Consider the following 41,247-nt stretch of genomic DNA (forward strand, 5'->3'; position numbering starts at 1 on the left):
GTTCGTGATCGGCAACGACGGCCACGTTTGGTCAAACGCTTGGCCCGATCCCGCCCGTCCGGGTCAATGGCTGCGCGATTGGTTTCCGCTTCCGGGTCCGGCCGTCTTCGACAAGAACACGCAGCACGTCGCGGCGGTTGCTCGTACTGCTACCAACATCGATCTGTTCTTGATCGGCAACGACGGCCATGTTTGGACAAGCGCTTGGCCCGATCCTGCTCGTCCGGGGCAATGGCAATGGTTGCCGGATTGGCAYCCCCTGCCAGGCCAGGCCGTGTTCGACAAGAACACCCAGCGTGTCGCCGCGGTCGCTCGTACTGSCAACAATCTGGATCTGTTCGTGATCGGCAACGACGGCCACGTCTGGTCGAACGCTTGGCCCGATYCCGCCCGTCCGGGTCAATGGCTGCGCGATTGGTTTCCGCTTCCGGGTCCGGCCGTCTTCGACAAGAACACGCAGCACGTCGCGGCGGTTGCTCGTACTGCTACCAATATCGATCTGTTCTTGATCGGGTTCGACAACTATGCTTGGAGCGATTTCTGGAATGGTCGAGTTGGCTGGAACTGAAGAATCCGCGGTCTTTGGCCATTCCGACGAGTACGTCCTGGTCAGGACAGGGTGCATTTCATTCGCAGCCGGAAGTCACACCATCGCCCTGAATGTGTCCTCTTCAATCACGCTGATGCCGAGTTCCCGGGCCTTTGCCATTTGCGAAATTCCGGCCATCGAACCTTCGACCACGTAGTCGACGGTCTTGGTCAGGGTGCTGCGCACTTGCCAGCCGGCCGCGTCCGCCAGCGCTGCCAACTCGTCGCGCCTTTTGCTGCCGAAGCCGGCGAAATAAACTGCGGTTTCCCATGCCTTCGCGTTCTTGCTGCCCGACGGTTTTGCATTCCTGCTCGACGAACTCGTGTCGATCGCCTTTGACTCACCTGCGGCCTTGAACAGTGCATCCGGCGAGATTCGAAATCCGCTCGAAGTTTGGGTCAGCGACCCCATGACTCGATCGAGGCGAAACGTGCGCTCAGCGCTCGCCTGCATGCATAGGCCCACCAGATAACGCCGCCCCCCTGCGTGCCCAGTCGATCGCACCCGAACCTCGCGCGTGGTGATGACACCGTCCGCGTCGCAATAGCCGAAGCGGTAGACATCCGGCAGCGAAACCGTGGCGACGCTCCCCTCGCTCGGTGCGATCAATCTCGACGCACGCTTGTTCGCCGCGTCTCGCATGGGCTTGGTTGTCTCCTTCAGCCCGTTTTTGAGATGCGCGGACGCCTCGCTCTTGTACGTCTGCCACGCCGGTTGCGGCCTGGCGATGGTTGCTTGCCGAGACGCCTCGTCACTGCCCGTCGAGACAGCATGCTCAATCGGCCCAGGCCCCTTCCGCAACGCCGCAGCACGTCGAGGTAGCTGCCAAAAGGCGACGAATACAGCGATGGCAAGAATCACGAACACGACGCTCACCCATGCTGCTTCACCTTCAATGCGAGGCGGCAAGACAAGAGCGGCGGTCCCGGCGAACAGTGCCGCCGGCATCGCACCAAACACCAGCCCCATCGCGTGCCCAAGCCACCGAAGGCCCCACCGTGCTTTGGCGTACCGCGCGACCTGCCTCCAGGACCAGATGTAGGCGCCGAGCACCCCGGCCACAATGCTCAGCGCCACGGCCGGGCCGAGTGTATGTTCTTGCATCGTCCCCCCTGCTTAACTTCTTTTCACCTCAGTCGAGCCAGTTCCCCTCGCTCGCTATCGTCTTGGCGACCTGTAGCAGCCTCCCGTCGGCCAGCGCCGAACTCGTCCACCCGAGCCACGCCCGGAGCCACTCACGCGGCCTTCTGTTTCGCGAGCGAAGAAAGCACCCTCCGTGCGGCGTCTTTCCCTTCCTCGTCGGCGTGCTTGTAGTTGTCGAGCAGCGCCTGCTCTTCGCGGCTCAACTGCGCATCGCCGGCACGCACGCCGGTCAAGAGGTACGTCACATCGACGCCAGCTGCCGCGATGGCGGTCAGGTAGTTGGCGTCGGGACTACGGCTGTCGTTCTCGTAGTTGAGCTGAGATTCTTTGGATACGCCACCGGCAGCGCCCAAAGTCGTCTGGTTCAGACCCAGACGTTTCCGTTCTGCACGTAATCGATTCCCAAAGGTCGACAAGTCGCCACCATAGATATGTAAACAGGACAAATATCGACCAAAATGCCCGTGACCCGTGCAATTGATCGTTTCAAACAAGGATACCGCCGCCCATGGAACCCACCGCGAAACCCACCCGCCGCGCACCCAACGGCGTGGTCACGAAAAAGCCAATTCCGCTGCGGCTTCTTCCCGCCGAGCGGGCCGCGGTCGAAAAGCTTGCCGCGCAGGAACAGCGCTCCCTGGCCTCCGTGTGCCGCCTGGTGCTGCTGCGCGGCTTGGCCGACTGCGAGCGCACCCGCACCCTCCTCGACGCCTGAAATCCCCTGTTCCCTGTCCATCACCTCTCCGACCACCATGACCTATCCCGACCCGAAGCGTGTCCGCGACAACCGGCTCACCCTCCGCCTGGATGACTACGAGCACAAGCTCGTTCAAGCCATGGCCGAGTACCAGGGCGAACAGCTTTCGACGCTGGTGCGCGACATGGCGGTTCGCGAGGCAGAACAGGTGTTGGGGATGGCGCACGAGCGAAGTCTCTGCCTCCGAACGGCGTGAATGAAGCCCGCAAAGAGCTGACAAACGTCTGACGAAAAGCCGCCGCCATGCCCGAGCACACCATCACCCTCACCGACGCCGACCGCACGCTGCTCGAGCGCGTGCAGGCGCAGCGCGGCTTCCCCACGCTGGAGGCCGCGGCAGAGTGGCTGGTGAAGACCCGCCTGCGCCGCGCGGCCCGCGCGGCCGGTGGCCGCCGCCGGGCCCTCTACCTCGTCGCGTGCCAGCCAGGGGGTGCCCAGTGAGACTGCGCTGCCCCCACTGCGAATGGCTCGGCACCATCCGCTCGACCGAGGTCATTTCCGCGACCGTCTCGCGCCACTACGTGATCTGCAACAACCTCGAGTGCGGCCACACCTGGCGCGCTACCACCGAGGCCGACCTGACCATGTCCCCGTCCGCCACGCCGGCCGCCACGGTGATGCTGCCCCTCTCGTCGCACGTGCAGCGCGACGTGGTCGCCGCGCAAATGCGCTCGCCCGCGATCGTCGACTACGAACCGCGGCAAGCGCCACCCCGCACGCGCGATCTGTTCGCGCCTGACGGCCCCTCATAGCGGCCGGCGCGGCCGCGCGCCCCTTCCCTTTCTTCACCCACCCAGCGGTGCCTGTTCGGAGGCACTGCGGGACCAACTCAGCCCGGAGATTCCTGACATGAAGAGAAAGACCGCTCCCCCGCCCGCCACGCTGTACGAGGCCGCCTTGCAGAGGGAGCACGAACGCCACACCAACCGGCTGGCCACGCTCCAGCGGATGAAGGCACGCCTGGCCCTGCTCGACGCGTACATGCCGGCATTGAAGGCCGCGGGCCTGCACCTCTTGATCGACGAGATCACGGACTGGGGCGGAAAGGATCTCTATGTCCGCACGACCTACTTCACCTCGCCGAAGGAGACGCAGCGCCTGCTGGACACGCTGCTGGCCCAGGGCCTGAAGGAAGTCGAGCGCCGCCACCACGGCGCGACGGACACCGTCATCGTCGGCAAGAGTCGCCTGCGCATCGTCGTGAGCGTGGACATGCCGCGAGACACAACTGCAACCGCCGCACCAGTGGCCGAGGCCGCCTGACCGCAATGCAGCCCTTCGGCAACTCCCGCGCCCGCCAGGCCGCCATGCACCAGCTGCGCACCCTGCGCGATGAGTTCGTGGCGATCGCCTCGCGCGGCCGCTTCTCCGACGCCGCGGCGCAAGAGTGGGCGTGCCTGCGCTCGGAGCACCGCATGGCCTTGCTGATGCTGGCCGGCCTGGATGGCGACCTGGGCGAGCTGGCCGTGCGGGCGTGGCTGGAGATCGCCGAGAGCGAGCGCGCAAAGATCCGAGCCGCAGCTCGCAACCTGCAAGACGATGTGCGCCCCTTGGCGGCGCTGGTGGGCCGGTGATGAGGGTCGCCGCACGCCCCGGTGAGATGTTCTGGTCGGTGATCGGGCGCAGGTCCCGGCTGCCCTGGAACACGCTGGAGCGGTATGTGGCCCGTGCCATGGAGAGACGGCTGGTCGAGAGCGTGCCGGCGCAATGGCGGCCGCAGCTGGAGTTGTTGCGGCACGAAGCCGGTGGCCCGGCGGGGTACAGCCGCTATGTGTCGTGGATCGACCGGATGGGCGCTTTCGAGGAGCGCCACGGGAATGTGCTGCAGTGGGCCGTCTCCGACTCCACGGTCTGCACGCGCGCCAGGGCCATTGCCGAAGACGTCAAGGAACTGATGTCGCTGTGGCCGAAGGCGCTGGACACGGCCGAGCGCATGGAGGTGCTGCGCAGCGTGTGCGAGCGGGTGGACGTTGCCCTGCCGTCGGGCAAGACGCCCGCGGGTGTCATCAGCCGGGGCTGCAGCGAGCACTGGTGGCGCGCGGCGCTGCGCAAGAAGGTGGCGCGGGTGGTGGAGCATGCGGCGATCAAGCTGGGCGTGGTGCATCGCAAGAACGGCGGCTACGCGAGCGACGAGGCGTGTTCGCGCCGCAGCCAGCAGCTGCAGCGCAACGAGGCCTTGCTCAAGCGCACGCTGGTGCGCAACGAAGCCGGGCAGGTCTACACGCTCGCCGAACTTGCGGCCGCTTCGGTGTCGAACCGCGACAACCGCCGCGGCGAGCTGATGACGCGCATTCGCGGCTGCGAGGAATACGCAGATGCGCGCGGGCACATCGGCATCTTCCTCACGCTGACCTGCCCGAGCCGCTTCCACGCGGTGCACTCGGGCGGCAAGGGCGCCACGGCCCGACCGCGCGCCAACCCGCGCTACGAAGGCGCCACGCCGCGCGAGGGGCAGGAGTGGCTGTGCGACAAGTGGGCCCGCACGCGCTCGGCGCTGCAGCGGCGCAAGGTGGCGATGTACGGCTTTCGCGTGGCGGAGCCGCACCACGACGGTTGCCCACACTGGCACGTGCTGCTGTGGTGCCACGACGAGGCCGCCGCGCAGCAGGTCGAGGCGACGGTGCGCCGCTACTGGCTGACCGATGCCGGCGACGAGCCCGGCGCGCAGAAGAACCGCTGCGATTTCAAGCGCATGGAAGCCGGTGGTGCCGCGGGCTACGTGGCGAAGTACGTCGCCAAGAACATCGGCGCCGAAGACGGCAGCGATGCCGGCCTGGGCCTGCACCTCGACGGGCTCGAGGTGGATACGCGCGAATACAAGGGCTTCCAGCGCGTGGACGCCTGGGCCAGCACCTGGGGCATCCGCCAGTTCCAGCCCTTCGGGCAGCCACCGGTGGTGGTGTGGCGCGAGATGCGCCGGGTCACCAAGGACCAGATCGACAGCGCTCAGCTGCGGCTGGACTTCGGCGACGTCGCGGCCGTGAAGGCCTGGCATGCCTGCCAGCGCAGCGGCGCGGTGCTGGCCGACTGGAACCGCTATGCGCAGGCCCAGGGCGGCATGTGCCGCAGGCGCGCCGCCTGGGCGCTGCGGCCGGCCGTGCGCGTGGTGCCGGGCGTCAAGAACCTCTACGGCGAGGAGATCGACCGCAAGACCGTGGTGGGCGTGGAGCTGGCCTCGGGCCGCTGGCTTGTGTCGCGCCGGCAGGGCTGGAAGCGCGTGGTCGACGGTGAATCGTGCGTGCAGTCGGCCGAGGAGCGAGCCGCGCTGGCGCGGCCTTGGACTGGTTTCAATAACTGTACGGCGCGCCTGGGCCGCGAGACGCTGCGAACGCTCCTGATGGGCGACGCGCCTTGGGCAAAAGTGCACGACACGACGCTCGACAGCGGCGAACCACCCCCACCACCGCCCCCGAAGCCCGTCCCGAACTTCGAAAAGTACGACGCAGCGATCCGGCACATGCCCCACGGCAGCCAGATCGAGATCACCGCACGCCCGGCGCGCACCGCCGTGACGCCGCAGAGCCTGGCCGCGCGCTTCACGCCCGAGGTGCGGGCCGCCATGCGCGCGGCGCAGCAGGCCGGCGCCCTTCCCTTTTCCCACCACCAGTGAATCCAAGGAGGTCTGACGATGCATGCCCATCACGTGAAGGTCATCGACGCCGAAGGCGTCTTCCATCAGTACACGCAGCTCGCGGCGTCGTGCGCCGCGGCCGAGGGCATGGCCTTCGATCGCTTCGGCGGCGTGCGCGTCATCAGCGTGCGGAGGCGGCCGTGAGCGGCCCGCGCATCACGCGGCCGTCGGTCAGCAGCAGCGATCCGAACTTCCGGTACCGGCGCTCGGAGGCGACGGACATCCGCAAGACCTTCGCGCGCGTGAAGCGCGAGCAGGCCCGCGCCGCGCGCGAGGACGACCAGGGGCAGCAGCGCCTGGATCTCGACCTGGCGCCGGGCGACGGCGCCGCCGATGCGCACACCGCGGCGCTGCGGCTTTTCTCGCGGATACGCGCCACCTCCGGCGAGCGCGCCGACGACTGACTTTTCGACAGGGAGCATAAAAAATGGAAACCATTCAGATGCCGTCGGCGCGCCGCGCCGGCCAGGCCGCCCAGCGCAACCCGCTGATCATCGCCCTCACGGGCTATCCCGATGTGGGCAAGGACACGGTCGCCAGCGTCCTCGCGCCGCGGCACGGCTTCCGTCGCGTGGCGTTCGCCGACGCGCTGCGCGAGGAGATCTGCGAAGCCTGGCGCATCGACGAGCGCATGCTGGTCGACCGGCCGACGAAGGAGCTGCCACTGCCGGCGCTGGCCGCGGGCATGTGCGGCGTACCCGGCTTCCTGCACTGGTGCGTCGACTGCGGCGAGAGCTTGACCGAACCACGCAGCGCGCGCTGGGTCATGCAGACCTGGGCGACCTACCAGCGCCGCTTCCACCCCGACTACTACGCCAGCATCGTCGCGCGCTGGATCAAGCGGCACATCGGCGCGGGCTGGACGCGCATCGTCGTGACCGACCTGCGCGACCCGATCGAGGAGGCTGTGCTGCGCGCCCTGGGCGCGAAGGTGGTCCGCGTCCACCGGCCGGAGGCGCGGCAGCTCGAGGGCGCGACCGCGGCGCACGCCAGCGAGGAGCACCACCGCATCAAGGCCGATGCGGACATCGTGAATGACGGCAGCCTGGCGGTGCTGGCGGAGGCGGCGCTGCTGTGCGTGAGCGGGCTGGAAGGCGGTGCGGCATGACGACGATCGAGATCCGCCACTTTCATGCGTTCGTCGGCCTCGGCGGAGGCGCGCGCGGCTTCAACAAGGCGAACCCGCGCGTCGGCAACATGCAGGCGAAATTCCGCTGCATCGGCGGCATCGACGTCGACGCGGCGGCGATCCGCGATTTCGACCGCCTGGCCGGCGCCAAGGGCACCGTGCTCGATCTCTTCGATCGCAGCCAGTACGAGGCCTTCCACGACCGCAAGCCACCGGCCGGCTGGGTCGAGGCGACGGTGGCCGACGTGCACCGCGCCGCGGGCCACGAGCGGCCGCACATCGTCTTCCTGTCGGCGCCGTGCAAGGGCTTCAGCGGCCTGCTGTCGGAGGGCAAGAGCAAGACCGACAAGTACCAGGCGCTGAACCGGCTCACGCTGCGCGGCGTGTGGCTGATGCTCGAGGCGTGGAAGGACGACCCGGTCGAAATGATCCTGTTCGAGAACGTGCCGCGCATCGCCACGCGCGGCCGGCACCTGCTCGACCAGATCACGAGCCTGCTGCGCAGCTACGGCTACGCGGTGGCCGAGACCACGCACGACTGCGGCGAAATCGGCGGCCTGGCGCAGAGTCGCAAGCGCTTCCTGCTGGTGGCGCGGCACATCGAGAAGGTGCCGCCCTTCCTCTACGAGCCCGAGAAGCGGCCGCTGCGCGCCGTGGGCGACGTGCTGGGCAAGATGCCGATGCCGGGCGACCTGCGCGCCGGGCCGATGCATCGCATCCCGGCGCTGCAGTGGAAGACCTGGGTGCGCCTGGCCTTCGTCGAGGCCGGCAGCGACTGGCGCAGCTTGAATAAGCTGGCCGTCGAGAACGGGCACCTGCGCGACTACCTGATCGTGCCCGCCATGCACAACGGCGCGCTGGGCGTACGCGAGTGGTCGGAGCCTGCCGGCGTGGTGGCGGGCGCGAGCCGGCCTCACAACGGAGCTTTTTCGATTGCGGATCCGCGCTTCAAGCAGTCGACGAAGTGGACCGATGGGCAGGCCTACGGCGTGCGCCGATGGGAAGACACGAGCGGCACCATCGGCGGCCAGCAGAACCCTGGCCAGGGTGCGTACTGCATCGCGGACCCGCGGCATGACGGGCCGCCGAAGCATTCGAACGAATTCAGGATCGTGCCGTGGACGGGCTCGAGCCTGGCAGTCACGAGCGCGCACGGAACTGGCCAGGCCGTCTCGGATCCACGCGCGGGCACTGGGTTCCTGGGCAAGGGGAAGTACCGCATCACGGCCTTCGGCGAATCCGCCGGCACCGTCATCGGCCGGAGCGACACCGGCCAAGGGGCATTCGCGGTGGCAGATCCTCGCAGCGGCATCGTGCGCGGCAAGGGCGACAACTACCTGACGGCCGGCCACTACGGCGTGACGCGATGGAGCCAGCCCTCTGGCGCAGTCAGCGCGGCCGCAGGCCACGACAACGGCCGGTGGAGCGTCGCCGATCCGCGCATGCCAGCACTGGCTGAGAAGGTGGTGTGCCGCATTCGGGCGCTCGACGGCACATGGCACCGCCCGTTCACCACGCTCGAACTGGCGGCTCTGCAGTCGCTATTCGACCCCGAGGAACGCTTCGAACTGGACGGCTTGAGCGATCAGGCTTGGCGCGAGCGCATCGGGAACGCGGTGCCGAGCGACGCGGCATGCGCGATCGCGGGGGTGATGGGAACCACCCTGTTGCTGGCCTGGAGCGGCGAGACCTTCATGCTGTCGTCGCAGCCGATCTGGGTGCGTGATGTGGCGGTTGCGCTGACTGTTGGAGGTGTCCTATGACTCGCAGCTTAAGCACGAACACCGCGATCGGCCGGGCACTCACCGTTTCCGGCATTTTCAATAGACGGCCGAACCGCTGTCCGGCATTCGAGCGCTGGTTTCGGCAGAAGATCCGAATGAAGAGCACTGCTCAGAAGCAAGACCTCTCACCGGGCGATGGGATAGGCGACCTCAGCCTCCGTTGCCAAGCCGGTCATCGGGAAGACCGCGCGCCAGAAGGCAAGCGCAAATCCGATGACGGTATCTATGGGCTGCAGCGAGTTGTGGTCCTCGACCATGAGGTAATACGTGCTTTGCCCGTCGGCCAATGGAAACACCCGTCGATCCGTCGCGATCACATGCGGCCGAGCATCGATCTTGTAGTGCTTCGCGGATACAGCGATCTGCTCGCAAATCGATATGTTCCGATTCTCGAGGACCCACTTCCTAAACACGGCGCGGTTGTCGATGTTGCGGCCTGTCTCTCGCGACAGCTTCGCGTAGTGCGCCGGCTCCAAGCGAGCGCAAAACCAGTCCGTCATGTGCCACGCGGTCATCGCGGCGTTGAGCGCGCAGTACTGTTTTCCCATCGCGTCCTTGGTGATGTCGTATGCGCGCAACTGATCCCACTCCCATTCCAATTTTGCGAACAGGTCTATCGGCTCCACGAGCGCAAATGTTTTGTCTTGCCTCGCCGTCATGAAAACTCCGATTGAAAGCACCAGTATGAAGGAACCCATCCTCTTCACCCCGCCAGTGGCCAGCGTCCTGCTAACCCGCGAGGAAATCGCCGCTCTCACCGGCGCGAAGACGGCGTCAGGGCAACGCCGCTGGCTGGACAAGCGGAACTGGATCCATGAGACCGACGCCAAGGGGCGCCCTCAGATCGCTCGCGCATACTTCGATGCCAAGATGACTGGAGCACCGATTCCCGGCCAGCGCCGCAGCGGCCCGCGCCTGGACTTCATGCTGGGAGCAGCATGATTCGCCGCCGAGACAAGCCAGATGGCCTCCCCTTCCGCGTCTACGAACGCCGGGGCGTGCGCATCTATTCAATCGGCATGAAGTCGGTCTCGGGCGAGTGGGCCTTTCGCTACTCGTGCCCGATCACCGACCGCGCTCAGATCGCCGAACTCCGAAGCAAGGCCATCACGCAGGCCGGGCAGATTGCCCGCGGCAGGCCTAGCGAGGGCACCGTCGAGGCATTGATCGATGCGTGGTTCAAGTGGCAGGAGTCGAAGCAGCTCACCAGCGAGAGCCGCCGCGCGGAATCGACACTGACGGAAAACCGCCGCGAGGCAGCCAAGCTGAAGGAGGCGTTCGGCATCATGCTGGTTGCCGACCTGATCAAGGCCGACGCCTACGCCTACCTCGACGCCGCAGAGCGCGCCATCGATCCGAAGACCAAGGAGCCGCGGCCCCGCCCAGAGAAGGCCAACAAGGAGATCGCGCTCATGCGCACCATCCTCGAGTACGGCATCCGAGTCGGCGTGGTCGATGTGAACCCCTTTGACGGCGTCGAGAAGCTGGCAACCAAGAAGAGCAGCCGCTACGTGACCGACTACGAGATCGACCTGGCCGTGCGGTTGGGTCGAAAGCTCGGCAGCTCGCGGCTCATCGTCGCGCTAGCTCTGAAGACCGCGTACCTTTGCGTGCGCCGATCAGTCGAAGTGCGCGCGCTCACCCGGGACCAGATCAAGGACGAAGGCATCGTCTGGACGGGCGCCAAAAGGCAGAAGGGCCAGGACGAGCAGCACGGCTTGATCGAGTGGAGCCCCGAGCTGCGCACGACGATCGACGACGCTCTGGCCGTGAAGCGCCACAAGCTGGCCGGCGCCTGGTACGTGTTCGGCAACCTCAACGGGCAGAAATACACCAAAGGCGGCTGGAAAGCCACGCTGTCGAAACTGATGGCCGAGTGCGTGAAGCAGGCCGCAGAGGAGAAGGAAGCGTTCCGACCGTTCAGCCTGCAGGACTGCCGACCGAAAGGCGTGAGCGACAAGATGGGTCGCGGCGACAGCGACGTGATGGAGGCGACGATGCACACCTCGGAGCGCATGGTTCGGCAGATCTACGACCGTCGCCGGGTGCGAGTCGCCAAGCCCGCGCGATGAGCCAAATTCCAAAGTTTGGAATCTGACGAGCATGCGTGCTGACTATTTAGGCAGGCCAGAAAGAGGAAACCCCTTGCAAGTCGTTGACTCACAAGGGGTTTTATCTGGCGGAGTGGACGGGACTCGAACCCGCGACCCCCGGCGTGACAGGCCGGTATTCTAACCAACTGAACTACCACTCCTGGTAGACAACGTTCACTCCAAAAGGAGCCAAGTGCTGCGACTTGTGCCGGTTTCACCTTGCAGTGAAACTGGCGACCCTACGGGGATTCGAACCCCGGTAGCCACCGTGAAAGGGTGGTGTCCTAGGCCTCTAGACGATAGGGTCAAAACCTTAGGAACCGCGCTGCGATCAGCGCTTGTTACTTCAAAACCAACTTCAAAAATCTTCTACTCGACACCATGTTGGTGGAGGTAAGCGGGATCGAACCGCTGACCTCTTGCATGCCATGCAAGCGCTCTCCCAGCTGAGCTATACCCCCCTGGGTGTCGAGCCTCAAATTATAGCCTGAAAATCAGGCCTCCTTCAATCTCTTCAAAATAGTTTCGCGAGAAAAAAGCGCGAGGACCGAATCGAGAGAGGGCGTCTGCGGCGTGCCCATCACGAGCACTCGCACCGGCATGGCTAATGCCGGCATCTTGAGACCTTGCGCAACCAGTACTTCCTTGATGGCCGATGCGATTGCTGCCTTGTCCCAGGCGACGGCCGATAGTTTATCCGCAAGTTCGGCGATTGCCGGGCGCACCGCATCAGAAATATGCTGCGCGCGATCGGCATCGCTCGCCTTCACATCGGCATAGAACGCAGCAGCCCATCCCGCCAGCGCGACGGTGGTGTCGCAGCGGTCCTTGAAGAGGCCGCAGATCGCGGGCAAGCGCTCGTCGGCCACGATGCCGCGCGTCTGCAACTGCGCAGCGACCAGCGGCGCCAGCGCATCGTCGGCCATCGCCTTCAGGTGTTGCGCATTGACCCAGCGCAGCTTGGTCTCGTCGAACTGCGCCGCACTGCGGCCCAGGTGGTCGAGGTTGAACCACTCGACGAACTGCGCGCGCGAGAAGATCTCGTCGTCGCCATGGCTCCAGCCCAGCCGTGCGAGGTAGTTCACCATCGCCTCGGGCAGGAAGCCTTCGTCGCGGAACTGCGTCACGGGCTTGGCGCCGTTGCGCTTGCTCATCTTCTCGCCCTGCTCGTTGAGCACGGTGGGCAGGTGCGCATACACCGGCGGCTCCTTGCCGAGGGCGCGGAAGATGTTGATCTGGCGCGGCGTGTTGTTGACGTGGTCGTCGCCACGGATCACGTGCGTGATCGCCATGTCGATGTCGTCGACCACGACGCAGAAGTTGTAGGTCGGCGTGCCGTCGGGCCGCGCGATCACGAGGTCGTCGAGCTCGTCGTTGCCGATCTCGATGCGGCCCTTGACCTTGTCGTCCCATGCGACCACGCCGCCCTGCGGGTTGCGAAAGCGCAGCACCGGCTGCACGCCTTCGGGTACCGGCGGCAGTGTCTTGCCGGGCTCGGGCCGCCAGGTGCCGTCGTAGCGCGGCTTTTCCTTCGCGGCCATCTGCTTCTCGCGCAGCGCGTCGAGCTCGGCCATGCTCATGTAGCACGGGTAGACGAGGTTCGCGGCCTGCATCCCGGCCAGCACCGCCTTGTAGCGGTCCATGCGCTGCATCTGGTAGAACGGGCCCTCGTCATGGTCGAGGCCCAGCCATGCCATGCCTTCGAGGATCACGTCGACGGCGGCCTGGGTCGAGCGCTCGACGTCGGTGTCCTCGATGCGCAGGATGAAGTCGCCGCCCGTGGAGCGTGCGAAGGCCCATGGATAGAGGGCCGAGCGGATGTTGCCGAGGTGGATGAAGCCGGTCGGGGACGGTGCGAATCGGGTGCGGGTCTTCTGTGTCATGCAGGGGTACTCAGGCCACCGAGACCTCGCAGGAGGTCGGCCTTGATGTCGTCGATGTGGTCCAGCCCGACCGCCACGCGGATCAGGCCCTGACCGATGCCGGCCGCCTGCCGCTGCGCTTCGGACAGGCGCCCGTGCGAGGTCGTGGCCGGATGGGTGATGGTGGTCTTGGTGTCGCCGAGGTTGGCCGTGATGCTCAGCACACGGGTGCTGTCGATCACGTGGAAGGCATTGGCGCGCGCGGCCTCGGGGCCGTCGGCCCGGACGTCGAAGGACACCACCGCCCCGCCCTGCCCCGACTGCTGGCGCATGGCCAGTTCATGCTGCGGATGCGAAGCCAGCCCGGGATAGTAGACGCGCGCCACGCCCGGCTGCGCTTCGAGCCATTGCGCCAGCGCCAGCGCGCCGGCGCAGTGCGCCTGCATGCGGATGCCCAGCGTCTCGAGACCCTTGAGCACCACCCAGGCGTTGAAGGGCGACAGCGCCATGCCCGCAGTGCGCACCACCGGGGCGAACACTTCGTTGACCAGCTTGGCCGAGCCGCAGATCGCCCCGGCCAGCACGCGGCCCTGGCCTTCGAGGTACTTGGTGCCCGAATGAATGACCAGGTCGGCGCCGAACTCGACCGGGCGCTGCAGCGCCGGCGAGCAGAAGCAGTTGTCGACCGCCAGCAGCGCCCCCGCGCCGTGCGCGAGATCGGCCAGCGCGCGGATGTCGCAGACATCGGTCAGGGGGTTGGTCGGCGTTTCGGCGAACAGCAGCTTGGTGCTCGGGCGGATCGCGGCCTTCCATTCGGCGACGTCCGTCTGCGAGACGAAGGTGGTCTCGACGCCGAACTTGCCGAACTCGCGGCCGATCAGGTTCAAGGTCGAACCGAACACCGAGCGCGAGCAGACCACGTGGTCGCCTGCCTTGAGCAACCCCATGCACATCATGAGGATCGCGCCCATGCCGCTCGATGCGCCGATCGCGGCTTCGGTGCCTTCGAGCGCAGCCAGGCGGTGCTCGAAGCTGGCCACGGTCGGGTTCGAGGTGCGGGTGTAGGTGAAGCCTTCCTCGGTGCCGGCAAAACGACGCGCCGAAGTCTCGGCATCGGGCTGCACGAAGCTGCTGGTGAGGAACAGCGCCTCGGAGTTCTCGCCGTACTGGCTGCGCTCGAGCGCGGTGCGCACCGCGAGCGTGTCGCGGTGCAGGCCGGGGGGCAGGGATCGGTCGGTCACGGTCGCTTTCAGCTGAGGTTGGGCAGCGCGAGGCGGGAGGAGTCTTCCTCCGTTTCCTCGATGCGCGGACGGCTGCCGTTCATGCGCGTGATGGCCTCGGTGTCGATGTCGCCGGTGACATACACGCCGTCGAAGCACGAGGCGTCGAAGCCGTCGAGCTTGGGGTTCAGCGAGCCGATGGCGCGCTTCATCGCGTCGACGTCCTGGTAGATCAGCGCATCGCAACCGATGACTTCGCGGATCTGCTCGACCGTGCGGTCGTGCGCCACCAGTTCGTCCTTGGTCGGCATGTCGATGCCATAGACGTTCGGGTAGCGCACCGGCGGTGCGGCGCTCGCGAGGTACACCTTGCGGGCGCCGGCGTCGCGCGCCATCTGGACGATCTCGCGGCTGGTGGTGCCGCGCACGATCGAGTCGTCGACCAGGAGCACGTTGCGGCCCTTGAATTCGCTGGCGATCACGTTGAGCTTCTGGCGCACCGACTTCTTGCGCACGCCCTGACCCGGCATGATGAAGGTGCGGCCGACGTAGCGGTTCTTCACGAAGCCTTCGCGGTAGGGGATGCCCAGCAGGTGCGCCAGTTGCGTCGCGCTCGGCCGGCTCGATTCGGGAATCGGAATGATGACGTCGATCTCGTTCGGCGGCACGGTCGAGACCACCCGCTTGGCCAGCGTCTCGCCGAGGTTCAGCCGCGCCTGGTAGACCGAGATGCCGTCGAGCACCGAGTCGGGCCGCGCCAGGTAGACGAACTCGAAGATGCACGGATTGAGCGACGGAGCGTCGGCGCACTGCTCGGCATGCACCTGGCCCTGCAGGTCGATGAAGACCGCCTCGCCGGGCGCGATGTTGCGTTCGAACACATGGCCCGAGCCTTCGAGCGCGACCGATTCGCTGGCCACCATCACGGTACCGTCGGCGTTGCGGCCCATCGCGAGCGGACGGATGCCGTACGGGTCGCGGAAGGCCAGCAAGCCGTGGCCGGCGATCAGCGCCACCACCGCATACGAGCCGCGCAGGCGCCGCTGCATGCTGCGCACCGCCTCGAACACGGTGGCCGAATTGAGCATGCCGCCGCGGGTGGCGCGGTCGAGCTCATGCGCCAGCACGTTGAGCAGCACTTCGGAGTCGCTCTCGGTGTTGGTGTGGCGGTGGTCGGTGGAGAACAGCTCGGCCCTGAGCGCATGCGCGTTCGTGAGGTTGCCGTTGTGCACCAGCACGATGCCGAAGGGCGCGTTGACGTAGAAAGGCTGCGCCTCTTCCTCGCTGTAGGCGTTGCCGGCGGTCGGGTAGCGCACCTGGCCGAGGCCGACGTTGCCGGGCAGGCCGCGCATGTTGCGGGTGCGGAAGACATCGCGCACCATGCCCTTGGCCTTGTGCATGAAGAACTTGCGCTCCAGCAGCGTGACGATGCCGGCGGCATCCTGGCCGCGGTGCTGCAGCAGCAGCAAAGCGTCGTAGAGCAGTTGATTGACGGGAGCGTTACTGACAACGCCGACGATTCCACACATGAAGCGATCCTCTCAGGGCAGGTAGCTTGCCAACTTTTCAGGCAGCGCGGGTTTCAGGCCCTGCAATGCCGCATCGAGAACAATGGCGCTGTGCGATTCGTGCCACCAGGCACTGTCGCTCAACGCCAGCAAATGAACAACCACCGCGACCGCGAGCAGCGCCAGCGCGCCGCGGGCCACGCCGAACATGCCGCCGAGGATCCGGTCCACCGGCCGCAGCCCGATCGCCGCGACCAGCTTGCGCGTGAGCGCCGCCAGCAAGCCGACGCCGAAGGCCACGCCCACGAACACCAGCACGAAACCGGCCGCATAGCGCCAGCTCGCTTCGGGGTCTCCGATGGGCAGCCAGCGGCCGACGTCCTCCGCCAGCCACTGCGCGGCCACGAAGGCCACCACCCAGCCCGCCAGCGAGATCACCTCGAACACCAGTCCGCGCACCAGGCCCAGCAGCATCGACACCACGAGCAGCGCGACGGCAATCCAGTCGAGCGTGGCCACGTCGGTCAGCGAGCCTACAAGCTGAGGACGGCGGCCGACAAAGACAAGCCCTTGACCTTGCCCGCGGCCCGGTCGGCCTCGGCCCGCGAGCCGAAGGGGCCGACACGCACACGCGTGCGCTCGCCATCGGCCGTCTTCGCCACGGAGGTGTAGGTCTTGAGCCCGGCTTTTTCAAGTTTCTGGCGCACTTCCCGGGCCTTGTCCGCGTCCGCGAAGGCACCGACCTGGACCACGAAGCGGCCGTTGTCGTCGTCGGGCTTGGCGGCAGCGGCGGCCACGGCGGTGGGCTTGCCTTCCAGCAGCGCGCGGGCGCGGGCCGCGTCGTCGGCCGACTCCGGCTTCGGCGCGGCGGGCTTGGGTTCGGGCTTGGGTTCGGGCTTGGGCTTGGGCTCGGTCTTGGCTTCGGCCTTCGGCTTGGCTTCGGGCTTGGCTTCGGGCTTGGCGTCGGCCTTGGGCGCCGGCTTGTCGGGCACAGGGTCGGAGCGGGTCTCGGCGACCGGCGCAGCCGATGCCAGCTTGCCCGGCGGGATCTCGGTGCCGTCGGCGGTCTCGGTGATCATGCCGCCGCCCGAAGATGCGGGCGCCGCGGCGACCGGCTTGTCGGTGCTGGCGGCGGCCGGCGCCGGGGGCGTCGGCAGGGCCAGCGGCTTGGCCTTGGTGCGGTCAGGGATCTCGATCGGGATGTCGACCGAGATCGGGCGCGGCTGGGTGTCGAACAGGAGCGGGAATCCGATCACGCCGACCAGCACCAGGACGGCGGCGCCAAGCAGCCGGTGCCGCGCGCGGCGCCGCATCGCTTCGATGCTCTCCGCCGGCGCGGCGGCGACGGCGCTTCGCCCTTCGTTGCCCTGAGGACCGCGTGTGCGGAACTTGAAGAACGCCATGAAATTCGTTTTCCTGATGGGTGCAGCGTGCGGTTGAAACGGGAAGAAGGCGCCGGAAATCAGGCTGTTTCAGGAGCCGGGAGACAGGTGCCTGGCTCCCAGACGGGGTGTTCCGTGCTCGAGCACACCACCCACGGTGAAGAACGATCCGAAGACGACGATTCTATCAGCGGGGTCCGCGCGATCGATGGCCGCCTGGAGCGCCTCCATGGGCGCGCCGTGGACGCTGGCCGAGACGTCGCTGCGCTTGTTCTGCGCCTGCCAGCGCAGGATCAGGTCGTCGGCCCTGGCGGCGCGCGCGGTCGGCAGGTCGGTGAAGTACCAGCGGTCGATCATCGGCCCGATGCGCGCGAACATCGGCCCCACGTCCTTGTCCGCCATCACGCCAAAGACGGCGTGCGTGGTCGGATAGAAGCCCATCGCGTCGAGGTTTTCGGCCAGCGCGGCCACCGCATGCGGGTTGTGAGCGACGTCGAGCACCAGCGCCGGCTCGCCCGGAACGATCTGGAAACGCCCGGGCAGCTCGACCATCGCGAGTCCGTTGCGCACCGCCTGGGCGGTGGTCGGCAGCCGCTGGCGCAGCGATTCGAGCGCCGCCAGCACCCCGGCTGCGTTGACCAGCTGGTTGGCGCCGCGCAGGGCCGGGTAGGCCAGCCCGCTGTAGCGCCGGCCGCGTCCGCTCCAGCCCCATTGCTGCTGATCGCCCATCACGTTGAAGTCGCGGCCGACGCGCCAGAGGTCGGCGCCGATCGCTTCGGCATGGTCGACCACGCTCTGCGGCGGCACCGGGTCGCTGACGATCGCGGGCCGGCCGGCGCGCATCACGCCGGCCTTCTCGAAACCGATGCTCTCGCGGTCGGGCCCGAGGAAGTCCATGTGGTCGAGGTCGATGCTGGTGATGACGGCGCAGTCGGCATCGACGATGTTGACCGCATCCAGCCGCCCGCCCAGGCCGACCTCTAGGATCGCGGCGTCGGGCCTGGCTGCAGCCATGCACAGCAGGATCGCCAGCGTGGTGAATTCGAAGTAGGTCAGCGCGATGTCGCCGCGGCCCTGCTCCACCTGCTCGAAGAACGGCGCCAGCACGGCGCCGTCGACCGCCTCGCCGGACAGCCGCAGCCGCTCTTCGAAGCGCACCAGGTGGGGCGACGTGAACACCGCGGTGCGGTAGCCCGCGTGCGTGAGGATCGACTCGAGCATCGCGCAGGTCGAGCCCTTGCCGTTGGTGCCGGCCACCGTGATGACCGGGCAGTCGAAGGCCAGGCCCAGGCGCACGGCGACCGCGCGGACCCGGTCGAGCCCGAGTTCGATGTTCTTGGGATGCAGGTGCTCGGCGTGTGCCAGCCAGTCTTCTAGGGTTTTCATGGAGCCCGGAATTGTCGCCGACCGGGGCCGCGGGCATCATCGCCGGATGACAACCCTCTACGGCATCCCCAACTGCGACACTGTCAAACGCGCCCGCGCCTGGCTGGCCGACCACAACGTCGCCTACCGCTTCCACGATTTCAAGAAGGACGGCGTGCCCGAGACCGAACTCGACCGCTGGCTCGCCGCACCGGGCTGGGAAGCCCTGGTCAACCGCCGCGGCACCACCTGGCGGCGCCTCGACGACGCCACCCGGGAGTCGGTGGTCGATGCGGCTTCGGCCCGCGCCGTCCTGCTCGCCAACCCGAGCCTGATCAAGCGCCCGGTGGTCAACTGGGGGGCCGGCCGGGACGTTACGACCGGGTTCGACGCCAACGAGTGGAATGGCCACGCTTTGTAAATCATTGAACCCCGGGCGCCGATGGGCCTCCAACGAACTTGCGCGAAGCGCCCCCCGCCCCGGGATTTCAGGAGATTTGACATGACCACAAGAACCATTCGCACCGTATCCGCCCTGACCCTGCTGGCCGCCCTGGCCGGATTCGCCACACTGGCCCAGGCCGAACAGGTGCAGGCGCGGGTGATCTCGACCTCGCCGGTCACCGAATCGAACGGCAGCATCCGCTACAACGTGACCTACGAGTACGCGGGCCGCCAATACAACACGCGCGTCAACACCCCGCCCGGCGCCAGCATCTGGGTCGACGCCGGCGCCTACGGCATCGCGACCCCTTCGCCGGTGGCACCGCAGTCTCAACTGGCGGCGAATCCCGCCTATGCCCCGCAGGAGCAACTGCAGCAGCAGCAGCAGCAGCAGCAGCCGGATTGGAGCAACGTGGTGCCCGAACCGGGCATCGTGGTGTCGGGCCGCGGCGCCCCCCCGCCGACGGTCTACGCCCCGCCGGCGCAGGTCTATGCCCCGGCCCCGGTGTATGTGCAGCCCGCGTACTCGTACTACCCGGCGCCGGCCTACTACCCCGCGCCCGCCTACGCCTACCCGCCGATCGGCATCTCGCTGGGCTTCGGCTATTCGCGCGGCTGGGGCGGCGGCCGCTGGCGCTGATCGCGGTGTCGATCCGGCGGCCGGCCGGCGAGCCTAAAATCACGGGCTTTGCAACTTGAGGCACGGGCGCGCCTGCCAAGGCGCGCCGCAACCTGCCGAGCGCCACCCGCGCCAGCCCCTCCTACCCATGAGCACTACCGAATCCCTCCAGAGCGCCACGGTCTCGACCAAGGCCAATGTGTATTTCGACGGCAAATGCGTGAGCCACAACCTGACGCTGGCCGACGGCAGCAAGAAGTCGGTGGGTGTGATCCTGCCGTCGACCCTGACTTTCAACACCGGCGCGCCGGAGATCATGGAAGGCGCGGGCGGCCGCTGCGAGTACCTGCTCGCGGGCAGCAGCGAATGGGTGGCCTCGGGCGCGGGTGAGAAATTCAGCGTGCCCGGCAACTCCAGCTTCCAGATCCGCGTCAGCGGCGAGCCCTACAGCTACATCTGCCACTTCGGCTGAACCGGAAATCCGAGCATGTCCTCCACCATCCTCCAGAACGTTCCCGCCGGCCAGAAGGTCGGCATCGCCTTCTCGGGCGGCCTCGACACCAGCGCGGCCCTGCACTGGATGCGCAACAAGGGCGCCGTCCCCTATGCCTACACCGCCAACCTGGGCCAGCCCGACGAGCCCGACTACGACGAGATCCCGCGCAAGGCGATGCTCTACGGCGCCGAGAAAGCGCGCCTGATCGACTGCCGCACGCAATTGGCCGCCGAAGGCCTGGCCGCGCTGCAGGCCGGCGCCTTCCACGTGACCACGGCCGGCCTGACCTACTTCAACACCACGCCGCTCGGCCGTGCGGTCACCGGCACCATGCTGGTTTCGGCGATGAAGGAGGACGATGTCCACATCTGGGGCGACGGCAGCACCTACAAGGGCAACGACATCGAGCGCTTCTACCGCTACGGCCTGCTGACCAACCCGGCGCTGAAGATCTACAAGCCCTGGCTGGACCAGACCTTCATCGACGAACTCGGCGGCCGCACCGAGATGTCGGAATTCATGCAGAAGGCCGGCTTCGCCTACAAGATGTCGACCGAGAAGGCCTATTCGACCGACTCGAACATGCTCGGCGCCACGCACGAGGCCAAGGACCTCGAGCACCTGAACAGCGGCATGAAGATCGTGCAGCCGATCATGGGCGTCGCCTTCTGGAAGGACGAAGTCGAAGTCAAGCGGGAAGAAGTCACCGTGCGCTTCGAGGACGGTCGCCCGGTCGCCCTCAACGGCGTCGAGTACCCGAGCCTGGTCGAGCTGCTGCTCGAAGCCAACCGCATCGGCGGCCGCCACGGCCTGGGCATGAGCGACCAGATCGAGAACCGCATCATCGAGGCCAAGAGCCGCGGCATCTACGAGGCGCCCGGCCTGGCGCTGCTGTTCATCGCCTACGAACGCCTGATCACCGGCATCCACAACGAGGACACGATCGAGCAGTACCGCGAAAGCGGCCGCCGCCTGGGCCGCCTGCTCTATCAAGGCCGCTGGTTCGACCCGCAGGCCATCATGCTGCGCGAGACCGCGCAACGCTGGGTGGCGCGCGCGATCACCGGCGAAGTCACGGTCGAGCTGCGCCGCGGCAACGACTACTCGATCCTGAACACCGCCTCGGCCAACCTGACCTACAAGCCCGAGCGGCTGAGCATGGAAAAGGTCGAAGGCGCGTTCACGCCGCTCGACCGCATCGGCCAGCTGACCATGCGCAACCTCGACATCATCGACACGCGCGACAAGCTGGCGATCTACACGCAGACGGGTTTGCTGTCGACCAGCCAGGGCGCGTCGCTGCCCCAACTGAAGAACGACGAGAAGTAGCTCGCCCCCAGGTTGGGCTCACTGCGTGTAGCCCGCCCACCCCCTGCCGGGGGCAACACCAGCGGCCCGGCAAAGCCGGTTCCGCGGTGTTTCGCGAGGGGGCCGGCGCTGCGCGCGGCCGGCGATCAGACCACGACCGGCTCTGGTTCCAGCCGGATCCCGAAGCGCTCGTAGACGCTGGTCTGGATCGCCTTGGCCAGCGTCATCACCTCACCGCCCGTGACCGGGTTGGCCTTGCCGCCCCGGTTCACGAGCACCAGCGCCTGGCGCTCGTAGACGCCGGCGTTGCCCACCGACTTGCCTTTCCAGCCGCAGGCATCGATGAGCCAGCCGGCCGCCAGCTTGATGCTGCCGTCGGCCATCGGGTAGTGAACGATCTTGGGGTCGCGGGCAATGATGTCGGCGCACTGCTCCGGCGTCACGGTCGGGTTCTTGAAGAAGCTGCCGGCGTTGCCCAGCACGCGCCAGTCGGGCAGCTTGGCGCGGCGGATGGCGCAGATCCAGTCGAAGATGTCCATCGCGCTCGGCGTGAAATTGCCGGTTTCGTCCATCTTGCGTTCGAGGTCGAGGTAGCCGAGCACCGGTTTCCACGGCTTGGGCAGCCGAAAGCGCACCCGCGTGATCAACGCCCTGCCCGCGAGCCCGAAATCGTTGTCGCCGCTGGCCACGTGCTTGAACACCGAATCGCGGTAGCCGAAGGCGCACTGGGCGGCATCGAGCGTGAAGGCGCGGCCGGTCTGCAGGTCGATGGCATCGAGCGACTCGAAGCGGTCCTGCAGCTCGACCCCGTAGGCGCCGATGTTCTGCACCGGCGAACCGCCCACGGTGCCGGGGATGAGCGCCAGGTTCTCGAGGCCCGGAAAACCCTGGTCGAGCGTCCAGCGCACGGTGTCGTGCCAGACCTCGCCGGCGCCGGCCTCGACGATCCAGGCCTTGGAGCTTTCCTCGACCAGCCGCAAGCCCTTGATTTCCACCTTGAGCACCAGCGGCTTGACGTCACCGGTCAGCACGATGTTGCTGCCGCCGCCGAGGACGAACTTGGGCGCATCGCGCCATTGCGCGTCGGCCAGCAGCGCCGCGACGTCGGCTTCGCCGGTGATGCGCACCAGGTGCTGGGCGCGCGCGACGATGCCAAAGCTGTTGTGCTGCTGCAGCGGTACGTTGTGCTCCACGATCATGGGAGAATTGTCTCATTCGCACGCCGCGCGACACTGCGCGCGGCGCATTCCTTTTTTTGTTGCTGCCGGAGCCTTCATGCCGTCTTTCGACACCGTTTGTGAACCCAACTTGCCCGAGGTCAAGAATGCGGTCGAGAACACCGCCAAGGAAATCGGCACGCGCTTCGACTTCAAGGGCACCGCCGCCGCGGTCGATCTCAAGGACAAGGAAATCACCATGATCGGCGACGCCGAGTTCCAGCTCGTGCAGGTGGAGGAAATCCTGCGCAGCAAGCTCACCAAGCGCAGCGTCGACGTGCGCTTCCTCGACAAGGGCGACGTCCAGAAGATCGGCGGCGACAAGGTCAAGCAGGTCATCAAGGTCAAGAACGGCATCGAGTCCGAGACCGCGAAGAAGATCCAGCGCCTGATCAAGGACAGCAAGCTCAAGGTGCAGGCCGCGATCCAGGGCGACGCGGTGCGCATCACCGGCGCCAAGCGCGACGACCTGCAGGCGGCCATGGCACTCATCAAGAAGGACGTGCCCGACATGCCGCTCTCCTTCAACAATTTCCGCGACTGATGGCTCGCCCCCAGGTTGGCTCACTTCGTGTAGCCGCCCACCCCCTCGCCGGGGGCGATACCAGCGGCCCGGCAAAGCCGGTTCCGCGGTATCCCTCGCACTGCATCCGCGTCGTGGCGGCCGGTTTGTTTGCGGTAGCCTGCACCTTCGCGCACGCCCAGTCGGTGACGCTGACCGGCACCATCGGCAGCCGCGCGATCCTGATCGTGAACGGCGGGGCGCCCAAGACACTGGCCGTCGGCGAGGCCTTCCAGGGCGTGAAACTGGTGTCGCTGCAGGGCGAACAGGCCACGGTCGAGGCCGGCGGCAAGCGCGTCGCGCTGCGCATGGACACGCCGGTGAGCATCGGCGGCAACGGCGGCTCCGGGGGCGGCGGCACCCGCATCGTGCTGCCGGTGAGCAGCGGCGGACATTTCATGGCGCAGGGCGCGATCAATGGCCGCGCGGTCAGCTTCATGCTCGACACCGGCGCCACCACCGTCGCGATGTCGGCCGCCGACGCGCAGCGCATCGGACTCGATTTCAGCAAGGGCCAGCCGGTGCGCATGAACACCGCCAACGGCATCGCGCCGGGTTATCGCCTGCGGCTCGCCTCGGTGCGGGTCGGCGACGTCGAGGTCTACGACGTGGAGGCCATCGTCTCGGAGCAGCCGATGCCCTACATCCTGCTGGGCAACAGCTTCATCAGCCGCTTCTCGATGCGGCGCGACGCCGACCAGATGGTCCTGGAAAAACGGTTCTAGCTCGCCCCCAGGTTGGGCTCACTTCGTGTAGCCCGCCCACCCCCTACCGGGGGCAACACCAGCGGACCGGCGAAGCCGGTTTCGCGGTGTTTCACCAACGGGCCTGGCTGCGCCGGCCGATAGATGAGAGGCGCCGCGCGCAGCGCCCGCCTGTTCGTGGGCAGTCGCGGAACCGGCTTCGCCGGGCCGCTGACTGCGCCCCCGGCAGGAGGTGGGCGCCCGGACACGAAGTGTCGGGCAACCTGGAGGCGAGCTCAGCCAGCGGCCGTGACTACGATCTCGATCTTGTAGCCCTGCTTGGCCATCGCGGCCTGCACGGTCGCGCGCGGCGGCGTGTTGCCGGCCGGGATCCAGGCGTCCCACACCTCGTTCATCGCGGCGATGTCCGTGATGTCGGAGAGGAAGATCTGCGTCATCAGGATGCGCGACTTGTCGCTGCCGGCCTCGGCCAGCAGACGGTCGACCATCGCCAGCACTTGCGCGGTCTGGCCGCGGATGTCCTGCGACAGGTCGTCGGGCACCTGGCCCGCGAGGTAGATCGTGCCGTTGTGGACCGCGGTCTCGCTGAGGCGGGGACCGACATGAAAGCGCTGGATGGTGGCCATGGGTTGTTTCCTATTTTTTGGATCCGAGCCTGGACTCGGTGCCGGCGGCAAGCCGGCGGATGTTCTCGCGATGACGCCAGACCAGCAACAGGCTGATCGACACCAGCGCCAGCAGCACCACGAGATCGAGTGGCCAGGCGATCTGGCCGCCGATCAGATAGTAGGCCGGCGCGAAGAACGCCGCCACGATGGAGGCCAGCGACGAATAGCGAAAGAAGACCGCGATGATCAGCCAGGTGGCGCCGGTCGCCAGGCCCAGCAGCGGGCTGATGCCGAACAGCGCGCCGGCCGCGGTCGCCACGCCCTTGCCGCCCTGGAAACCGAAGAACACCGGGTAGAGGTGCCCGAGGAAAGCAGCCAGCCCGGCCACCGCCGCGGTGCCGGGGCCCATGTCCCAGGCGGCCCCGAATTGCTGGATCAGGAACACCGGCAGCCAGCCCTTGAGCGCGTCGAGCAGCAGCGTCGTGAGCGCGGCGCCCTTGTTGCCCGAGCGCAGCACGTTGGTGGCGCCCGGGTTCTTGCTGCCGTAGCTGCGCGGGTCGGCCATGCCGAGCGTCTTGCTGACGATCACGGCGAAGGACAGCGATCCCAGCAGGTAGGACAGGACGATCGCGATCAACGAGGGGAAATAGGAACTCACGGTGTCTCCGGACGCCTCCGGTCGAGGCAACCGGCTATTCTGCCAGCGCGCACTGCACCGGCTTGGCGCCGAGCAGGCCGAGGCACACCTGCGGATCGATGCCCACGAGGTAGCCGCGGCGCCCGCCGTTGATCGCGATGCGCGGCAGTTCGAGGATCGTCGACTCGATGTAGACCGGCATCGCGCGCCGCGTGCCGAAGGGCGAAGTGCCCCCGATCAGGTAGCCGCTGTGCCGGTTCGCGACTTCGGGCTTGCAGGGCTCGACCGACTTGGCGCCGATCTGCCGCGCCAGGTTCTTGGTCGACACCGTGCGGTTGCCGTGCATCAGCACGAGCAGCGGCCTGGCGTCCTGGTCCTGCATCACGAGGGTCTTGACCACGGTGAAGGGGTCGAGCCCGAGCACCTCGGCGCTGTGCTGGGCGCCGCCGTGCTCGAGGTACTCGTAGGGATGCTCGGTGAAGGCGATGCCGTTCGCCCGCAGCAGCTGGGTGGCGGGGGTTTCGCTGACGTGGGTCTTTTTGGCCACGGTTTCTAGTCAGTGGTCCACTACCCGAACGCGTGACCCGCGATGCATGAAACCGGCGCAGCCGAATGCCAGGGATACCGCGGAACCGGCTTTGCCGGGCCGCTGGTATCGCCCCCTTGAGGGGGAGGCGCCGCAGGCGCTTCGGGGGTGTTTCATCCTCTGTCCCGCAAGGTCTCAGGCAGCCGGGTCGCGCAATTCCCAGCGGATCTTGTCGATCTCCGCCAGCAGCTCGGGCGACAGCGTGGTGCCCCAGGCGTCGAGATCCTCGTCGAGCTGGGCGACCGAGGTCACGCCGATGATGGTGCTCGCCACCTGCCACTTGGTGTAGCAGAAGGCCAGCGCCAGTTGTGCCGGCGTGAGCCCGTGCTCGCGGGCCAGCGCGTTGTAGCGGCGCGCCGCCTTCAGCGCGTCCGGGCGGCCCCAGCGCTGCTTGCGCACCGACTCGTAGCTCGAGATGCGCGCGCCCTTGGGCGCGTCCGGGCCTTCGGTGCCGCTCTGGTCGTACTTGCCGGTCAGCAGGCCGAAGGCCAGCGGCGAATAGGCCAGCAGCGAGACGCCCAGGCGGTGCATGGTTTCGTCGAGCCCGTTCTCGGCTGCGCGGCTGATCAGGCAGTAGACGTTCTGCACCGTCGCCACGCGCGGCAGGCCATGCTGCTCGGCCAGGCGCACGAATTCGTGCACGCCGTAGGGCGTCTCGTTCGACAACCCGATCGCGCGCACCTTGCCGGCCTTGACCAGCTTGCCCAGCGCTTCGAGCTGGTCGTGGATCGGGGTGGTCGAGCTTTCCCGCTTCGGGTCGTAGTAGATCTGGCCGAAGGCCGGCACGTGGCGCTCCGGCCAGTGGATCTGGTAGAGGTCGATGACGTCGGTCTTGAGCCGCTTCAGGCTGGCCTCGCAGGAGGCGGCGATGTCGGCCGGCGTCATGCCGCTGCCCTCGCGCACCCAGGGCATGCCGCGCGACGGGCCCGCGACCTTGGTCGCCAGCACGATCTTTTGGCGCGCGCCCGGATTCTTGTCGAACCAGTGGCCGATGATGGTTTCGGTGGCGCCGAAGGTTTCCTTGCGCGCCGGCACCGCGTACATCTCGGCGGTGTCGATGAAGTCGACCCCGCGTTCGAGCGAACGGTCGAGGATGGCGTGGGCGGTGGCCTCGTCGACCTGCTCGCCGAAGGTCATGGTGCCGAGGCAGATCGGCGTGACGTGGAGGTCGCTCTGACCAAGCTGGATTTTTTGCATGGGCGAAATGCTACCCGCTGAGGCGAAGGCGTGTCGTGTCGTGTCGTGCAGTCGACTGCACGGCCCGGCCGGGGTCCGTATCATCGGACGCGATGTACCAAGCCCTCCGTGCCTCGCGCAGCGAATTCGTCCCCGTCCGCCACCTCAGCTACCACGTGCGCCTGTGGGGCGAGCCCTCCGCCTCCCGGCCGCCGCTGGTGCTGATGCACGGCTGGATGGACGTCGCGGCCTCCTGGCAGTTCGTGGTCGATGCGATGGCCGAGGAGCGCTTCGTGGTCGCGGCCGACTGGCGCGGCTTCGGCCTCACCGAGGGCGGCCGCGTCGACAACTACTGGATGCCCGACTACCTGGCCGACCTCGACTGGCTGCTGGACCACTACGCCGGCGATGCCCCGGTCGACCTGGTCGGCCACAGCATGGGCGGCAACGTGGTCATGCAGTACGCCGGCGTGCGGCCGCAGCGCGTGCGCCGCCTCGTCAACCTCGAAGGCTTCGGCATGCCCGCGCTGAAGCCCGAGCAGGCGCCGGAACGCTTCGGCAAGTGGATCGACGAGCTCAAGCGCCTGCACCGCGGCGAAATGGCGCTGGCCACCTATTCGGGCGTCGAAGGCGTGGCGCGCCGGCTCATGAAGACCAACCCGCGCCTGACGCCCGACAAGGCCGACTGGCTGGCCGCCCACTGGTCGGCCGTCCGGCCGCACGCCGAGGGCGGCGAACGCTGGGAGATCCTGGGGGATCCGGCCCACAAGATCATCAACGCCAACCTGTTCCGGGTCGACGAAATCCTGGCGCTGTATGCGGCCATTGCCGCGCCGCTGCTGGCGGTCGAGGCCTCGGACGACAGCCTGGGCCAATGGTGGAAGGGCCGCTACACGCTGGACGAGTACCACGAGCGCCTGAAGAAAGTGCCCCATGCGCGCATCGCCCGTGTCGAGGACGCCGGCCACATGCTGCACCACGACCAGCCCGCCGCGGTGGCCCGGCTGATCGAGGATTTTCTTTCGTCCTGAAGGCGGCCCCGGGCCCCCTCCCCCCTCTCCGGAACCGGGCCATGCCCGGCATGAGAAAATCCCCGGTTTTCCCCGAACACCGTCAGGACACCCCATGGATGCAGAGCAAATCAACCAAATCGGCGCAACTCTCGCGGACCTGAGCGCCCGCACGGTCGATTTACGGAGGTATCTTTGACTACGATGCCAAAGCCGAACGCCTGAGGACGGTCAACGCGTCGCTCGAAGACCCCAACGTCTGGAACGACCCCAAGAAGGCCCAGGAACTGGGCCGCGAAAAGAAGTCGCTCGACGACGTCGTGGTCACGCTCGACCGCCTCACCAGCGGCCTGTCCGACAACACCGAACTCTTCGAGATGTCGAAGGAGGACGGCGACATGGACGGCCTGCAGGCCATCGCCGATGACGCCGCCAAGCTCGAAGCCGACATCAAGCAGCTCGAATTCCGCCGGATGTTCAACAATCCGGCCGATCCGCTGAACGCCTTCGTCGACATCCAGGCCGGCGCCGGCGGCACCGAGGCCTGCGACTGGGCCAGCATGCTGCTGCGCCAGTACCTGAAGTACGCGGAGCGCAAGGGCTTCAAGACCCAGATCGAGGACGAGACCCCGGGCGACACCGCGGGCATCAAGGGCGCGACCATCAAGGTCGAGGGCGACTACGCCTTCGGCCTGCTGCGCACCGAGACCGGCGTGCACCGGCTGGTGCGCAAGTCGCCCTTCGACTCTTCGGGCGGGCGCCACACCAGCTTCGCGAGCATCTTCGTCTACCCGGAAATCGATGATTCGATCGAGATCGACATCAACCCGTCCGACGTGCGCACCGACACCTTCCGCGCCAGCGGCGCCGGCGGCCAGCACATCAACAAGACCGACTCGGCGGTGCGGCTCACGCACATCCCGACCGGCATCGTGGTGCAGTGCCAGGACGGCCGCAGCCAGCACAGCAACCGCGACGTCGCCTGGAAGCGGCTGCGCTCGCGCCTGTATGACCACGAGATGCGCAAGCGCCAGGAAGAGCAGCAGAAGCTGGAAGACAGCAAGACCGACGTCGGCTGGGGCCACCAGATCCGCAGCTACGTGCTGGACAACAGCCGCATCAAGGACCTGCGCACCAACGTCGAGATCTCGGCGACGCAGAAGGTGCTGGACGGCGACCTCGATGCCTTCATCGAAGCGTCCTTGAAGCAAGGCGTGTAGATGAAGCTCACCCCCAGGCTGGCCCACTTCGTGTGGCCGCACACCCCCTCGCCGGGGGCAACACGAGCGGCCCGGCAAAGCCGGTTCCGCGGTGTTCCTGGCCTCGGCCGCGCCGGCGCTCTGCGTCGCGGATCGATCGACAACTTGGGGGTTTCCGAATGAGGACTCTGCACAAGGTGCAAGCCCTGATCTTCGACATGGACGGCACCATGGTCGACTCCATGCCCTGGCACGCCAAGGCATGGGTCGAGTACGGCGTGCGCCACGGGATCGAGATCGACGTCCCGCATTTCATGCGCCGGACCACCGGCCGCACCGCCTTCGAATGCGCCTGCGAGCTCATGGGCCGCGAGGTGAGCGAAGCCGAGAGCGCCGAGATCACCCACCGCAAGGAATCGATCTACCGCGAGCTCTTCGGCGCCCAGTTCCGCGAGGTGACGGGCTTCAGCGCCTTCCACCGGGCCGCGGTCGCGCGCGGGCTGAAGGTGGCGGTCGGCACCGCGGGCGACAAGCACAACATCGCCTTCACGATGTCCAACCTGCGGCCCGACCCGGCGCCGCTGGCGATCGTGGGCGGCGACGAGGGGCTGCCAGGCAAGCCTCAGCCGGCGATCTTCCTCGAGGCCGCGCGCCGCATCGGCGTCGAGCCCTCGCGCTGCATCGTCTTCGAGGATGCGCCCTTCGGCATCGAGGCCGCGCGCCGCGGCGGCATGCTCGCGGTGGCGGTCTGCACCACCCACAGCGCCTGCGAACTCGCGGGGCCGCATGTGATCGCGGCCGTGCGCGACTACGACGAATTGAACAACTCAAACTTCCTGGAGACTCTCGATGCTGCTGCGTGATGCCCAAGGCCAACCGATCGCGATCCGTCGCGAGGATTACAGCGCGCCGGCCTACTGGATCGACACGGTCGAGCTGACCTTCGATCTCGACCCCGCCAAGACGCGGGTGCTCAACCGCATGCGGCTGCGCCGCAACCCCGAGGTGGCGCCCGAGCCGCTGCGCCTCGACGGCGACGAGCTCAACCTGGCGCGCGTGCTGGTCGACGGCCAGGGCGCATCGTTCCGCATGGAAGCCGAGCAGCTGGTGATCGACAACCTGCCCGAGACCTTCGAGCTCGAGATCTTCACCACCTGCTGTCCGATCAAGAACACCAAGCTCATGGGCCTGTTCGTGAGCGAGGACACCTTCTTCACGCAGTGCGAGGCCGAAGGCTTCCGCCGCATCACCTACTTCCTCGACCGGCCCGACGTGATGTCGAGCTACACGGTGACGCTGCGCGCCGCCAAGGCCGCCTACCCGGTGCTGCTGTCGAACGGCAACCTGGTCGAGCAGGGCGAGCTGCCCGAGGGCCGCCACTTCGCCAAGTGGGTCGACCCCTTCCGCAAGCCCTGCTACCTGTTCGCGCTGGTCGCCGGCAAGCTGGTGGCGCGCGAGCAGCGCATCAAGGCGCGCAACGGCCGCGAGCATCTGCTGCAGGTGTACGTGCGCGCCGGCGACCTCGACAAGACCGAGCACGCGATGAACTCGCTCGTCAACTCGGTGCTGTGGGACGAAGCCCGCTTCGGCCTGCCGCTGGACCTCGACCGCTTCATGATCGTCGCCACCAGCGACTTCAACATGGGCGCGATGGAGAACAAGGGCCTGAACATCTTCAACACGAAGTACGTCCTGGCCAACCAGGCCACCGCCACCGACGCCGACTACGGCAACATCGAAAGCGTGGTCGGCCACGAGTACTTCCACAACTGGAGCGGCGACCGCGTGACCTGCCGCGACTGGTTCCAGCTCTCGCTCAAGGAAGGCCTCACGGTCTTCCGCGACCAGGAGTTCAGCCAGGACCTGTGCGCCGAGCCTTCCGCGCGCGCGGTCAAGCGCATCGAGGACGTGCGCGTGCTGCGCACCGCCCAGTTCCCCGAGGACGCGGGCCCGATGGCCCACCCGGTGCGGCCCGACAGCTACATCGAGATCAGCAACTTCTACACCGTCACCATCTACGAGAAGGGTGCCGAGGTGGTGCGCATGATGCAGACGCTGGTCGGCCGCAAGGGCTTCGAGCGCGGCATCACGCTGTATTTCGAGCGCCACGACGGACAGGCCGTGACCTGCGACGACTTCGCGCAGGCGATCGCCGATGCCAACCCCGACACCGAGCTCGCGCGCCTGCTGCCGCAGTTCAAGCGCTGGTACAGCCAGGCCGGCACGCCGCGCCTCGCCGCCCATGGCGTCTATGACTCGGCAGCGCGCAGCTACACGCTGAGCATCGTGCAGAGTTGCGCGCCCACGCCGGGCCAGCCGGCCAAGGATCCGTTCGTGATCCCGGTCAACGTCGGCCTGCTGGGCGCCGATGGCCGCGAGCTGCCTTTGCGGCTCGAAGGCGAGGCCGAGGCCACCCAGGGCACGCGCACCCTGGTGCTCACGCGCGCCGGCGAACAGTTCACCTTCGTCGATATCGACGCCGAGCCGGTGCCTTCGATCCTGCGCGGCTTCAGCGCGCCGGTGATCCTCGACTACGCCTACAGCGACGCCCAGCTGCTGACCCTGCTGGCCAACGACCCGGACCCCTTCAACCGCTGGGAAGCCGGCCAGCGGCTGGCGCTGCGCGCCGCCGTGCGCGCGATCGCCGAGCCGGCCTCGGCCCACGAGCAGCCGCTCGACGCCGCCTTCGTCGACGCGATGCGCAGCGTGCTGCGCCATCCGCAGCTCGATGCCGCGTTCAAGGAACTGGTGCTCACCCTGCCCTCCGAGACCTACATCGCGGAGCAGCTCGACATCGTCGATCCGCAGCGCGTGCATGTGGTGCGCGAGGCGATGCGGGCGCAGCTCGCGACCGCGCTGTTCGCCGACTGGGAACAGGCCTACGAGCAGAACCGCGACACCGGTGCCTACCAGCCCGACCCGGTCTCCTCGGGCCGGCGCGCGCTGGCGGGCATCGCCCTCACCCACCTGTGCCTCGCGGCGCGCGCCTCGGACGACACCGTGTGGCCCGGCAAGACGCTGCAGCGCTTCAAGGACGCGGGCAACATGACCGACCGCTTCAATGCGCTCAACGCGCTGGTGTCGTCGGGCCATGCGCTGGCGGCGCAGGCGCTGGCGCGCTTCCACGAGATCTTCAAGGACGAGGCGCTGGTGATCGACAAGTGGTTCTCGCTGCAGGCCGGCGCCCCCGACCGCGGCGGCGACATCCTGCCGCTGGTCAAGCAGCTCATGAAGCACCCGGACTTCTCGATCAAGAACCCGAACCGCGCCCGCAGCGTGATCTTCAGCTACTGCAGCGCCAACCCGGGCGCCCTGCACCGCCCCGACGCGGCCGGCTACGTGTTCTGGAGCGACCGCGTGATCGAGCTCGACGCCATCAACCCGCAGGTCGCGGCCCGCCTGGCACGCGCTCTCGACCGCTGGAGCAAGCTGGCCGAGCCCTACCGAAGCGCCGCGCGCGAAGCCATCGCCCGCGTCGCCGCCCGGCCCGACCTGAGCAAGGACACGCACGAGGTCGTGACCCGCGCGCTGTCCAACTGACCCCATCAAGGACCCAAGTACATGGCCCAACAGAAGATATCCCTCACCCGCTACCTGGTCGAGCAGCAACGCGCCGACGGCCTGATCCCCGGCCAGCTGCGCCTGCTGCTCGAAGTGGTCGCGCGCGCCTGCAAGAGCATCAGCCAGGCGGTCAACAAGGGGGCGCTCGGCGGCGTGCTCGGCACCGCCGAGAGCGAGAACGTGCAGGGCGAGATCCAGAAGAAACTCGACATCATCGCCAACGAGGTGCTGATCGAGGCCAACGAATGGGGCGGGCACCTCGCGGCCATGGCCAGCGAGGAGATGGACAGCATCTACGTGGTGCCCAACCGCTACCCGCAGGGCGAGTACCTGCTGCTGTTCGATCCCCTCGACGGCTCCAGCAACATCGACGTCAACGTGAGCATCGGCACCATCTTCAGCGTGCTCAAGAAGCCCGACGACACGCCCGGCGTGCAGGAAGGCGACTTCCTGCAGGCGGGCAACCGGCAGGTGGCGGCCGGCTACTGCATCTACGGCCCGCAGACCACGCTGGTGCTGACCGTGGGCAGCGGCGTCGCGATGTTCACGCTCGACCGCGAGCAGGGTTCCTTCATGCTGACGCAGGAGGACATCCAGATCCCGGCCGACACCAAGGAATTCGCGATCAACATGAGCAACATGCGGCACTGGGACGCCCCGGTGAAGCGCTACATCGACGAATGCCTGGCCGGCAAGGACGGCCCGCGCGGCAAGGACTTCAACATGCGCTGGATCGCCAGCATGGTGGCCGACGTGCACCGCATCCTGATGCGCGGCGGTGTCTTCATGTACCCCTGGGACAAGCGCGAGCCCGAGAAGGCCGGCAAGCTGCGCCTGATGTACGAAGCCAACCCGATGAGCTGGCTGGTCGAGCAGGCCGGCGGCGCCTCGACCAACGGACGCAAACGCATCATGGACCTGGAGCCGAGCAAGCTCCATGAACGCGTGGCTGTTGTGTTGGGGTCGAAAAACGAGGTCGAGCGGCTGACCGGCTATCACGATCCGCTATAATCGTAGGCTTAGCCGGTGTAGCTCAGTCGGTAGAGCAGCTCATTCGTAATGAGAAGGTCGGGTGTTCGATTCATCTCTCCGGCACCAATACAGATAAGGCCTCGTTGCTATCAAATCGATAGTGACGAGGCCTTTTTCTTTGGCGATGTAACGGCCGATGTAAGAGGATTTCTGACTGCGGCGTGTGGGCCTCGCTCCAACAACGCAGGGCTGGCGGCGTCCCCCTTTGGGTCTAGCGGACGCACTACATCACAATCGCAAAGATGACCGAATGGGCCGCCATCTCTGACCATGCCTCGCTCCCAACCGTGCGCGGAGATTCCACGCGGAAAGCCGCCAGTCTGCAGCCCCACTCAACGGACTCGGCAGCACGCGACCGCTTCGGCGCTGCCGCCAGCAGCCTCGACAGCCTTGATACCCGGCCGCTGCATCTGCGATTGGCCCGGCGGCCGTGGTGGAAGTTCTGGTGAGCGCCCGCATGATGGGCTTGCTCGCCCCTTATCTCTTCGCCGCCCTCGCTACACCCGTCGTTGCTCAGTCAAAGGTCTACCGCTGCGAGACGAACGGCAAGGTCGGCTACTCGGACTCCCCGTGCGTCGGGGCCAAGGTGATCGAAGCGACGCCAACGCAAGGCATGGACAAGATGACGGGCCAGTCACGTAAGGGCCGTGACGTGCAGCGTGAAGAGTTCAACGCTACCTTCGACAATGCCTTGCGCCCGCTTCATGGCCGCTCACACGCCGACATGGACGTTGTGCGCCGCCGCGTGAAACTGTCCAACCACGAGCAGGCGCAATGTGCCAATCTCGACAACCGCCTACCGTTGCTGGAAGCTGATGCGGGGCAGGCGACAGGCGAGGCCAAGGCTCGCGTCGAAGTTGACCTCTACAAGGCCCGCAAGAAGTTCTTCGATCTGAAATGCTGACTGCTGCCCGCTGCTGTCGCGGCTGCCGGCGCGGTAGACCGAGCCCGACGGTGCTTTCGGCGCTTGCGGCGCTTGCGGAGCACGGATTGAGGCCGGGCATAGCCGTCCGAGAGATCGCCCCAAGACTGCGGACATCCTCTCCACCAACTTTTTTGCAAGCCGTTGAATTGCAAGAAGATTCAGTGAATCCAGGGTTTCTTCACCTTAGAGTTTCACACAACGCTTCTACACAACGGCGCGAGAGCAAGTCATGGTCTTCCTGGCCGCCTATACCTTGGCATCAGGAACTTCCAACCATGCCCATGCTCCCCACTGGCCTTCGCCGCAAGCTGCCGGTGACACTGGACATGCACGATCAGGGCTTCAGCAACAAGGCCATCGCTTCGGCCCTTGGGGTTACTGCGCCAACCATTGCCAACTGGCTCAAGCGTGGACGGACATAGCCTCCGCAGAGGGGGGTAAAAAAGCCCTATCAGGTAACAGCGGGAGGCTCGCCCACGGATCAGCGCACCAGGGGCGCCATACGTGGCGAGGGCAGCGCCCACCCCACATGCAGTCCCGAGCATCAGGAGTGTCGCAACGAGAAGCCGCACGCCAGCCGCACAGGCCAACTTCAACGCTTCCTTCATCGCCGTGGTGAGGTTCCACCTCTAAGATGCCGCACCATGGATCGCAGAACAACAATCGATAGCAAAACAACAATCGCCGCGTTCATCGAACGCTGGCAAGGCGTGACAGCGACAGAGTTGGCTACCGCGCAATCTTTCGTGATGGGCCTGTGCGAACTGCTGGAGGTGCCCAAGCCGCACCCCACGGCCGAGCAGGACTACATGTTCGAGCGGCCCGTGACCTTCGCTCATGGCGACGGCAGCAGCAGCCCTGGCCGCATCGACTGCTACCGGCGCGGCCACTTCGTCCTTGAGGCGAAGAAGCTGAAGGCCGGCCGACACACCAAGGGCTTCGACGACGGCCTGCTACGCGCCCGGGCACAGGGCGAAGGCTATGCGCGTGCGCTGCCGGCCATTGAGGGACGCCCGCCCTTCGTGCTGGTGGTCGATGTGGGCACCGTGCTGGAGGTCTACGCGGAGTTCAGCCGAAGCGGCGGTACCTACGTCCCGTTTCCTGACCCCCGCAGCCACCGCATCGCCCTGGCCGACCTGGCGCAGCCCGCGATCCTGGAGCGCCTGCGCCTCATCTGGACCGACCCGGCGGCGCTGGACCCGGCCCGCATCAGCGCCAAGGTCACGCGCGAGGTCTCGCAGCAACTCGCCACGCTGGCGCGCTCGCTGGAGCAGGCCGGGCACCGCTCGCACGACGTGGCCGCCTACCTTTCGCGCTGCCTGTTCAGCATGTTTGCGGAGGACGTGGAGTTGCTGCCAGTTGGCTCTTTCCACGGGCTACTCACCCAGCACCGCGGTGATCCCGCCACACTGCGCCGCATGCTGGCCAGCCTGTGGGCCGACATGGACCGCGGCGGGTTCTCGCCGGCCCTCGTCAAGGACGTGCTCAAGTTCAACGGCAAGCTCTTCAAGGGCGCCAGCGCTGATGCCTTCAGCCTGCTGCTCAGCACCGAGCAGATCGACAGCCTCATCGCAGCCGCCCGCGCCAATTGGCGCGAGGTCGAGCCCGCCATCTTCGGCACCCTGCTGGAGCGCGCGCTGGACCCGTCCGAGCGCCACGCCCTCGGCGCCCACTACACCCCACGCGCCTATGTCGAACGCCTGGTGCTGCCCACCGTCATCGAGCCTTTGCGCGCCGAATGGGCCGACGCCCAGGCCGCGGCACTGACCCTCGCGCACGAAGCCAGCGAACTCGAAGCCCAGCCGCCCGAGGTCAAGACCAAGAAGGACTTCACCGCCCTTGACCGGCACAACGCGGCCGTGCGCGCCAAGTGGAAGGAAGCCCGCGAGCAGGTGCGTGCCTTTCTGCGCCGCCTGTGCACGCTGCGCGTGCTGGACCCGGCCTGCGGCAGCGGAAACTTCCTCTACGTGACGCTGGAACACCTCAAGCGGCTGGAGGGTGAGGTGCTCAACCAGCTCGACGCCCTCGGTGATGCGCAGGACAGCCTCGACCTCGGCCGCGAGACCGTCACCGTGCAGCAACTGCTCGGCATCGAACTCAACGGCCGCGCCGCCGCGCTGGCCGAGCTCGTGCTGTGGATCGGCTTCCTGCAGTGGCACATCCGCAGCCGGGGGCGCGCCAGCGTGGCCGAGCCCGTGGTGCATGACTACGGCAACATCGAGCACCGCGATGCCGTGCTGGCCTACGACCGGCAGGAACCGCTCACCGATGAGGCAGGCCAGCCGGTCACCCGCTGGGACGGCATCAGCACCAAGCCTCACCCCGTCACCGGCCAGCCCGTACCGGATGAGTCGGCGCAGGTGCCGCAGTGGCGCTATGTGAACCCGCGCCAAGCCGAGTGGCCGCAAGCGGACTTCATCGTGGGGAATCCGCCGTTCATCGGCTCCAAGCGTATGCGTGCAGCCCTGGGCGATGGCTATGTCGATGCGCTTCAGGCGGCCTGGCCCGACGTACCCGAAGCCACCGATTTCGTGATGCGCTGGTGGCACCAGGCCGCACTGCAGGTCAGAGACGAGCGAGCCCGCCGATTCGGCCTCATCACGTCCAACAGCCTGCGCCAGACCTATGTACGCCGCGCGGTCGAGCCGCATTTGTGCGGCGCCGACCGGCTTTCGCTTGTTTTTGCCATACCAGATCACCCTTGGGTGGACAGCGCCAATGGTGCGGCCGTGCGCATTGCGATGACGGTCGGGCAGAAAGGCGAACACACCGGTGTGCTGCGAGAAGTGGTGGCTGAACGCCCGGAGGGCGGCGATGGTGAAGACCTCGCGCTTGCACTGACCGACCGGTCCGGCCTCATCGGTGCGGACCTGCGCATCGGCGCCAACCTGGGATCGGCCAAGCTGCTCGACGCCAACCTCGGCCTGTGCTCGGTCGGCATGAAGACCATCGGCGCGGCATTTCAAGTGACAGCGGACGTTGCGCGCGAACTGGGGCTGGGTGCTGTTCCCGGACTCGAGAGCCATATCAAGCCCTACCTGAGTGGCAGGGACTTTGTGAAAGCACCGCGAGGTTTCTGGGTCATCGATCTATTCGGGCTTGAGTCCAATGACGTGCGCCAACGCTTCCCGGAGGTTTATCAGCACTTGCTTGAACGCGCCAAGCCAGAGCGTGATCTGAACCGCAACGAGGTTTTCAAGCGGTCCTGGTGGGTCATCGGACATCCTCGGCCCCAGTTCCGCACGGCCACCCAGGGGCTGAGCCGTTACATCGTGACCGTCGAAACGGCCAAGCATCGGGTGTTCGCGTTCGTAGCCAGTCAAATCGTTCCCGACAGCACGCTGGTCACCTTCGCCTTTGACGACGCGCTGCATCTCGGCGTCCTGTCGAGCAGTACCCATGTCCAGTGGGCCTTGGCGGCAGGGGGCCGACTCGGCGTTGGCAACGACCCGCGCTACAACAAGTCCCGCTGCTTTGAGCCCTTCCCCTTCCCCGCTGACGACACCGGCCTCACGCTCGAACTGACCGAGCGCATACGCACCCTGGCCGAGCAGATCGACGCCCACCGCAAGGCCAGGCAAACGGCCCATGCCGAGCTAATGCTGACCGGTCTCTACAACGTTCTGGAGAAACTGCGCAGCGGCGAGTCGCTGACGACCAAGGAGCAGCAGTTGCACCAGCAGGGCCTTGTGGGCGTGCTCAAGAGCCTGCACGACGAGCTAGACACCGCCGTGCTGCAGGCCTATGGCTGGGCCGACCTGCAACTGCCGGCCGACACCGAACCCCTGCTAGAGCGGCTGGTGGCACTGAACGCCCGCCGGGCCGCCGAGGAGGCTGCCGGCACCGTCCGCTGGCTGCGGCCAGCGTTCCAGCAGGGCCAGGGCGTACAGGCTAGGGCTGCGCTCGCGCCGACCGACGCCGACGCGGCAGGTGCTGCAAGCGATGATGAGGAGGCAGGCGAGCTCGTCGTCGCGCCGCCGTCTAAGGTAGTGCGGCCCTGGCCCGCCGGTCTCACGGAGCAGATCAAGGCGGTGGCCGAGGTGCTGACCCAGACAGGCCGCGCGCTGGCGCTGGACGAGGTGGCCGCGCATTTCAGCGGCCGCGGTCGCTGGCGCGAGCGCCTGCCCATGCTGCTGGACACCCTGGTGGCCCTGGGACGACTTCACCAAGATGCCGGTGGCCGCTGGACCGATATGACGCGCTGAACGGGCAAGGGCATGGCCGTCGCGCGTGTCGAGCGCGCACGGGTCCGCCCAGAAGCGTTCAGACCGATCTGATCCGTATCGCCGGCCGCCACCTGCGCTTCGTGCACGCGCACGGTCATCGCCTTCACCTGGGCCTCGAGCTCGTCGATCGCGCGAAGCTGGTCAGGTGGCCCCGCAGTACCTGTGCAGTCAGCTGGCATGCGCTTGCCGCCAGGTCAATTGCGTCCTTCGTCAGCCTTTCCGTCATTCGACTTCCTTCATCCAGAATCGGCCGTCCGGCGTCAAGGCCGGCGGCACTGCAGCTTGCATGACATGCCCCTCCAGCCGTTGCGATGCGCCAGCAACAGCCATCATCGCCGAGCCCAGTGCCACAGATACCGGAATCCTGCGAAACGTCGTCGCCGAGAGGTTGTCCGCAGGCTTGATGAAGACAGCCAAAACTTCAGCACGTCTCACGGCCGAGCACCCGAGGCGACCCCGCTCTGATCGAGCAAACCATCACGGACATCGAGAGGTTCTTCAAGCCGACGGCGTGACGACATCCGGGCGTCGAACGAATGTGAATATTCACGCTACAGGCCTCCAGTGCGTCAGCTCCAGTTCAGGTAACAATAACTTACGACGCATGCGGCACCGCCGCTCGTCCCACAAAGTCGTGGTTTGGCACCGGTTGGAGGAGAGAGCTATGTTGTTTTTTGCGTTCTTGGCGGGCGTGGGCTCCGTCTTGGGCGGCATCGTTCTGGTGCTGGGGTTCATTTCTGCGAAGGGAGCGCCCCAGGAGGCTGCAATCGCAGCCCTCGCGGTAGCGCTTGCCGTACTGCCATACGTGTTTTATCGAGTGTTGCAGTTGAACAGCGAGGTCAACAAGGCGAAGAAGTTTCGGGAGGAAGTACTTCTTCGCTTGGACTTGGCAAATGCTCGGAAGCCGAGGACTAGTTCGCTCATTGACAGGGAGTGAATGCCATGGCCCTGATCGAATGCTACGAATGCGGCGCTGAAATCAGCGAGAAGGCGAAGGCCTGCATCAAGTGCGGCGCTCCGGTCAGGCACGCTGTGTCGCAGCACGGCAAGATCATCACGACCCAACAGACCGGCAAGAAGTACAAGGGCGCCCAGCTCGTCGGCGCCGCGCTGATGTGCGTCGGGGTGGTGTCGTGCGCTGCCAAGGAGCCGTTGGTTGCGGCGCCACTCTCCATGCTCGGCTTGATCGTCTTCCTAGGTGCCCGGATCGGCGCCTGGTGGAATCACGGGTGACGAGCGCCCTTGCCCCAAGCTGCTACTGCAGGGTGCTGCAGTAGGGGAAGGGCTGCTGCCGACAAATCGATCGGTGCATGGCAACAACTACAACGACGGATCAGGAATGGAAAGCACTTACCCAATCGACCCCGCAGGCCACAGCGACGCATTCCCACTCTTCAACATACGCTACGAAGGTCGAGACGCCGAAAAGCACGAAATCGACCTGAACCAACTTGGGGAATCGCTCCAGGGTTTTGCGCGCATCCTTGGCGTGACTGCGAACTACCTTCAGACGGGCAAGCTAAATCGGCACTTCGATGCGCTTGACGTGAAGGTGATGGCGGTGCCGGTCCAAGAGCATAGGTGTCACGAGGTGGTCGTCTTCATCAAGTCGTTCTTCGTGACCAAGGAATTTTTTGCCGGCTTGGCTTCGGGGTTGCTCCCGGCGCTGGTAGCGTATGTGATCAGCCGCAGAGATAATGAAGAGATGAAGCACCTAAGCGCCGCCTTGCAAAAGCAGATGGACTTAGCCGCTCAGACCAACGAGCGGCTGACGAGTAGCCTGCTTGGCGTTATCGACAAGCTGGCGGATCAGATGCGACCGTCGATCAAGAAGGCGCTCGCGCCTGTTGGTCGCTCATGCGAAAGTGTGGATCTCTATGCTGATGGCGTGAAGTTCCATCACATGGATCCGAGCCTGAAGGAGGCCATCGTCAAGGACGCGCCAGTGTTTTCCGACCACAGCCGACTGTTTTCTGGAGTGATCTCCGAGCTCGACACAAAGACTGGCGCTTGCAAGATCACTCTAGACGGCGACGCGGAACGAATTCCCGGGCAAATTTTGGACCCTGCGCATGCTCTGCCAGGGAACGCTTACGCGGAAGCACTCGCATCCGGAGCCCCGATCAAAGTGCTTGCGAAGGCGGAGCTTGACAACGACGGCGCAATCGTTCGACTCTTCATCCTCGATACCGCGGTCGAAACGGCGACAGACTAAGGGGCCGCGCCGCCTCCTCTCCTAAGCCCGCCGCGTGCGGGCTTTTTTCATGGGCGCTCAGCCGCCTTGGCCGTAAGCCGTCAATGAACCACGCCCTTGCGCGTGGTGTCGGAACCGATGTGCGCAGGGCGGTCTACAGCGCGCCGAGCTCGATGTTCCAGGGCAGCAGCGCCTCGTAGTCGTCAGCCGTCTGCGCCAGGGGCAGCTTCTTGAACAGGGCGACGAGGTACCGGTAGGGCTCGATGTTGTTGGCCTTGGC

Annotated in this window: 47 protein-coding genes and 4 tRNA genes; 32 read left to right on the forward strand and 19 right to left on the reverse strand. The window is 66.7% G+C overall.

Annotated elements, in window-relative coordinates:
• Window positions 1-568: PLL family lectin (locus AC1D2O_RS33830; RefSeq protein WP_478158626.1), on the forward strand; the 568-nt coding region annotated here is incomplete at its 5' end.
• Window positions 569-643: 75 nt separating this feature from the next.
• On the opposite strand, the gene AC1D2O_RS33835 is transcribed toward AC1D2O_RS33830, so the two are convergent.
• Both AC1D2O_RS33835 and AC1D2O_RS33840 read right to left on the reverse strand, forming a co-directional pair.
• Complete coding sequence (locus AC1D2O_RS33835; protein ID WP_478091123.1) at window positions 644-1,693, reverse strand: BRCT domain-containing protein; 1,050 nt, start codon at window positions 1,691-1,693, stop codon at window positions 644-646.
• A 131-nt stretch (window positions 1,694-1,824) separates the two neighbouring features.
• Window positions 1,825-2,226: a helix-turn-helix domain-containing protein gene (locus AC1D2O_RS33840; protein ID WP_478091125.1), complete on the reverse strand. Its 402-nt coding sequence runs from the start codon at window positions 2,224-2,226 to the stop codon at window positions 1,825-1,827.
• 14 nt (window positions 2,227-2,240) lie between these two features.
• On the opposite strand from AC1D2O_RS33840, the gene AC1D2O_RS33845 reads away from it, so the two are divergent.
• The 11 genes from AC1D2O_RS33845 to AC1D2O_RS33895 all read left to right on the forward strand — a co-directional run bounded on the left by AC1D2O_RS33845 (window position 2,241) and on the right by AC1D2O_RS33895 (window position 9,012).
• Window positions 2,241-2,447 carry a hypothetical protein gene (locus tag AC1D2O_RS33845; protein WP_478091127.1) on the forward strand — a complete coding sequence of 69 codons (207 nt, stop codon included), beginning with the start codon at window positions 2,241-2,243 and terminating at the stop codon, window positions 2,445-2,447.
• Between the two features lie 37 nt (window positions 2,448-2,484).
• The gene (locus AC1D2O_RS33850) at window positions 2,485-2,685 is read left to right on the forward strand and encodes a type II toxin -antitoxin system TacA 1-like antitoxin (RefSeq protein WP_478091129.1); all 201 of its coding nucleotides are present in this window, start codon (window positions 2,485-2,487) and stop codon (window positions 2,683-2,685) included.
• A 47-nt stretch (window positions 2,686-2,732) separates the two neighbouring features.
• Complete coding sequence (locus tag AC1D2O_RS33855) at window positions 2,733-2,930, forward strand: hypothetical protein (RefSeq protein WP_478091131.1); 198 nt, start codon at window positions 2,733-2,735, stop codon at window positions 2,928-2,930.
• Complete coding sequence (locus AC1D2O_RS33860) at window positions 2,927-3,241, forward strand: ogr/Delta-like zinc finger family protein (RefSeq protein WP_478158627.1); 315 nt, start codon at window positions 2,927-2,929, stop codon at window positions 3,239-3,241. The genes AC1D2O_RS33855 and AC1D2O_RS33860 overlap by 4 nt, the downstream gene beginning before the upstream one ends.
• Window positions 3,242-3,338: 97 nt before the next feature.
• A complete protein-coding gene (locus tag AC1D2O_RS33865; protein ID WP_478091135.1) occupies window positions 3,339-3,752 on the forward strand; it encodes a hypothetical protein in 414 nt (137 codons plus the stop codon).
• Between the two features lie 5 nt (window positions 3,753-3,757).
• Window positions 3,758-4,063 (forward strand): hypothetical protein, encoded by a 306-nt coding sequence (locus AC1D2O_RS33870; protein ID WP_478158628.1) that lies wholly within the window; start codon window positions 3,758-3,760, stop codon window positions 4,061-4,063.
• Complete coding sequence (locus AC1D2O_RS33875) at window positions 4,063-6,099, forward strand: replication endonuclease (protein ID WP_478091138.1); 2,037 nt, start codon at window positions 4,063-4,065, stop codon at window positions 6,097-6,099. Before AC1D2O_RS33870 ends, AC1D2O_RS33875 begins: the two co-directional genes overlap by 1 nt.
• Before the next feature lie 18 nt (window positions 6,100-6,117).
• Entirely contained in the window at window positions 6,118-6,264 is a 147-nt protein-coding gene (locus tag AC1D2O_RS33880) for a hypothetical protein (protein ID WP_478091140.1), read from the forward strand.
• Window positions 6,261-6,524 carry a hypothetical protein gene (locus AC1D2O_RS33885; protein WP_478091141.1) on the forward strand — a complete coding sequence of 88 codons (264 nt, stop codon included), beginning with the start codon at window positions 6,261-6,263 and terminating at the stop codon, window positions 6,522-6,524. Before AC1D2O_RS33880 ends, AC1D2O_RS33885 begins: the two co-directional genes overlap by 4 nt.
• A gap of 23 nt (window positions 6,525-6,547) precedes the next feature.
• Window positions 6,548-7,228, forward strand: coding sequence for a deoxynucleotide monophosphate kinase family protein (locus tag AC1D2O_RS33890; protein ID WP_478158629.1), 681 nt, complete (start codon window positions 6,548-6,550; stop codon window positions 7,226-7,228).
• A complete protein-coding gene (locus tag AC1D2O_RS33895; RefSeq protein ID WP_478091145.1) occupies window positions 7,225-9,012 on the forward strand; it encodes a DNA cytosine methyltransferase in 1,788 nt (595 codons plus the stop codon). The genes AC1D2O_RS33890 and AC1D2O_RS33895 overlap by 4 nt, the downstream gene beginning before the upstream one ends.
• A gap of 146 nt (window positions 9,013-9,158) precedes the next feature.
• Here AC1D2O_RS33895 and AC1D2O_RS33900 read toward each other — a convergent pair whose 3' ends face one another.
• Complete coding sequence (locus AC1D2O_RS33900) at window positions 9,159-9,692, reverse strand: hypothetical protein (protein WP_478158630.1); 534 nt, start codon at window positions 9,690-9,692, stop codon at window positions 9,159-9,161.
• Here AC1D2O_RS33900 and AC1D2O_RS33905 point away from each other — a divergent pair.
• On the forward strand, window positions 9,691-9,975 hold the full coding sequence (locus tag AC1D2O_RS33905) for a DUF4224 domain-containing protein (RefSeq protein WP_478158631.1): 285 nt from the start codon (window positions 9,691-9,693) through the stop codon (window positions 9,973-9,975). The genes AC1D2O_RS33900 and AC1D2O_RS33905 overlap by 2 nt on opposite strands.
• 56 nt (window positions 9,976-10,031) lie before the next feature.
• Complete coding sequence (locus tag AC1D2O_RS33910) at window positions 10,032-11,105, forward strand: hypothetical protein (RefSeq protein WP_478158632.1); 1,074 nt, start codon at window positions 10,032-10,034, stop codon at window positions 11,103-11,105.
• Window positions 11,106-11,210: 105 nt separating this feature from the next.
• Here the strand turns inward: AC1D2O_RS33910 and AC1D2O_RS33915 are convergent.
• From AC1D2O_RS33915 to folC, 9 genes are all read right to left on the reverse strand, one after another.
• Window positions 11,211-11,287: transfer RNA gene (locus AC1D2O_RS33915), tRNA-Asp, on the reverse strand.
• A gap of 70 nt (window positions 11,288-11,357) precedes the next feature.
• A tRNA-Glu gene (locus tag AC1D2O_RS33920) sits at window positions 11,358-11,433 on the reverse strand.
• A gap of 78 nt (window positions 11,434-11,511) precedes the next feature.
• Window positions 11,512-11,587: transfer RNA gene (locus AC1D2O_RS33925), tRNA-Ala, on the reverse strand.
• 33 nt (window positions 11,588-11,620) lie between these two features.
• A complete protein-coding gene (gene gltX, locus AC1D2O_RS33930; RefSeq protein WP_478089382.1) occupies window positions 11,621-13,009 on the reverse strand; it encodes a glutamate--tRNA ligase in 1,389 nt (462 codons plus the stop codon).
• The gene (locus AC1D2O_RS33935; protein ID WP_478089383.1) at window positions 13,006-14,229 is read right to left on the reverse strand and encodes an O-succinylhomoserine sulfhydrylase; all 1,224 of its coding nucleotides are present in this window, start codon (window positions 14,227-14,229) and stop codon (window positions 13,006-13,008) included. The genes gltX and AC1D2O_RS33935 overlap by 4 nt, the downstream gene beginning before the upstream one ends.
• An 8-nt stretch (window positions 14,230-14,237) precedes the next feature.
• A complete protein-coding gene (gene purF, locus AC1D2O_RS33940) occupies window positions 14,238-15,737 on the reverse strand; it encodes an amidophosphoribosyltransferase (RefSeq protein WP_478089384.1) in 1,500 nt (499 codons plus the stop codon).
• 12 nt (window positions 15,738-15,749) lie between these two features.
• Window positions 15,750-16,235 (reverse strand): CvpA family protein, encoded by a 486-nt coding sequence (locus AC1D2O_RS33945; protein WP_478089385.1) that lies wholly within the window; start codon window positions 16,233-16,235, stop codon window positions 15,750-15,752.
• A 14-nt stretch (window positions 16,236-16,249) separates the two neighbouring features.
• Window positions 16,250-17,119, reverse strand: a complete 870-nt coding sequence (locus AC1D2O_RS33950) for an SPOR domain-containing protein (protein ID WP_478089386.1) — start codon at window positions 17,117-17,119, stop codon at window positions 16,250-16,252.
• Between the two features lie 69 nt (window positions 17,120-17,188).
• Window positions 17,189-18,496, reverse strand: coding sequence for a bifunctional tetrahydrofolate synthase/dihydrofolate synthase (gene folC / locus AC1D2O_RS33955; protein WP_478089395.1), 1,308 nt, complete (start codon window positions 18,494-18,496; stop codon window positions 17,189-17,191).
• 34 nt (window positions 18,497-18,530) lie between these two features.
• Here folC and AC1D2O_RS33960 point away from each other — a divergent pair, with 34 nt between their 5' ends.
• The 4 genes from AC1D2O_RS33960 (at window position 18,531) to argG (ending at window position 21,351) form a co-directional block, all read left to right on the forward strand.
• Entirely contained in the window at window positions 18,531-18,884 is a 354-nt protein-coding gene (locus AC1D2O_RS33960; RefSeq protein WP_478089387.1) for an ArsC family reductase, read from the forward strand.
• 81 nt (window positions 18,885-18,965) lie between these two features.
• Complete coding sequence (locus tag AC1D2O_RS33965; protein WP_478089388.1) at window positions 18,966-19,547, forward strand: hypothetical protein; 582 nt, start codon at window positions 18,966-18,968, stop codon at window positions 19,545-19,547.
• A 127-nt stretch (window positions 19,548-19,674) separates the two neighbouring features.
• Window positions 19,675-19,998, forward strand: coding sequence for a pyrimidine/purine nucleoside phosphorylase (ppnP, locus tag AC1D2O_RS33970; protein ID WP_478089389.1), 324 nt, complete (start codon window positions 19,675-19,677; stop codon window positions 19,996-19,998).
• Between the two features lie 15 nt (window positions 19,999-20,013).
• Window positions 20,014-21,351, forward strand: a complete 1,338-nt coding sequence (gene argG / locus AC1D2O_RS33975; RefSeq protein ID WP_478089390.1) for an argininosuccinate synthase — start codon at window positions 20,014-20,016, stop codon at window positions 21,349-21,351.
• 125 nt (window positions 21,352-21,476) lie between these two features.
• On the opposite strand, the gene murB is transcribed toward argG, so the two are convergent.
• Entirely contained in the window at window positions 21,477-22,529 is a 1,053-nt protein-coding gene (gene murB, locus AC1D2O_RS33980) for a UDP-N-acetylmuramate dehydrogenase (protein ID WP_478089391.1), read from the reverse strand.
• Between the two features lie 76 nt (window positions 22,530-22,605).
• Here murB and AC1D2O_RS33985 point away from each other — a divergent pair, with 76 nt between their 5' ends.
• The gene (locus AC1D2O_RS33985) at window positions 22,606-23,091 is read left to right on the forward strand and encodes a YajQ family cyclic di-GMP-binding protein (RefSeq protein WP_478089392.1); all 486 of its coding nucleotides are present in this window, start codon (window positions 22,606-22,608) and stop codon (window positions 23,089-23,091) included.
• A 125-nt stretch (window positions 23,092-23,216) separates the two neighbouring features.
• A complete protein-coding gene (locus AC1D2O_RS33990; protein WP_478089393.1) occupies window positions 23,217-23,834 on the forward strand; it encodes a retropepsin-like aspartic protease family protein in 618 nt (205 codons plus the stop codon).
• Window positions 23,835-24,088: 254 nt separating this feature from the next.
• Here AC1D2O_RS33990 and AC1D2O_RS33995 read toward each other — a convergent pair whose 3' ends face one another.
• From AC1D2O_RS33995 to AC1D2O_RS34010, 4 genes are all read right to left on the reverse strand, one after another.
• Window positions 24,089-24,439: a RidA family protein gene (locus tag AC1D2O_RS33995; RefSeq protein ID WP_478089394.1), complete on the reverse strand. Its 351-nt coding sequence runs from the start codon at window positions 24,437-24,439 to the stop codon at window positions 24,089-24,091.
• A gap of 10 nt (window positions 24,440-24,449) precedes the next feature.
• Window positions 24,450-25,079: a glycerol-3-phosphate 1-O-acyltransferase PlsY gene (gene plsY / locus AC1D2O_RS34000; protein WP_478089396.1), complete on the reverse strand. Its 630-nt coding sequence runs from the start codon at window positions 25,077-25,079 to the stop codon at window positions 24,450-24,452.
• Between the two features lie 34 nt (window positions 25,080-25,113).
• Window positions 25,114-25,605 (reverse strand): aminoacyl-tRNA deacylase, encoded by a 492-nt coding sequence (locus AC1D2O_RS34005; RefSeq protein ID WP_478092238.1) that lies wholly within the window; start codon window positions 25,603-25,605, stop codon window positions 25,114-25,116.
• A 174-nt stretch (window positions 25,606-25,779) separates the two neighbouring features.
• The gene (locus AC1D2O_RS34010; protein WP_478092240.1) at window positions 25,780-26,841 is read right to left on the reverse strand and encodes an aldo/keto reductase; all 1,062 of its coding nucleotides are present in this window, start codon (window positions 26,839-26,841) and stop codon (window positions 25,780-25,782) included.
• Window positions 26,842-26,933: 92 nt separating this feature from the next.
• On the opposite strand from AC1D2O_RS34010, the gene AC1D2O_RS34015 reads away from it, so the two are divergent.
• From AC1D2O_RS34015 to AC1D2O_RS34055, 9 genes are all read left to right on the forward strand, one after another.
• A complete protein-coding gene (locus tag AC1D2O_RS34015) occupies window positions 26,934-27,851 on the forward strand; it encodes an alpha/beta fold hydrolase (protein WP_478092241.1) in 918 nt (305 codons plus the stop codon).
• 94 nt (window positions 27,852-27,945) lie between these two features.
• A protein-coding gene (gene prfB / locus AC1D2O_RS34020) for a peptide chain release factor 2 (RefSeq protein WP_442284071.1) occupies window positions 27,946-29,050 on the forward strand; the annotation gives its coding sequence in 2 pieces (ribosomal slippage) (window positions 27,946-28,026 and window positions 28,028-29,050; 1,104 coding nt in all).
• 158 nt (window positions 29,051-29,208) lie between these two features.
• Window positions 29,209-29,892 carry an HAD family hydrolase gene (locus AC1D2O_RS34025; protein WP_478092242.1) on the forward strand — a complete coding sequence of 228 codons (684 nt, stop codon included), beginning with the start codon at window positions 29,209-29,211 and terminating at the stop codon, window positions 29,890-29,892.
• On the forward strand, window positions 29,879-32,569 hold the full coding sequence (gene pepN / locus AC1D2O_RS34030; RefSeq protein WP_478158633.1) for an aminopeptidase N: 2,691 nt from the start codon (window positions 29,879-29,881) through the stop codon (window positions 32,567-32,569). The genes AC1D2O_RS34025 and pepN overlap by 14 nt, the downstream gene beginning before the upstream one ends.
• Before the next feature lie 21 nt (window positions 32,570-32,590).
• The gene (locus tag AC1D2O_RS34035) at window positions 32,591-33,601 is read left to right on the forward strand and encodes a class 1 fructose-bisphosphatase (protein ID WP_477650560.1); all 1,011 of its coding nucleotides are present in this window, start codon (window positions 32,591-32,593) and stop codon (window positions 33,599-33,601) included.
• A gap of 11 nt (window positions 33,602-33,612) precedes the next feature.
• A tRNA-Thr gene (locus tag AC1D2O_RS34040) sits at window positions 33,613-33,688 on the forward strand.
• 367 nt (window positions 33,689-34,055) lie between these two features.
• Complete coding sequence (locus tag AC1D2O_RS34045; RefSeq protein WP_477650559.1) at window positions 34,056-34,526, forward strand: DUF4124 domain-containing protein; 471 nt, start codon at window positions 34,056-34,058, stop codon at window positions 34,524-34,526.
• 296 nt (window positions 34,527-34,822) lie between these two features.
• Window positions 34,823-34,969 carry a helix-turn-helix domain-containing protein gene (locus AC1D2O_RS34050; protein WP_477650558.1) on the forward strand — a complete coding sequence of 49 codons (147 nt, stop codon included), beginning with the start codon at window positions 34,823-34,825 and terminating at the stop codon, window positions 34,967-34,969.
• A 222-nt stretch (window positions 34,970-35,191) separates the two neighbouring features.
• Complete coding sequence (locus AC1D2O_RS34055) at window positions 35,192-38,752, forward strand: class I SAM-dependent DNA methyltransferase (protein WP_478158634.1); 3,561 nt, start codon at window positions 35,192-35,194, stop codon at window positions 38,750-38,752.
• Between the two features lie 243 nt (window positions 38,753-38,995).
• On the opposite strand, the gene AC1D2O_RS34060 is transcribed toward AC1D2O_RS34055, so the two are convergent.
• A complete protein-coding gene (locus AC1D2O_RS34060) occupies window positions 38,996-39,208 on the reverse strand; it encodes a hypothetical protein (RefSeq protein WP_477650633.1) in 213 nt (70 codons plus the stop codon).
• Window positions 39,209-39,437: 229 nt separating this feature from the next.
• On the opposite strand from AC1D2O_RS34060, the gene AC1D2O_RS34065 reads away from it, so the two are divergent.
• The 3 genes from AC1D2O_RS34065 (at window position 39,438) to AC1D2O_RS34075 (ending at window position 40,988) form a co-directional block, all read left to right on the forward strand.
• Entirely contained in the window at window positions 39,438-39,710 is a 273-nt protein-coding gene (locus tag AC1D2O_RS34065; RefSeq protein WP_478158635.1) for a hypothetical protein, read from the forward strand.
• 5 nt (window positions 39,711-39,715) lie between these two features.
• Window positions 39,716-40,006 (forward strand): zinc-ribbon domain-containing protein, encoded by a 291-nt coding sequence (locus AC1D2O_RS34070; protein WP_477650634.1) that lies wholly within the window; start codon window positions 39,716-39,718, stop codon window positions 40,004-40,006.
• A 73-nt stretch (window positions 40,007-40,079) separates the two neighbouring features.
• Window positions 40,080-40,988: a DUF7946 domain-containing protein gene (locus tag AC1D2O_RS34075; protein WP_478158636.1), complete on the forward strand. Its 909-nt coding sequence runs from the start codon at window positions 40,080-40,082 to the stop codon at window positions 40,986-40,988.
• A 133-nt stretch (window positions 40,989-41,121) separates the two neighbouring features.
• Here AC1D2O_RS34075 and AC1D2O_RS34080 read toward each other — a convergent pair.
• On the reverse strand, window positions 41,122-41,247 hold a 126-nt coding region (locus AC1D2O_RS34080), incomplete at its 5' end, for a transposase domain-containing protein (protein WP_478158637.1).

It is taken from the genome of Variovorax sp. P1_G12 (assembly GCF_056405555.1).

What these genes read in the sequence shown, in the direction of transcription:
- AC1D2O_RS33835 (WP_478091123.1), bottom strand. Translation starts at nt 1,693, where the DNA reads ATGCAAGAACATACACTCGGCCCGGCCGTGGCGCTGAGCATTGTGGCC.
- AC1D2O_RS33845 (WP_478091127.1), top strand. Translation starts at nt 2,241, where the DNA reads ATGGAACCCACCGCGAAACCCACCCGCCGCGCACCCAACGGCGTGGTC.
- AC1D2O_RS33850 (WP_478091129.1), top strand. Translation starts at nt 2,485, where the DNA reads ATGACCTATCCCGACCCGAAGCGTGTCCGCGACAACCGGCTCACCCTC.
- AC1D2O_RS33855 (WP_478091131.1), top strand. Translation starts at nt 2,733, where the DNA reads ATGCCCGAGCACACCATCACCCTCACCGACGCCGACCGCACGCTGCTC.
- AC1D2O_RS33865 (WP_478091135.1), top strand. Translation starts at nt 3,339, where the DNA reads ATGAAGAGAAAGACCGCTCCCCCGCCCGCCACGCTGTACGAGGCCGCC.
- AC1D2O_RS33870 (WP_478158628.1), top strand. Translation starts at nt 3,758, where the DNA reads ATGCAGCCCTTCGGCAACTCCCGCGCCCGCCAGGCCGCCATGCACCAG.
- AC1D2O_RS33875 (WP_478091138.1), top strand. Translation starts at nt 4,063, where the DNA reads ATGAGGGTCGCCGCACGCCCCGGTGAGATGTTCTGGTCGGTGATCGGG.
- AC1D2O_RS33880 (WP_478091140.1), top strand. Translation starts at nt 6,118, where the DNA reads ATGCATGCCCATCACGTGAAGGTCATCGACGCCGAAGGCGTCTTCCAT.
- AC1D2O_RS33890 (WP_478158629.1), top strand. Translation starts at nt 6,548, where the DNA reads ATGGAAACCATTCAGATGCCGTCGGCGCGCCGCGCCGGCCAGGCCGCC.
- AC1D2O_RS33895 (WP_478091145.1), top strand. Translation starts at nt 7,225, where the DNA reads ATGACGACGATCGAGATCCGCCACTTTCATGCGTTCGTCGGCCTCGGC.
- AC1D2O_RS33905 (WP_478158631.1), top strand. Translation starts at nt 9,691, where the DNA reads ATGAAAACTCCGATTGAAAGCACCAGTATGAAGGAACCCATCCTCTTC.
- AC1D2O_RS33900 (WP_478158630.1), bottom strand. Translation starts at nt 9,692, where the DNA reads ATGACGGCGAGGCAAGACAAAACATTTGCGCTCGTGGAGCCGATAGAC.
- gltX (WP_478089382.1), bottom strand. Translation starts at nt 13,009, where the DNA reads ATGACACAGAAGACCCGCACCCGATTCGCACCGTCCCCGACCGGCTTC.
- purF (WP_478089384.1), bottom strand. Translation starts at nt 15,737, where the DNA reads ATGTGTGGAATCGTCGGCGTTGTCAGTAACGCTCCCGTCAATCAACTG.
- AC1D2O_RS33950 (WP_478089386.1), bottom strand. Translation starts at nt 17,119, where the DNA reads ATGGCGTTCTTCAAGTTCCGCACACGCGGTCCTCAGGGCAACGAAGGG.
- AC1D2O_RS33960 (WP_478089387.1), top strand. Translation starts at nt 18,531, where the DNA reads ATGACAACCCTCTACGGCATCCCCAACTGCGACACTGTCAAACGCGCC.
- AC1D2O_RS33965 (WP_478089388.1), top strand. Translation starts at nt 18,966, where the DNA reads ATGACCACAAGAACCATTCGCACCGTATCCGCCCTGACCCTGCTGGCC.
- ppnP (WP_478089389.1), top strand. Translation starts at nt 19,675, where the DNA reads ATGAGCACTACCGAATCCCTCCAGAGCGCCACGGTCTCGACCAAGGCC.
- argG (WP_478089390.1), top strand. Translation starts at nt 20,014, where the DNA reads ATGTCCTCCACCATCCTCCAGAACGTTCCCGCCGGCCAGAAGGTCGGC.
- murB (WP_478089391.1), bottom strand. Translation starts at nt 22,529, where the DNA reads ATGATCGTGGAGCACAACGTACCGCTGCAGCAGCACAACAGCTTTGGC.
- AC1D2O_RS33985 (WP_478089392.1), top strand. Translation starts at nt 22,606, where the DNA reads ATGCCGTCTTTCGACACCGTTTGTGAACCCAACTTGCCCGAGGTCAAG.
- AC1D2O_RS33995 (WP_478089394.1), bottom strand. Translation starts at nt 24,439, where the DNA reads ATGGCCACCATCCAGCGCTTTCATGTCGGTCCCCGCCTCAGCGAGACC.
- AC1D2O_RS34010 (WP_478092240.1), bottom strand. Translation starts at nt 26,841, where the DNA reads ATGCAAAAAATCCAGCTTGGTCAGAGCGACCTCCACGTCACGCCGATC.
- AC1D2O_RS34015 (WP_478092241.1), top strand. Translation starts at nt 26,934, where the DNA reads ATGTACCAAGCCCTCCGTGCCTCGCGCAGCGAATTCGTCCCCGTCCGC.
- AC1D2O_RS34025 (WP_478092242.1), top strand. Translation starts at nt 29,209, where the DNA reads ATGAGGACTCTGCACAAGGTGCAAGCCCTGATCTTCGACATGGACGGC.
- pepN (WP_478158633.1), top strand. Translation starts at nt 29,879, where the DNA reads ATGCTGCTGCGTGATGCCCAAGGCCAACCGATCGCGATCCGTCGCGAG.
- AC1D2O_RS34035 (WP_477650560.1), top strand. Translation starts at nt 32,591, where the DNA reads ATGGCCCAACAGAAGATATCCCTCACCCGCTACCTGGTCGAGCAGCAA.
- AC1D2O_RS34050 (WP_477650558.1), top strand. Translation starts at nt 34,823, where the DNA reads ATGCCCATGCTCCCCACTGGCCTTCGCCGCAAGCTGCCGGTGACACTG.
- AC1D2O_RS34055 (WP_478158634.1), top strand. Translation starts at nt 35,192, where the DNA reads ATGGATCGCAGAACAACAATCGATAGCAAAACAACAATCGCCGCGTTC.
- AC1D2O_RS34065 (WP_478158635.1), top strand. Translation starts at nt 39,438, where the DNA reads ATGTTGTTTTTTGCGTTCTTGGCGGGCGTGGGCTCCGTCTTGGGCGGC.
- AC1D2O_RS34070 (WP_477650634.1), top strand. Translation starts at nt 39,716, where the DNA reads ATGGCCCTGATCGAATGCTACGAATGCGGCGCTGAAATCAGCGAGAAG.